The following is a 57671-nucleotide window of genomic DNA, read 5'->3' as shown; positions in this document are numbered from 1 at the left end:
CGACCTGCGGTTGTCGACGCTTGCCGTCGACCGGCTGAAGCCGGCCAGGAGGCCGAGCCGGACATCCTGCGTCGGGCTGGCTTCCAGGCCGAAGACCCCGCCGCCCGTGTTGCTCGAAAGTGTGGCGGCGTTGCCGTCGCCCTTGAACCGGCCATAGGCGCCGTGGGTCTGGGCCCAGACCTGCAGGCTTGTGAGCGGTCCAGAAACCGCATCCGAAGTCGCGCCGGAGGCCTGAGGCACGAGACTGGAAAAGCTGGCCTCAATGCGCGCGCCGACCGCATCGCGCAGACGGGCGCTTTCGCTTACGAACATCGCCGGCAGGGAGGCATGTATCTCGCCTGACAGACTGTCATAGGCGGCCCGGGCCGAGGGGGCGTCGAGGCCGATCAGCGCGCCGAAAAGCGATGCCGAGAGCGCGGGGTCGTCGAGGCTTGTCGCAACCGCAAACTGGTTGGCGGTCCGTGCCTGCGACGCGAAGTTTGCGCCGTTGCGGGTCAGCTCCAGCACCACCGCGTTCGGTTGGTAGACAAGCGCGGAATCCAGAAAGGCGAGGCTGTCTGTCACGCTGTCGAACCGTCCGAAGACGCCGCCGGCACCGGTCATGATCGTGTAGCTTGTCGTCGGGGAAAAGGGTGGTGTGGCGCCGCTCACCAGCGAAACATTGACCGTCCCGCCCGTCAGGTCGATGCGTCCGGTCACCGTCGTCAGATCGCTCCCGCCGGTTCCGTCCACCTCGACGGCGTAGATGCTTCCAGGGCCGAAGGAAGCGTCGCCGGCCACATTGATGGTCCCGATCGAGTTGCCGGGCGCAAGCGTTCCGCCCGAGGCCAGCGAAAGACCGCCGACTGTTCCGTTGCCCTGGAGCCGCGCCCCGTCATTGACGGTGAAGGTTCCGGCGAGCGTGGTGTCGAGCGTGTAGACAACGCCTGAATGCAGACCGACGTCGCCGGTGAAATTCGATTGAAGCCGTGCCGCGCCGGTGCGGTAGATCTCGGCCGAGCCGGTGAAGCCGGAATAGTCACCCGAGAGCAGCGTCTCGCCGTTGCGCAAGGCGAGCGTGCCGTCGCCGGTCACGTCGGCTTTGAAGTCATGGGCCGTGTCGGTGTGATTGAAGACGATGGTGCCATCGCCCGCGCCGAAAGCGACTGTCTGCGCCTCGAGCGTCCCGGCAGAAACCGGCGCCCTGCCGGTCTCTGCGCCGATCACCAGCGTGCCGGAGGCGCCTGCGCCTGCGGCAAGGTTCACCGTTCCGGTTCCACCGCCGACGACGAGACGTCCACCGTTGGACAGCACCATGGCAGCGCTCCCGCCGGAGGAAACGCCGATCTCGGCGGGACCGGTCACGGTCAGAACGGACCCCGCACCGGCGATCTCTGCATGGGCTTTGCCGCCATCGCCCATGTGCAGGCTCGCGGCGCTGACCACGGCCTTGTCGAAGATCCACAGGTTGCCGCTTCCGCTGCCGCCGGTGTCGCCGAGCCGCAGGTCCGAGCCGATGGTCCAACTCGTTCCCGCACCGGAAATCTCGAATTCGGCATCCCTTGTGCCGGCCGCGGTAGCTGACCCACGCCCGCTCGACATGGTCTTGCCGCCGCCGAAGCTGAGAACGCCCTCGTCGACGCCGATCGTGCCGGAAACGGCTGTGTTGCCGCGCAGAAACACGGTTCCAAAGCCCGTTTTCGTAAGGTTGCGCAAGCCGGAGACTTCGCCGGAAAAGCGGGTAACGTCGTCCTGATCCAGGATCAGATTCGCTTCCGATCCGGTGCTGGTCAGTGTGCCGCCGCTTCCCCACAGCCGCGACATCGTAAGATCATGGCCGCCGAGGTCGAGGGTTCCGCCGTTGATCTCGTAGTGGGTGGTGTCGGCAAAGGCATCCGCGCCCCCGGCACGCAGCGTGCCGCCGTTCACCACTGTCGTGCCGGTGAAGGCAGAGTTGTTGCCGGTCAGGGTCGTGGTGCCGGCGTGGGCCTCGATCGTTCCCTTGCCGCTTATGTCGTTGGTAAAGAAAAGTGCGCTGTTTGTATGGTTGAACACGACGGTTCCGTCGCCCGCTCCGAAGACAAGCAGACCGGAGGAGAAGAAGCCGGCTTCTGCTGCGGCTTCACCGGCCGCTGCGCCGATGTTCAGCGTCGCGGTGCCGCCATCTCGCGCCATATAGGTGGGCGAAGCTGACACAAACTGGGCCAAATTCGCCACGGTCAGAGTGCTCTGGCCACTATCCAGGCCGAGGTTGATGCTGTTGACGACATTGATCCGGGTGCCGGAGACAATCAGCGTGCCGCCATTCACGGTGAGCAGATTGGCTGTCGCCGTTGCCCCGTCGAGGTTGAGCGAGCCGCCTGAAACCGTCAGGTCTCCGAGCGCGGCGCCGGCTGTGCCGGTCATGGTCCAGGTGGAGCTGCCTGTCTTCGACATGGCTTCAAAGCCGTTGTATTTGGTGCCGATATCGCCCAGATCGAAGCTCGCGCCAGGGTTGGTATCTCCTCCCAGGACAAGCGTGTCGCTCCCGCCGCCCGCGATGACATTGCCGGTGATGGTATAACCGGCTTGCAGCTCGAGCGAATTCGTGCCTGAGGTGAATTCAATGGCATTGGCCCGGTTGCTTCCGTCGCCGGAAAGCCCGCCGGAAATCGTGCCGCTGTTGACGATTGTGGCGTTGCTGACGGAAATGCCGGCCCCACCGGCACCGACGGTCAGGCCAGACCCGCCCGAGCCCCCGGTGATCGTGCCGGAATTGAAAACCGTGACGCCGGTCCCGGAAATGGCCGCCCCGCCTGCGCCGCCATTGCCTTTGCGACCGAGAGGGCCAACTGCCGAGTTGCCTAGCGCGCCGCCCGAACCGCCGTGTCCACCCTCGATACTCCCGGCGTTGTTCAGGAAAAACTCCGCACCGGATACCGCGCTGCCGCCAGCGCCGCCGGTCCCGCCGGTGCCGCCAGTGCCCGTCGCGTCGGAATCTCCTCCGTCTCCGCCGGCCCCGCCCGCGCCACCACGGATTGTTGATAGGTTGTCGATCCGAAAGGAAGTGCCGGAAACACCGTTTCCGCCGGCCCCGCCTTCGCCGCCGGACCCTGCGGGGGCCATTCCGCTGCCCGCGCCTTTGCCGCCCGTGCCTCCCGCGTTGCCGGCGAGGGACGCATCATTGACGATGACGAACCCTTGCCCCGAGAGGCCGTTGCCGCCCTCGCCGCCGTTGCCTCCACCGCCGGTTCCGTTGGTTGCCGCCACGCCGGTGATTGTGCCGCTCAGGCGGGCCTTGACAGCCTCGGCCGCCGATACGCCGGAGATGACCAGAGACGTCCCGGAGGCGGAGAAATCCGATCCGGTGATCTCGACCGGCGCGGTTGCCTTGATCGTCACTGCGGCGGCGAAATCCGGCAGCACGCCCGAGACGGCGATTGCATCAAGGGCCGGATCGATCTCGATCACGTCGCCGTCCGACGAGGCATTCGCAATGGCCCAGCTCAGCGACCCTGCGACCGTTCCGCTTCCGTCATCCGTTGCCTGCGTAACCGCATAGGTCGCCGCCTGTACCGTCTCGCCGGACACGGTCATGATCGCCGCGGCGCACAGGGCGGTCGAGGCGAGAAGCCGCAGGGCACGCCGGCGCGCGGGGGGGATCTGGCGGGCTGTCCGGCGGCTTTCGTCCCTGCACACTCCCGGCGTCGCTGCACGGCTCGACGTTTCATGTGCCGCGCCGAAAAGCGCGCGAGACGTCGTGTCGATCATGTCCATGGATCCCCCTGGGCGCTTCGCCGCGTGGCCGGGCGCCGGCATCGCCGAGCGGAAGCCGGCACGGCGCTCTTGCGGCGCAAAATGTTTTCGCAAACCGCTTATGGCGTCGCAGGGGGAGGGAGTTGAATCCCCTGTTTAGGGGTTATTGTTCGAGATCAGGCCCTTGCCGAGCCAGAGAGCCATCAGGCTGGAACGGCTGGAAACACCGTATTTGCGGAAGATCCGCTTCACGTGGTCGTGGGTGGTGTGCGGGCTCTGGTTGTTCTGGCCGGCAATCTGCTTCTCGGTCATGCCGAGCAGGAGCCCCTGCAGCACCGTTTTTTCCGTGGGCGTCAGCGGGGACGACGCAACCCCGACACCTTCGCCCAGCATCTGGTGCTTGTAGAACCAGCGGATCCCGCGCAACGCATGAAAGACCAGCGCCTTGTCCTCGCGGGAAAACGGTGTCTTCTCGAAGCTGCGATGAAAGCCGATCTGCACTTCCGCATCTGCGTTGACAGGGATACCGGCCCAGATGGAATCCAGTCGGTCCAGGGCCTTGTAGTAGCGCTGGTAGGACGGCCCCGCGAACCAGTCCTGGTTTGCCAGTTCGTTCAACAACAGTACCCTGTAGCTGCCAGCCAGCTCCACGTTTCGGATGGTGGTGATGTCCGGCTGGCCCTTCTCCATTTCCTGGAAGGCCTCGTCGATCGCCTGGTTGGAGTTGGCGCAAGGTTTCAGGGTGGACAGGGTGCGCGGGCGCCATCCCTTCATCGGGTCGTCGGCCTGGTTCCAGCTCAGCCGCACGCAGCCGATCCAGTCTGCATTCTGGGCATCCACAAGGCTGCTGATCTGTTCGAGCAAATAGGTGCGAGAGGCCTGGATGTTGACGGCATCGAAGTCGGCAAGGCCGTCCCAGAGCGCATAGATTCTATCGAGGCTTGGCAGATCGAGGGACATGGAGGGTCCGCAAACGGAAGGACAGGCAGGGGCGACACTTGCCATCACTATCGATTTCCCCGGGGAATATCAAAGGGCTGAGTTCGTCGCGGGACCCTTCTCAACACGCTTGAAGGCCTTCTGCCGCACGCCGGGGCGCGGGAAGCCCCCTTTTGTCTTTCGCGCGGCGCCCGGCACGCCCGCTGCACCGGGATCCCGATGCGGACTATCCGGTTACACAAGCACGACATGATCGAAAGTGTTGCGGCGACCGGTTGAAGCCGCCCAAAACAAGAGCAAGTGGCCGCCAGCGGCTGATGGCCGACCACGGAATCACCCGCTCCTCGCCGTTCAGCGCTTCCGGCGCGGCCTTCGCCTTGAACCCGAATGCGTGCTGCCCGGGTTTCGACATCTCTGGCCTCCCTTTCGTCCAAGATTGGAAGAGCCGCGAAGCGTAGCGTGGATCGTTGTCTGAATGTCGGGGGCAGATTCTGACGGTTCGGCTGTCCCATGCCGGGCGTGTCAGTTGATGTCCGCCATCAGGGTCACCATGCACGGCCGAGCTCGTCGCACGATGGTTGATGGACCCTGCGCGCCCATGTGACTGGCGCATTTCCCCTTTTTCTTTGCCACAGAGCATCGTAGAGGACGGGAATGACATTTGATGTGATTGTTCTTGGTGCCGGAGCTGCCGGCCTGATGGCAGCCGCAACAGCGGGACAGGCCGGTTCGCGGGTGCTTTTGCTCGATCATGCGGAGAAGGCCGGCAAGAAAATCCTGATCTCCGGCGGCGGCAGATGCAATTTTACCAACATGGAAACGAGTCCGGATCGCTTCCTGTCCGAAAATCCGCATTTCGCAAAATCCGCGCTCGCCCGGTACACCCAATGGGACTTTCTTGCGCTCATCGAAAGTTATCGCATCGCGTGGCATGAGAAAACGTTGGGACAGTTGTTCTGCGACGGCTCTGCGCGGCAGGTCGTGGCGATGCTTCTCGAGGAATGTGCTCGTGGCGGGGTCGAGATCCGTCTGTCGACGCAGATTGGCGAGATCGGTCATGGTGACGGTCTGTTTCGCGTTGCAGGCGAGACGGCAGCCCAACTGGTTATTGCCACCGGCGGCCCGTCCATTCCGAAAATGGGTGCCACCGGACTGGCCTACCAGATCGCGGAGCGTTTCGGCTTGCCCGTGGTGCCGCCGAGGCCCGCGCTGGTGCCTCTGACGCTGGGGCCGGACGCACAAGCGTTCCGGGACATTTCCGGCGTGTCCTGCCCGGTGACGGCGCATATCGGGGGCACCGCCTTTTCCGAGGCTGCCCTTTTCACGCATCGCGGGTTGTCGGGGCCGGCCATTTTGCAAGCGTCCTCATACTGGACGCCCGGCGCGCCAGTGGTGCTGGAGCTGATCGGAAATGCCACGGAGATTTTGAGCGAAGCGCGACAGCGGTCCCCGCGTGCCCGGCTGCGGTCTGTCTTGAGCGATCACCTTCCAAACCGTCTGGCCGAGGTTCTCTCAACGCATATCGGGCTGGAACGAGAGTTGGGAAACAGTTCGGATGCGGATCTCGCGCGCGCCGCCGAAACCCTGCAGGCCCTGACATTCCATCCGACCGGAACCGAAGGCTTCGCCAAGGCCGAAGTGACGGCCGGCGGCATTTCAACCGCCGCGTTGTCGTCGCGCACGATGGAAGCAAAGACCGTTGCGGGCCTCTATGCCATCGGCGAGGCGGTCGATGTGACCGGCTGGTTGGGTGGCTATAATTTTCAATGGGCCTGGTCCGCGGGATGGGCGGCCGGGCAGGCCATTGCCGCGCGGCGCGGTCGTTGAAAAACCGGATCGCCGTCAATCAATTCCGGATTTTTCTCCCTGCCGGCTCCCCAAAGAGGCGTCTGGGCGCCCGGGCATCCGGCCCGATGCGGTGCCTGTTTGAGCGACACTTTCTGTTTGAACACGATATGGATCGAGACGGCAAAAGGACCGACGGCACGGATGGTGAGAGGCGCGGGCTACCTGCGGACGCTTCCCCGCCAGACCATACGCGAGGAGAGGGTGACCGTTTGCGGCGTGTCGTTCGGCGGCTCTGACAGGTAAGCTGCGGCGGCCTCCGCGATCTCCTCGACCGGCTGGCGGAAGGTCGTCAGGTGGTAGGCTTCCCAGGCCGCCTGATCGATGTCGTCGAAGCCGATCACCGATACGTCTTCCGGGACACGCAATCCGAAGCGCCGGCGCGCCGCGTCGACCACACCGCAGGCGATGAGATCGGTCGCGCAGAAGATACCGTCCGGCCGGTCGGGCATTGTCAGGAGTTGGGTGCCCACATCCAGCCCGGTGCGGTAGGAGGTCATGCCGCTCGCACATTCGACGATGGGCGTTCCGGTCTCTGCCGCCCTCTCCTTGAACCCCTGTCCCCTCGCGACAAGGCTGGGCGTTCCGGCCATTGACGATGCGAAGGCGGGGCGACGGCATCCGGCCGCGGCCAGGGACATGAATGCCTGCCGCCCGGCGACGGCGTCGTCGATGCGAATGCGCAGCGCACCCGGGCGTTCCTCCTCCCTGTTGATGAAAACCAGGCGCATACCGTTTCGCAGACAGGTTTCGGCAAGCGACGTATCGGGCATGCCGGACAGAACGACGGCTGCCTCGGTGCGATAGGAAATCGCCTTGCGCAGCGCCTGGGCGACGCTTTCGTCCGACCGGTCGGTGTTGATCAGCAGGCCGACCTTGCCGGTCTGTTGCAGTCTGCTCGACAAGGCTGCGAGCAGAGCCGCACGATAGGGGGTTTGGACCTCGGACGCGATCAGCGCGACGAGGCCGGTGCGGGACGTCAGCAGGCCACGGGCGAGATTGTTTACCTGATAGCCCAGCTCCTCTGCGGCGGCATAGACCTTCGTCCGTGTCGCCGCCGAAACGGAAGCGCCCGGCGTGAAGGCGCGCGAGACTGCGGTGCGCGACACCCCTGCCAGTTCGGCCACATCCTTTGCGCTAACCTGATGCCTCGTCATTTCATCGCCTTGCAATGCTGTGCATACGTGCTGCCCGGGAAAAAGATACGATAAATTTCTATCATTTCATTGACATGACCTGAAATGAAATTCAACCTGATGCACAGGTGTGCAATTCACCTGTCCCGGTCACGGGAAAAATGGGAGGAAACAATGAAAGCTGTGAAACTCGCCCTTCTGGGCACTCTCGTCGCCATGCCCGGTGCCGCGCTGGCAGATGAACTCAATCTGATCTGCTCGGCGGACGTCGTGATCTGCGAGAAACTGGTCAACGAGTTCGAGGCCAGTCATTCCGATATCGACGTCAACATGATCCGGCTTTCGTCCGGCGAGGCTTATGCCAAGGTGCGGGCCGAGGCGCGCAATCCCCAGACCGACCTTTGGTGGGGCGGCACCGGCGATCCGCATCTCCAGGCGGGTCAGGACGGGCTGAGCGCGCAGTACAAGTCGCCGATGCTCGACCAGTTGCAGGATTGGGCGAAGGGGCAGGCCGAGGTGTCCGATTTCCACACGGTCGGTGTCTATTCCGGTGCGCTTGGCTGGGGGTACAACAAGGAGATTTTCGAGAAGAAGGGGATCGAGCCGCCGAAATGCTGGGCGGATCTTCTGGACCCTGCGCTGAAAGGCGAGGTCCAGATTGCGGATCCGAATTCCTCCGGCACCGCCTACACCGCGCTCGCGACTCTGGTGCAGCTGATGGGCGAAGACGAAGCCTTCGACTTCCTGAAGAAGATGCATGCCAATGTGTCGCAATACACCAAGTCCGGCAGCGCGCCGGTCAAGGCGGCGGCGCGGGGTGAAACCGGGCTCGGCATCGTCTTCCAGCACGACGCCGTATCCCAGGCGGTTTCCGGCTTCCCGATCGGCGTGGTCGCTCCCTGCGAGGGGACCGGATACGAGATCGGCTCCATGTCGCTGATCGAGGGCGCGCAGAATCCGGAAGCAGCCCGCACTTTCTATGACTGGGTGCTCACGGCGGAGGTGCAAAGCCTGATGCCGGAGGCCGGATCCTTCCAGATCCCCTCCAACGCCAATGCCACGCCGCCCAAGGAAGCGCCGGATCTGTCGACGATCAAGTTGATCGACTACGACTTCGCCGAATACGGCGACGCCGACCGCCGCAAGGCCCTCCTTGCGCGTTGGGACGAGGAAGTCGGTTCCCTGCCGGTTCAGTGATCTCGGCTCGCGACGGGCGGCCCACGGGCCGCCCGTCTCTGCTTCATCTTTCCCATCGGACAGACACATGACCTCCAGAGACAACCGCAGGCTCGATCTGATCCTGGCGGCAAGCCTCTTCGCGCTTGTCGCGCTGCCCTGGTATCGCATCAGGTCCGGCTTTTTCGGGCTCGAGTGGGTGCCGGACTTTTTCTCGTCGGAGAAATTATGGCCCGGACTCCTGCAGGCTCTCAACGGCAAATGGCAACTGCTGCCGATCCTGGTGCTGGTCGCGGCTGCGGTCGGCCTGCGGGTGATGCGCAAACCCGGAACCCGGGGCGCGGCGATGATCGCGATCGGCGTCTCGGGTCTTGCGTGGATGCTGGCGGAAGGCCTTGCTATCGGACTCAGGGGCTGGAACTGGGGCCTGCTGGAGGCGCTTTTCGGTGATGTTTCGGGGCAGCCGGCCTTCGGCGCCGGTGCGCTGATGGTGGTGACCGGCTTCGCGCTGATGATCGCCTTCGGCGCGGCCGAACGCGGCGCCCTGAAGGGCGATGCCTTCGTTCTCGGCGCCATCACGCTGCTCATTCTTCTGGTGGCGGTCTTCGTCTTCTATCCGCTCGTTTCCATGTTTTCCGGTGCGTTTCAGGAGTTCGACGGGTCGTTCACGACCGAGGGGGTGCGCCGGAACATTGTCGATCCGAAGATCTGGTCGCTCGGCTGTCTCGCGGGTGGCAATTGCGGCGTTGCGTGGCGAACCTTCTTCCTTGCGATCTGCACGGCCACCGGAACGACGCTGCTCGGGCTGGTGTTCGCGCTGGTCGCGACCCGCACGGGCTTCCGGTTCAAGAAATCCCTTCGCCTTTTGACCGTCCTGCCGATCATCACGCCGCCTTTCGTGATCGGTCTCGCGCTGACGATGCTGCTCGGACGGTCCGGCACGCTGACCAATGTGATCGAGGTCGCGACCGGTTGGGAGCTTGGCCGCTGGCTTTACGGCCTGACCGGCATCTGGATCGCACAGATGCTCAGTTTCACGCCGATCGCCTTCCTCGTTCTCATCGGGGTGGTCGAGGGGATCAGTCCGTCGATGGAGGAGGCGAGCCAGACATTGCGCTCCGACCGCTGGCGCACGTTTCGAAAGGTGACGTTGCCGCTGCTGGCGCCGGGGCTCGCGAATGCGTTCCTGATCGGCTTCATCGAATCGATGGCCGACTTCGGCAACCCTCTCGTGCTCGGTGGGTCCGGCGGGGTTCTTTCGACAGAGATCTTCTTCGCCGTTGTCGGCGCGCAGAACGATCCGGCGCGCGCGGCAATCCTGGCCATGGTGTTGCTGTTCTTCACGCTGTCTGCCTTTCTCGCGCAGCGTTTCTGGCTCACGGGCCGCAACTTCGCCACCGTGACCGGCAAGGGCGACGGCGGCCGGCATATCAGCCTGCCGAAGCGGGTCGCCTGGCCGGCGACGACGATCGCGGTGGCCTGGGCCGCCTTCACGATCACTGTCTATGCGATGATCGTGTTTGGCGGGTTCGTGAAGGTATGGGGTCTCGACCATTCCCTGACGTTCGAGCACTATATCAGGGCCTTCGGGATCGGCTGGGACGAAGGCATCCGCTGGACCGGCGTCGCCTGGGACAGCTTCTGGACAACGATGGAAATTGCGCTTCTGGCCGCTCCGCTGACGGCCGCCGTTGGGCTTCTGACCGCCTGGCTGATCGTTCGCCAAAACTTCCCGGGACGCTCGGTGTTCGAGTTCGCGCTCATGATGAGTTTCGCGATTCCGGGAACCGTCATCGGCATCAGCTACATCATGGCCTTCAATCTTCCCCCGCTCCAGATGACGGGAACGGCGGTGATCCTGATCGCGTGTTTCGTGTTCCGCAACATGCCGGTGGGCGTGCGCGGCGGTGTCGCGGCAATGAGTCAGCTCGACGGCTCGCTGGACGAGGCCTCTCTTTCGCTGGGGGCGGGATCCGGACGAACGATGCGCAAGGTTATCCTTCCGTTGTTGCGCCCGGCCATTCTCGCGGCTCTGGTCTACAGCTTCGTTCGCGCGATCACGTCCATCTCTGCCGTGATCTTCCTCGTCAGCGCGAAATACAACATGGCCACGGCCTATATCGTCGGGTTGGTCGAGAACGGCGAATACGGCATCGCCATCGCCTACTCCTCGGTCCTGATTCTCGTGATGATCACGGTGATCGGCGGTTTCCAGCTGCTTGTCGGCGACCGCCGCATACGCCGCAGGGAGGAGCGTGTCTCCCCGGGATCGCCCATCAACAAGGAAGCAAACGCATGACGCAGCCAAGAGGTGCCGTGGAATTCCGGAACGTGCGGAAGAGCTTCGGCGAATTCACCGCCATCCATGACCTGAGCCTGGATATCGCGCCGGGTCAGCTGGTCACCCTGCTCGGGCCCTCCGGTTGCGGCAAGACAACGACACTGCGGATGCTTGCCGGCCTGGAAAGCCCGTCCGAGGGGCGGATCCTGATCGGCGGCGACGACGTGACGCGGCTTCCCGCCGACCGCAGGGATGTGTCGATGGTGTTCCAGAGTTACGCGCTTTTTCCTCACATGAACGTGGGGCAGAACGTCGCCTACGGGCTGGAGGCCGGAGGGCTGCGCCCGAAGGAGGCTCGCAAACGGGCGGAGGACGCGCTGGACCTGGTCGGTCTGTCGGGTCTTGGCGGACGTCTTCCGGCCGAGCTTTCCGGCGGTCAGCAGCAGCGTGTCGCCGTGGCGCGTGCGCTTGTGCTGGAGCCGCAGGTCCTGTTGCTGGACGAGCCGCTGTCCAATCTCGATGCCCGCCTGCGGCGCAAGGTGCGCACCGATATCCGAGAGTTGCAGCAAAGGCTGGGTTTTACCGCGGTCTATGTCACCCACGATCAGGAAGAGGCTCTTGCTGTTTCCGACACGATCGTTGTGATGAAGGACGGCGTGATTGCCCAGATCGGCAGTCCGCGCGAGCTCTACGAGGCGCCGGCGTCTGAGTTCATCGCCGATTTCATCGGCGAGGCAAATGTCGTCGATGCCCGCGTGCTCGACGTCGACGGCGACGTCGCGCGCGTGGAGCTTGGCGGCGTTGCCTTTCCCCTGCCGTCGCGCGGTGTTGCGCCCGGTCCTGCGCGGCTGTCGCTGCGCTCCAATGCGCTGAAGGTAAAAGCGGACGGGGAGGGCATCCCCGGAACGGTCGCGTCGTCGGCCTATCTCGGGGACCATGTGGAGTATGAAATCGACGGTCCCTTCGGTCGGATCTTCGTCATCGACGACGAGAGCGATACCCTGCTGCCGTCCGGGACCGAGGTCGCCCTAGAGGTTCGCTCGCGCGGCATCGCCCTGATCCCGGAGGCGGCATGATGGAAGAAGGAGTGGGGGCGGACCGTCTTGCGGCTGCCATCGAGATCGCCCGCCGTGCCGGTGCGCTCGCGCTTGAGCGCTTCAACGCGCGCGAGACACTGGTGGTCGAGCAGAAACGCCATGTGACCGACCTGGTGTCGGAGGCCGACCGGGAGGTCGAGACGCTGATCCGTCTTGCCGTGTCCGAGGCCTTCCCGCAGGACGCGCAGCTTGGCGAAGAGCACGGTCTCAGTGCCGGCAGGTCCGGCCTGATCTGGGTAATCGATCCGATTGACGGGACCGCGCCCTATCTGAACGGACTCCCGGGATGGTGCGTCTCGATAGCCGTTTGTGACGAAGAGGGACCGGTCGTGGGGGTGATTTACGCGCCCGTGCTGGACGAACTCTATACAGCGAGCCGTGGTGGCGGTGCCTTCCTGAATGGAGAGCCGCTGCGCGCGCTGGACGGAGATCTCAGGGCTGGTCTTCTGGGGGTTGGCGCCAATGACCGGGTCGACAGCGCGAGGGTCGGTCACATGCTGGCGGCCCTGATGGACGCGGGCGCGGCATGGGTTCGGTACGGGTCGGGCGCGCTGATGCTGGCCTGGGTCGCTGCGGGTCGGCTTTCCGGCTATGCCGAGCCGAGGATGAGTGCCTGGGACTGTATGGCGGGTTATGCGCTGATCATTGAAGCCGGCGGATGCGTTCGTTCCTTCCCGACCGGCGAGGGGTTGCAACAGCCAGCCCCCGTGCTCGGCGCTTGCGCGGGGGCCTATGACGAGCTCGTGCGGATCTGCGACTTCGGGTCCTCGCCCGACTGGTAGCTCATCTGCCGCGATCCAGCGGCGCCGGGCGCCGTCTGCGCTGTTTCCGTTTCCCTGCGCGGCCGGCAACCGCATGTCGCGGGTCGGGCATTCGGATCGCCGCCAGGGTGTCTGAAACACGAAAGACGGTGCGTCTCGGCTAGGGCGCGCCGTCTTTTTTTCCGGCTACGCGGCTTGCGGCCCAGGGAAGCAGCGCCACGATCAGGAAGACACGCGCCACATGGTGCGCGGCCACCATCGCGGGATCGATCATCAGCGCCAGGGCAACCACGCCCAGTTCCGGAGCGCCGCCGGGAAGATACGCGAGGAACAGCGGTGCGACATCTGCTCCGGCAAGTGGCGCCACGACGAAGGCGGCGGCGAGGGAGCTGGCGGCGAAGACAAGGCCGACGACGGCCGCGAGCCATCCGTCCCTTGCAATCTGTCTCAAGCTGTAGTCCGCGAAGCGTGCGCCGACGCCGGCGCCGATGACGATCTGCGCCAGTGCGGACAGGACGGGGGGGACGTGGACCGTCACCAGGTCCGTGGCATGAATTGCGGCGGATGCGAACAACGGCAGGAGCAGCATTACGGAGGGAAAGCGCACGCGCGTCGCGATGAACCAGCTCGCAACGGCGACGAGGGCGAGCGTGCCGTGCTCGACCAGGTCGAGGGGCTCGGCGCCGGAGAAGGCCGTCCGGTTGGCCTCCGCGAGGTCGATGCCGGAGATCCACTGGATCAGCAGCGGTGCGCTCACCAGCAGCACGACCAGACGCGCCGTATGACACAGCACCACGCGGTTGGCCTCGGTCTTGTAGTGTTCCGCGAGCATCGTCACCACGGACAAGCCGCCGGGCATCGCGGCGAACAGCGCGGTTTCGCGGTTCATGTCGCCCCATCGGCGAAAGACCGCGTAGGCGAGGCCGCAGAAGGCGAAGGACAGAAGCGTCATGACGGCGAGGCTGACGACCCAGCTCCCCGCACGTGCGATCACATCGGGGGTGAAGCCGGTGCCCAGCATCGTCCCGATCGCCACCATGGACCAGTTGCGCCATGCGGCGGGCAGGCCCGGACGGAAACCGGAAAGCTGACTGACAAGCGCCGAGGCAAAGAGGCTTCCCAGAACCCAGGGGAGCGGAAGGTTCAAAAGATAGAATGCGACGCCGCCGGCGCATCCGATCCCGACCGTCGCCGCGCCGCGCGCGACTGCGGACCGCATCACCGTCAATGCCCGGCGCGCCGCGCCTTGCGGGCGCGCAAGGCCTTGAGCGACGGCGCCCCGACAAGAACCGCGAGCATCGCAATGGCGAGGACGAGCGCAATCGGCCGTTCCAGAAGATAGGTCATCGGCTGGTTGTTCGAGATTTGCAGCGTGCGCACGAGTTCGCCTTCCATCATGCGGCCGAGCAGCAGGCCGATCACGGTCGCGGCAACCGGATAGGCATTGCGGCGCATCAGCCAGCCAAGCAAAGCGAAGGCTGCGACGGTCAGCGGTCCGGCGACGGTTCCGGTGATCCCGTAGCCGCCCCAGGCGCACATCGCAAGCACGCTCGGCACCAGATAGGCGAGGGGAACGCGAACGACCATTCCAAGCACGCGCAGCATCAACAGACCGACCACGGCGAGCAGCAACACCTGGCCCAGGTTGCCGAGGATGATCGAATAGACCACGTCCGTCTGGTTGCGGATGAAGGAGGGGCCGCCGATGATGTTGTGAAACGAGAAGGCGGCAAGCAGCACGGCGGTTGCGGCACCGCCGGGAATGCCGAGGGCGAGAAGCGCGGTCATCGAGCCGCCCTCGGAACTGCTGTTGGCGGATTCCGCCGCGATAACCCCCTCGGGCGCTCCCTTGCCGAAGGCCTCCGGCGTTGCGGAGGTGCGCCGCGCCTCGCCGTAGGACACGAGGTTCGCGACAGAGGAGCCGACGCCGGGAATCGCGCCGATCCCGGCGCCGATCAGGCTGCCGCGCAAAAGCACGACAGGATGGCGGAAGGTCTCCGCCACGCCGGCAAGGATCCTCCTGAGCGAAATGTCGCGCTGGGCCTCATCCGTCACCAGGTAGCTGCTGCCCCGCAGGCGCAGCAGTTCGGAGGCGGCGAAGATCCCGATCATCGCCGGGACGACCGGAATGCCGTCGAGAAGATGCGGGTTGCCGACGGTGGTGCGCATGATCCCTGTGGTCGACATGCCGATCTGGCTGAGAACAAGCCCGAGAAAGCCGGCGAACAGGCCCTTGGCCAGGCTGCTGTCGTTGAGGGTCGCGATCAGGGTCAGGCCCCAGAGCACGACCACCACCATTTCCATCGGGCCGATCTTCAGCACCAGGGCCGCCATCGGCCCGATCAGCAGGAGCAGCAGGATATAGCCGATGAAGGACCCGACCACGGAGGCGGCAAGCCCGAGGCCGAGCGCCTCGTTGTGCTTGCCCTGACGTGCCATGGGGTAGCCGTCGAAGGCAGTCGCGATGGAGGAGGAGGAGCCGGGAATGTTCATCAATATGGCGGTGACGCCACCGCCATAGGCCCCACCGGTGAAGATCGCGGTGAGGAAGAGCATCGCCTGGAGGAAGTCCATGCCGAAGGTCACCGGCAGGAACACCGCCATCGCCATGGAGATCTGAAGACCGGGGATCGAGCCGAAGACCAGCCCGATCAGCAGGCCGGGGATCACCCAGATCCAGGGGTCAAAGCTGGAAAACAGCAGGCCGAAGGCCTGCGACAACGCGAATTGATCGAGCATGTCAAAGCACCAGCGTCAGCATGGGATAGGGAAAGAGCGACCCGAACCCCTTGACGAGGGCAAGGCTGAATACCGCAGCGTAGAGGGGGGGAACCCACAGACTGCGGCCTCCGCTCACCACGATGCCGGCCCAGACGAAGACGAAGGTCGCCACGTCGAACCCGACATGGGTCAGGGCGTAGCAGAAGATCCCGAAGCCGGCGAGCAGGACAAGATCGCCAAGCGCGCCGGCCGGTGCCGGTTCGGCGTCCTGCTTGCGCAGGGCCGCGACGACGATGCACAGCGCCAGAATGCCAAGAAGCAGCGCTGCGGGCGCCACCACGATGAGGTTGTTCAGACTGGTCGAGGCGGACAACGCGCTCCAGAGAATGAAGCCCGTAATGGCAAGCGCGATGCCGAGAAAGGCTGCATGGCTTGCGGGAAATCTTCCGCTCATGGTCGTCCCCTGTCTGCGCCGTTTTGAGAGTTGCGGGAGCCAAGGCCCCCGCAACTTGATCGCGTTACTCGGCGCTGAAGCGCTTCAGAACTTCGAAGTTCGACTTGATGATCTCGGTCGTGCGGTCCGGTCCGAGCCACTGCGCGCCGATCTTCTGGCCCTTGAGCTTCTCGACGAAGTCCTCGTCCTCAAGCACCGCCTTGTAGGCGTCGACCATCTTCTGGAACGCTTCCGGGTGGTTCTTCTTGAACTCCGCATGGGCGGCGAGGCCGCGCATCGAACCCGCCAGGACCGGAACCGTTTCCAGACCGTTGTCCTTGAGGGCCGCGTTCAGCGTGGGAGCGTCCCAGTCCGCGCTCGGTTCATCGGCCGCCAGCGCCAGCGGGCGCACGTATTCGGCGATGGACAAGGTGCCGTCCGCCGCCAGAACCGTCATGTCGACCTGGCCGCCGGCAACGGCGGTGCGGGCCGCGCCGCCCGACTGGTAGGTGACGATGCTGACCGCGCTCTTGTCGAGGCCAAAGGCTTCAAGGGCGAGCTCGAGGTTGATCGCGCCGGTCGAGCCGGGCACGACGGAGACCTTCAGCGTGCCGGGCTCGGCCTTCGCCGCTTCCATGAACTCGGCCAGGGACTTGAACGGTGTTTCGGCGTTGACCGCGAAGAGGTCGTAGTCGTTCCACTGCCCGTTGATGAAGGCGAAGTCGTCGAGCGTGTAGTCCGCGTCGAAGCGCAGCATCGCGTTGGAGATATAGGGGTGGATCGATGTTGCGAGGAAGTAGCTGCCGTCGGCCGGCATCTGGGAGAAGTAGGTGTGGCCGACGTGGCCGCCGCCGCCTTCCTGGTTGACCACCGAGATCGGTGTCCCGAGTTCGTCCTGCAGGCGCTGGGCAAGCGCACGTGCCGTGCGGTCGGCGGAGCCGCCGGGCCCGAGAGCGACGACGAAGGTGATCTTGCGCGGCGGCCAGTTCTCCTCCGCGCTTGCGGTTAGGGGCGTAAGCGCTGCCGCCAGCGACATGCCGAGCGCGGCTGCGGCGATTGCAATTTTCTTCATGGTTGGGACGTCCTCCCAGACGTTTGCTGTTGGATTGTAGTTCAATTTTGCAGATTTCAATTGGTAGCGCTCGGATCCTTGTCGTGTCAAGCGAGTCATTCATGTTGACATATCATTGAAATTAAACGATTTTATTTGTAAATGAAGATCTGCCCTTCCGGTGATGCGGTTCGTGGAGGATAAAATTGTCAACAATTAGCGAGACATCCCGTGGACTCGTTGCGGAGCGACTCGCGGAGGACCTGCGCGACGAAATCCTGTCCGGGCGGCTGCTGCCGGGAGCGCGTCTTGGAGAGGTCGCCCTGGCTGAGCGGTTCGCCGTCAGCAGAGGGCCGGTGCGCGCGGCACTCAACCTGCTCAACGAGTCCGGAATCGTGACGATCGTGCCGAACAGCGGGGCGCGCGTGCGCGAGCTGAGCCGCGCAGACGCGCGGGCGCTCTATGAAGTCCGTGCCGCGCTTGAGGCCGAGGCCGCAATGCTCGCGGCCGCCAGGGCAAGCGGCGAGACGGCGGCGCAGTTCGGCGCCCTGCTCGATCAGCATGCCACGGAGGTCGCCGCCCATCCCGAAGGGGCCTATCTTCAAGGCGCCGGCGACCGGGACTTTCATCTGGTGATCGCCGGAATGGCGGGAAACGAGCTGTTGCAACGCTATCTCGCCCGCGACCTCTATCCGCAGCTTTCCCTCTTGCGCGTCAAGCATCGCAATGTGACCGGACGCGGCGTCAAGGCCCTGCACGAGCACAAGCGCATTGCCGAGGCGGTCGCCGGCGGCGACGCCGAGGTGGCCGGGCTCTTGATGCGCCGCCATATCCGCAACAGCTGGACTGCGCTCGAGGCCCAGCTTTCCGAGAAAGCAGGGGACGGCGAATGAGTCAGGACCGTATTCCCGCCGCCTTCATTCGCGGCGGCACGTCGAAGGCCGTCGTGCTGAAGCGCGCGGACCTGCCGGAGGATAAGGCCGCATGGGCGCCCTTGTTCGCGGCCCTTATGGGAAGCCCGGACCCCTACCAGCGCCAGCTGAACGGAATGGGCGGAGGGCTGTCCTCTCTCAGCAAGGTCTGCATCGTCGCTCCGCCCACGCGCGCCGACGCGGATGTCGACTATACGTTCGCTCAGGTCGGTGTCACCACGGACCAAGTCGATTTCAGCGGGAACTGCGGAAACATGAGTTCCGCGATCGGACCTTTCGCCTATGACGAGGGGCTGGTTGCCGGCCCACGCGACGGCACGGCCGAGGTTCGCATTCACAACACCAACTCCGGCAAGATCATCGTTGCGCGCTTTCCGGTTCGCGACGGTCGCGCCTTGGTTGCCGGGGACTTGTCCATTCCAGGCGTTCCCGGAACCGGGGCGCCCGTCTCCCTCGATTTCCTCGATCCCGCCGACACCTTCGGACGAGGCTTGCTGCCGCAAGGTCTGGCCCTGCACCGCCTGAGCCTTGCGGACGGGTACGAGGTGCGGGTGACGATGATCGACGCCGCAGTCCCGTCCGTGTTCGTCGACGCCGGCGATGTCGGTGGCAACACGGGCGCCGACCCAGCTGCAATCGACGCTGATGTCGCGTTGATGTCGCGTCTGGAGGACCTCCGCCGCGAGGCATCCGTGCGCATGGGGCTGACCGGAGATCTCGATGCGGCCGCGCGGCGCATGGCGACGCCGAAGGTCGCCATGGTCGGGCCGGCCGGCAGTTATCGCGATCTTTCGGGAACGGAGCATCCGGCTGGAACCCACGATCTCCAGATCCGCATGATCTCTGCCGGCCAGGCGCATCGAGCCGTTCCGGTGACGGGGGCGCTGGCGCTTGCCTGCGCCGCCGCGGTCGAGGGCTCTGCCGTGGCGGCGTGCCTGCCGGAGGGAGCCGACGTCTTGAACCTGCGCATCGCGACACCGAGCGGCATTCTCTCGGTCGGGGCCATGCGCAACCCCGACAATTCCGGCATTCGTAGTGCCCGTATCCTGCGCACCCAGCGGCGGCTGATGGACGGCCACGTCTATCTTCCCGCGCCGACGCACCAATTTTCCGACGACCAGGACTGAAGAAGAGAAACCTACATGCTCAATCACGAAATCAACCGCGCCTTCAAGCAACGGATCCTCGACGGCGGGCCCGTGCTCATGCCGGGAGCCGCAAATGCGCTTGCCGCCCGCGTCATCGAGGAGCAGGGCTTCGAGGCGATCTATCTGTCCGGCGCGGGGCTGACCAACACCTATCTCGGCATGCCGGACATGGGCTTCATCGGCCTGAGCGAGATCGCGCAGCACACATCGACGATCCGCGACGCGACCGAGCTTCCCATCGTGGTCGATGCCGACAACGGGTTCGGCAATGCCCTCAACGTCCGCCACGCCATCCGCACCCTGGAACGGGCCGGCGCCAGCGCCGTGCAACTGGAAGACCAGAAGAGTCCGAAGCGGTGCGGACATTTTTCCGGCAAGGAAGTCGTGCCCCTGATCGAGGCCCGCTCGCGCATCCGTGCTGCGGTCGATGCGCGCCAGGACGCAAACACGATGATCGTGGCACGCACCGACGCGCGCGCGACCGACGGGTTCACCGAGGCGCTCGACCGGGCCGCCGCCTTCATCGAGGATGGCGCCGACATCACCTTTGTCGAGGCACCGCAGTCCGTCGACGAGATGCGCGGCATTCCGGCGGCCCTGAAGGGGACCCCCCAACTCGTCAATCTGGTTGTCGGTGGCAAGACGCCGATCCTCGAGCTGGAGGAGCTGGGCGGCATGGGCTTTTCGCTGGTGCTCTACGCCAATGTTGCGCTTCAGTCCGCGATCCACGGCATGACCGTGGCCCTGTCCCAGCTGAAGGACACGGGCAAGATGGATGAATCCGGTCCCGTTGCGAGTTTCCTCGAACGGCAGCGCATGGTGCGCAAGGGTCTCTTCGACGACCTGGAAAAGCGCTACGCGATCTAGGCCTCGCGGCACGCGGATCCGATCTCCGGGCAAGAAAACGGCCTGGGGGCCGGGTCCGGCGGGCAGCACCGTGGCCTGGCTTCTCGCTGGAGTTTGCGGCCGCATTGCCGCGCTTCCGTCGCGGAGGAAGGTACGTTTCTTCAAGGCCTCCGGAGAAGCGTCGAGGCTGATGCCGAGTTCGCCCGGGACCACCGAGCGCCCCATACTGGCCTCTACCCGCGCCATGAAGCGGTTTATCGCACCAATCAATCCCTTGCTTCTCGTGCGCCAGGCCGCTGAGCGGTGTGAGGTCCTGCGATGACCGCGGTCGCGGGCGGGCCGGCCAGACCCTTGGCGAACAGGGCGAGCGCGAGCACGTTGCGCGCGATCCGGGTGGATCCGAGCCGGACCAGCAGCCAGTTGGGACCGACGGTCGGACGACGGTCAATTCATCCAAAATGAAACCGTAAAAAATCATTTTGAATATTTGTTGGTTTTACTCGCCGGACAGCGTGCCCTCTAATTGTGCAAACGTTTGCACAAAGCGGCGGCACCCGGAGATTTCAATGTCCGACACCCTCTTCAACGTTCACTTCACAGCCGAGGGCGCGTGTGTCGGCAAGCTTCGAAATGAGGTGACGCTGACCGCACTGGAGCCCTTCACGGTGACGCGGATGCTGGCGACCGACGAGGGGAAATTCCAGGGCGGCGAGGACACCGCGCCAACGCCGCTCGAATTTTTTTTGACCGGCCTTGTCGGCTGCCTGATGACCCAGGTGCGGGTCTTTTCGCGCCGTCTCAAGATCGATGTCGACGATGTAAAGGTGTTTTGCCGGGCGAGGTGGGAAGCGCATCCGGACGGCGTCGGGCCTTACCAGGGTCGGCCTGTCGGTTTCGAGATCGATGTGGATGTTGCGTCCGCGGCCGATCCGGACCGTGTGGCCGAGCTCGTCAGCGCCGCCCGCCGGGGCTGTTTTGTGGAACAGACCCTGAGCCAGGCCAATGCCATCGAGCACAGTTTGAGAATCAACGGGACCGCGTGGCAAGAGGAAAAATAGCCCGGCCGCGGACTTGTAAATTGTTCATGACAGGGAGGAAATCATGAAAATCGGACGTCTGCAGATCAATGCAAAGACCACGTTGAGCGGCCTGGGCGGCGTGTTTCTCGCCGCCGGTGTCGGCTTCGGGTCGCCGGCGGTTGCCCAAGAGGAAATCAACGTCAGCATCGTTTCCGGGTTTTCCCCGGCGGTTGCCGCGGTCCGGATGCTCAAGGAAAGCTTCATGCCCGGGGTCGATGCGCGTCTCGCGGAGACCGGCACCTACAAGATCAACTGGCAGGAAGCCTTTTCGGGAACTCTTGCAAAACCCGCCGGGGAGCTCGAGGCGATCGAAACCGGCCTCGCCGACATGGGCGTCATCCCGACCGCCTTTCACGCCGACAAGCTGCCGGTCTACCAGATCGGATACGTGACGCCCTTCACGACGACGGATCTCGTTCTGATCCATGAAGTCGTGGATGGTCTTGTCGACAAGTATCCTGCGTTCCGGGACACATGGACGGGTCTCAACCAGGTCACGCTTTCAGCGAGCGGCATTCCCGACAATTACATCCTGTGCTCGTCCGAGCCGATCAACTCGCTGGCCGACATCGATGGCCTGAAGGTCGCCGGTGCCGGGCCGAACCTGCGCTGGATCGAACCTGCAGGGGCAACCGGCGTCACCGGGAGCCTTGGAAATTTCTACCAGCTCGTCGAGACCGGGGTCGTGGATGCGATGCTTGTCTGGGGCGAGGCGGTCGTTTCGCTCAAGTTCTACGAGGTTTGCGAAAACTACTTCAACGCCAACCTCGGCGGGGTGAATTCCTATGTGATCAACGCCAACCAGCAGGCCTGGGATCGGTTTCCCGACGAGGTCAAGGACGCGATGGTTGCGGCAGCGAAGCAATTTGGCGTCGACATCGGCGAGTTCGCGGCCGAACTGGGTGGCAAGGCACGTGAAACCTTCGTCGCCAATGGCGGAAGCGTCGTCGAGATCGATCCGCAGGAACGTGCGAAATGGGCGGCAACGCTTCCCAATCTCGCGCAGGAATGGGTCGACAGCCTCGAAGCCGATGGCGTGCCCGCCGGCGAGATCCTGGCGGAATACATGCAAGCCATGCGCGACGCGGATCAGCCCATCGCGCGTCAGTGGGACCAATGACCCAGACGTCGAAGGCGTCTCCCGAAGGGGCTAAGCCCTCTTCGGGAGAGGCACCCACTCCCGGCTTTACACCGCTGGTGGTCGGCATGGATGCGCTTGGCGCCGTCGTCGTGCTTGGCATGATGATCATCGTCAACATCGACGTCTTCGGCCGTTGGCTTTGGGATTCGCCGCTGGCCGGCACGCTCGAACTGACCGAGATGGCCATCGTCGCCGTTGTCTATCTCCAGCTGGCCCATACCATCCGCGTCAAGCGACTGACCAGATCCGACGCCTTTCTCGATCTGCTGGCAAGGTTGCGTGCACGGACCGCAAATCTGGTCATGCGCTTGGCGTTCAACCTGATCGGCGCGGCGATCCTCGCCATCATTGCCTACGGTCAGTATCCCCGGCTGATCGATGCCTGGGACCGCGGTTACTACAAGGGCACCGTCGGGATCTTCACCGCGCCGACCTGGCCGCTGGAGGCGATCATGCTTCTCGGCGCGAGCGCCGCCTCCATTCAATTCGTGATCCTGGCCTGTCGGAACCTCCGACAGCTTCGCGACCGCTAGAGAAAGCCGGCTTCAATGTGGATTTTACGAATGCCTCGGGAGGTGCCACGTGTCTGGGCTTGAAATCGGCATGTTCTCGGTCGGGGTCATCGTTGTTCTGATCTATTCCGGAATGCACGTGGGCATCGCCCTCAGTCTCGTCTCGTTTCTGTCGGTCGCGATCCAGAAGGACAGCCTTTCGCTCGCGATGAAGCTCCTGACGCTGGCAGCAGCCGACGGGATCGCCGACCAGACCTTCGCGGTCATTCCGCTTTTTGTCCTGATGGGGCTGATCATGAGCGCATCGGATGTCGGCCGGGACGCCTATGATGTGGGCGACTATTTCCTGAGACCGATCCGCGGCGGCCTCGGACTTGCGACCGTCGGCTCCAACGCCGTGTTTGCGGCGGTGACCGGCGTTTCGATTGCTTCCGCCGCGGTCTTCACCCGCGTGGCCGTGCCGGAGATGCTGCGCCTTGGGTACAGTCCACGCTTCGCGGTGGGGACCGTGGCGGGGAGTTCGGTGCTGGGCATGCTGATCCCGCCCAGCATTCTCCTGATCATCTATGCGATCCTTACCGAGCAGTCGATCGGCATGATGTTTTTTGCCGGGATCGGTCCGGGGATCCTGCTGTCGAGCGTGTTCTGCATCGGCATCGTCGCGATGGCGTATCTCGTGCCGGGCTTCGTCTACGACAGGACGGGCCGGTTTTCGGACCCGGAGGCGATTGCGCAGAGCGATCCGCGCAGCGAGCATTCGCTTGGCCAGATCGTGGTCAAGTTCCTGCCGCTTCTCGGGCTTGTCGCGATCGTTCTCGGCGGCATTTACGGCGGCATCTTCACCCCGACCGAGGCGGGCGCGGTGGGCGCGCTGTGCGCTCTCGTCCTGGCGGTCGTTCGCAAGAAGCTGTGCTGGAAGTCCTTCTGGAAAGTTCTGCTCGAAACCGGACATATCACCGCGTCGATCTGCTTCCTGATCATTGCGGCGACCATGTACAGCCGTTCGCTGGCGCTCGCCGGCGTCCCGATGGAAATCGGCGGCCTGGTTCGCACCGCCACGGACCAGTTTCTGCTGGTCGTGCTGATTTATGTGCTCGTCGTTCTGCTGCTGGGCACGATCATCGATTCGGTGTCGATCATTCTCATCATGGTGCCGTTGTTCCTTCCGGTGATGCAGGGGTTCGAGGCGGATCCGATCTGGTTCGGGATCCTGACCGTGATCGCCGTGGAGGTGGGATTGCTGACACCGCCGCTCGGGATCGCCTGTTTCGTCATCAAGGGATGTCTGGAAGATCCCCGGATAACCTTGGGCGACGTGTTCCTCGGCGCTGCTCCTTTTGCCCTGATGATGGTATTCGTTCTTGCCCTGCTGACGGCATGGCCGCATCTGGTCTACATCAATCAATGGATTTGATCCGGCATGGGGATCTTCTGACCGGACGCGGTGAGGGACATGAGCACTTCCAAGCGCCCCAAGACCGAAGCCAGGGCCGGACGGATCAAGCTCGCCGATGTCGCAACGGCGTCCGGCGTTCATTATTCCACCGTGTCGCGCGTCTTGCGCCCCGGATCCAAGGGCCGGATCTCGGATGCGGTCGCGGAGCATGTCAAAGCGGTGGCGCGCGAGCTCGGCTATCAGCCGAATTCCGTTGCGGCAAGCATGCGCACCAATTCCACACATTCGATTGGGTTGATCGTTCACGACATGAGCGATCCCGTCTATCCGCCGATCCTGACCGGAATCGAGGAGGTTCTGTCGCCGCAGGGGTTCGCTGTCCTGGTCGGCAACACGGGCTATGACATCGCCGTTGAAATGGATGTTGTGAACAGGATGGCGTCGCGGCTCGTCGATGGCATCTTTCTTGCCACCACCAGGCTCGAAGACCCCATCGTGAAGCGGTGCCAGGATCTGGGCATTCCGCTGATTTCGGTGCTTCGGCAGACGCTAAGCCGGGACACGCCTGCGGTTATCAACGACTGCCTCGGCGGGATGCGGGCGCTGACCCGACAGGTTCTTGCCTGGGGGCACAGGGACATTGCGGTCATTCTCGCCCCGCAAAACCTGTCGACCGGCAGGGAACGCTGGCGCGGCATACGCGATGTCCTGACAGAGCACGGGATGACGCTGCCGGAACACCGGATCGTCTACGTCGAGCACATGTCGGCCGACCAGGGTGAGCGGGCCGCACGATCCCTCCTGAACGCGCAACGGCCCCCGCCCGAAGTGATCATGTGCGTGAACGACCTCGTCGCCATAGGGGCGATCCGGGCATGCCGCGCGGCCGGCCTGAATGTGCCGCTCGATGTCGGGATCTCCGGGTACAACGACATTCCGTTGGTCGACATGATCGACCCGGCACTGACGACGGTGCGAATGCACCTGCAGGAGATCGGCAAGGCGGCCGGCAAGATGATGCTCGCGCATTTGGGGTCCGAAGCCCCGTCGCCCGCCACGGTGCGCATCGACGCGGAGCTTGTCCTGCGTGCCTCGCTGCGAAACCTGAACGGTTGAGACGCCTGTCCCGGCAGGCTCTCGCACTTTGGCGGTCAAACAAGAAAAAGAGCCCGCGCAGTGGCGGGCCCCTTCGCGTCAGACCGTGTTCGTCGGGATCAGAAAGCCGGTTCGACGCTGTCGACGTTCGCCTTCGTCACCACCGTGAGCGGGATCGGCAGGCGGGCATCGACCTCCTTGCCGTCGAGGATCTCGGCCATGGTCTCGATGGCGAGCTTGCCGTCCTCCACCGGCGACTGGACGATTGTCGAGTACATTTCGCCGGACTTGATCGATACGAAAGCATCCTTCTGCCCGTTGATGCCGACGATCGGCGGCATCGGCTCGCCGGGTTTGGCTTCCTTCCACGCGTCGATGAACCCGCGCGCCATTGTGTCGTCATTGGCGTAGACGCCGTCGATGCCGTCGCCGAAGCGGGTGATGAGATCGCGGCTGACGACGAGCGCCTTTTGCTGGTCGAAGTCGGCGTTCACCGTATCGAGCACCTCGATCTTGCTGCCGACCTCGGTCAGCCGGTCGACGAAACCGCCGACGCGGCCGATGGTGGTGCCGTTGCCGGCCTGTCCGGCGATCACGACGACCGCGCCTTCGCCGTCCAGCGCATCGTTGAGCGAATCCGCGGCCATCTCGCCTTCCTCGTAGACATCCGGCCCGGTGAACGACACGATGAACCGGTCCGCCTGCTCGTCCATCGGCGAGTTGATGAGAATGGCCGGGATCTCGGCCTGTTGCGCCCGCGCAAGGCCGGGAATGTAGGCCTGCGGGTCGAGCGGCCACAGGATGATGCCATCGGCTTTGCGTGCAATGCAGGTGTTGAGCTGTTCGGTGCCGGTCTGCACGTCGAAATTCTGGCTGAGGGTGATGACCTCGATCCCGAGTTCCTTGGCCCTTGCCTCCAGTGCCTCGTTGGCCGGCGTTGCATAGGCGTGCGCATCGGCGGCGGTGACGTAGCAGACGGTCTTTGCCTGCGCCCAGCCAACCGAGGCAAGCAGCGCCAGCGCGCTTATGATCATTCCGGTCTTGGTCTTGGTCATGGTTTCCTCCTTCACGTCACGGGAATTCAGCCCGATGCGCCTGCCGCTGCATGAGTGCGTGGGCCAGGCCGCACGGTGCGGTCGAGAACGACAAGCAGAATGAGGATGAGGCCGGAGACAACCTGCTGGATGTAGGCGGGCACCGACTGGAACTCCATCGCCGTGGTCAGGGCAGCGATTGTCAGCACGCCGCCAAGCGTGCCGAGCGCCGAGCCTCGTCCGCCCTCGATGCGCGTGCCGCCGACCACCACCGCCGCGATCACCGTGACGATCAGCTCCGCTCCGAACACCGGAGAGCCTGTGTTGGTCGTCAGGCTCTGAAGGACGCCGGCAACGCCTGCCAGCGCGCCGGCAAAGACAAAGGCGAGGAACACGGTGCGGCCGGGTGCGATGCCGCTTGCCTCGGCTGCGTCTGCGTTGGAGCCAACCGCGAACAGGTTGCGGCCGGCCACGGTGCGCGTCAGCCAGACGTGAAGCAGCAGGATGGCGCCGACAAACAGCGCGCTGCGCAATGTGAATATCTCCAGATAAATTTTCGACAGCGCCACCGACAGCATGATGTCGGTGCCGGGAACCGGCTGGCTGTCCGTCAGCCAGTGCGCGATAGAGCGGAAGATCAGCATGGTCGCGAGGGTTGCAACCAGCGCGTTGACCTTGAAAACCACGGAGAGCAAACCGTTGATGGCGCCGGCCGCTGCGCCGGCCAGGACGCCTGCCAGTGCTGCGGGCCAGATGCCGATCGCGGGCTGCAGCATCACGGCCGTGATGCCGGCCAGCGCGAAGGTCGAGCCGACCGAGAGATCGATCTGGCGCGCGATGAGAAGCACCGTCATGCCGGTCGCGATGATGCCGATGGTGGCCCCGCGGTCGAGGCCCAGGCTGAGGGTGGAGATGCTCAGAAAGCCCGGAACCGTCAGCGAGGCGACGAGCAGGGTCAGGCCGAGAATGACGGTGACGCGATAGCGGACAAGTCTTGCAAGCATTGTCATCACGCCCCGCCTCCGCGCTTGCGAAGCGCGACGTCAAGCGCGACCGCGCCGGCAATCAGCAGACCGAGCACGAAGCCCTGCACCGGCGTGCGAACGCCCTGCAGGACCATCACATTGGTCAGCAACTGGACAAACACCAGGCCCGCTATGGCGCGCGGCACCGACCCGAAGCCGCCCATGATCGAGATGCCGCCGACCACGACGGCGGTGATTGCACTGAACTCGTAGCCGGTGCCGACGAGCGGCCGCGCGCTTTGCAGGGTCAGTCCCAGCAGCGCGCCGCTCAAACCCGAGCAGATCGCGGTGATCACGAAGGCGCCTGCCTTGACCGCGCGCACGGGCACGGCGCTCGCCTCGGCCGCGCTGCAATTGCCACCGGTGGCAACGGTCCATCGGCCCCAGTAGGAGCGCGAGAGGACGAAGTGACCGATGATCGCCACGGCGAGGAATATCAGCACGATAACCGGAATGCCGAAAAGGCGGCTTTTCACAAGAGCGGCCGTGTCGGGGTTTGTGCCGTAGACGATCACGCCGCCGACCGCTGCCTGGACGATGCCGAGCACGATGGTGCCGACGCCGAGCGTGGCGATGATCGGATTGATGCCGACATAGCCGATCAGCAGACCGCTTATCAGGCCGCAAAGGCCTGCAAGCGCGATAGCCGCCGCGAAGGCCGGCACCGGGCCGATGACCGGTTGCAGGGCAAGCGACAGGATGGCCCCGCAGGCAATCGTCGCCGGCACCGAAAGGTCGGCAAGCCCGCCCACCACAAGCACGAAGGTCATGCCCACGACGACGATGCCGACGATGGCCATCGAGGTCAGCACATTGACGAAGTTTCCGGTTGTGAAAAAGAAAGGGCTGGTCAGCGAACCGTAGACCAGAACCGCCAGGATCGCGATTGCAAGCCCGCCCCGGGACAGGAGATCGACCAGAGGGCTTCCGCCCCGGAACCGTTCGTTCGTTGTGTCTTGCGTTGTGTCTTGCCGCATCTGGATCGGTACGTCGGTCACGCGGCCTCCTCCCCGGTGGCGAGCGCCATGATCTTCTCCTCGCTCAAGGCCGCGCGGTCGACCGGTGCCGACGCGTGACCGTCGCGCATCACGATGACGCGGTCGCAGACGCCCAGGACTTCCGGCAGTTCCGACGAGATCATCACCACCGCCATGCCTCCGGCGACGAGTTCGCCAATGATGCGGTGGATCTCCGCCTTTGCGCCAACATCGACCCCGCGAGTCGGCTCGTCGAGAAGGAGCACCGAAGGGTCGGCGGACAGCCATTTGGACAGGACGGCCTTTTGCTGGTTGCCGCCCGAGAGCAGGCCGATGCGCCGCTCCGGGTCCGGCGGCATGATGGAAAACTCCTTGGTGTATTTGTCGGCGAGCCTGCGGTCGGCGGTCATGCTCACCCGGCCGAACCGGGACAGCTTGCGCAACACCGGAAGGCTGATGTTCTCGCGTACGCTCAGGGAGGGGACGATGCCCTCGTCCTTTCGATCCTCCGGCACATAGGCGATACCCGCGCGAACGGCGGCGGCCGGCGAACCGATTACGACCGGCTTGCCGTCGACCTCGATGCGGCCTTCGGTGGCGCGCGCCAGGCCGAAGACTGCCTTTGCCAGTTCCGTGCGTCCGGCGCCCACGAGACCGGTGAGTCCGAGAATCTCGCCCTTGCGCACCTCGAAGTTCACGTTTCGGAAATTGTAGCTGTCGCCGAGGGCGACCACTTTCAGCACCGGAGCGCCGATTTCCGAAGGTGTCTTGGGGAACACATTGGTGACCTCGCGTCCCACCATCAGCCGGATCATTTCCGCAACCGTGATGCCGTCGGCCGGCCGTGTGTCGATCATGCTGCCGTCGCGCAGGATCGTCACATCGTCGGCAATCTCCAGCACCTCCTTGACGCGATGGCTTATGTAAATGATCGCGATGCCTTGCTGCTTCATCTTGCGCAGGATGCGAAAAAGCGCCGCCGTCTCGTGCTCGCTCAGGCTGGATGTCGGCTCGTCCAGGACGATGATGCGTGGAGCGGCCGCATAGGCCTTGGCGATCTCGACAAGCTGCTGCTGGCTGATCGACAGGTCGCCGAGCCGCGCCTTCGGGTCGATCGTCGCGCCAAGCTCGTCGAGGATGACAGCGGTCTCGCGCAGCATCGCCGCCTTGTCCGCAAGGCCCCACCGGCGCGGCATGCGGCCGAGGTAGACGTTTTCCGCAACGCTCAGGTCGGGAACCAGGTTGAGTTCCTGATGAACCATGCGGATGCCCAGCCTCTGCGCATCGGCGGGTTTGCGCATGCGGACCTCGACGCCAGCGATCTCGGTGGTGCCCGTGGTGGGCAGATAGGTGCCGCTCAGGACCTTCATCAGGGTCGACTTGCCTGCGCCGTTTTCGCCTACGATCGCATGCACCCGCCCGAATTCGACCGTCAGGTTGACGCTCGAAAGCGCCTTTACCCCCGGGAAAGTCTTGCTGATCCCCCGCATGCGGAGGGCTGTTGCCGCAGCCGACATACCCTTCCTCCCGATCGCCCGCCCGCGGCTTTGTTTTTGTGTCGGACGTGCATTGTTCTATTACACTAATATAATACTAATATGCAAGCAAAGGCCCGCACCTTTTGAGGGCCGCTCAAACGGCAAGGCCGTAAAATCGCACGGCGTTCAGGCCATAAACCGCGTCGCGTTCGGCGTCCGATAGGCGGCCGTCGAGGACGGCGCGCAACGCCTGCAGCGTTTCCGCATAGCTTCCGGCTTGCAGGCACACCGGCCAGTCGCTGCCGAACATCAGCCGGGCCGGGCCGAACAACCCCGTGACATGGTCGATGTAGGGCTTGAGATCCGACGGCTTCCAGGTCCGGTGCTCAGCCTCGGTGATCATGCCCGAGAGCTTGCAATGCACATTCGGAAGGGACGCGAGGGCTGTCATGTCTGCGGCCCAACCGTCGAAGGCGCCGGATGCGATGTCCGGTTTCGCAATGTGATCGACCACGGCCTTCAGGTCCGGCACGGTCTCCATCGCGCGGAGCACCTTCGGCAAATGCCGGGGGTGAACCAGAATGTCGAAAGCGATGCCGCATTCCGCGAGGCGTTTCAGATTGGCGAGCGCCTTGGGCCGGAGAATGTAACCGTCGTCTGCAAGGTCCTGCAGCATCGGGCGCAGCCCCACAAACTTGGGCTGCTGTGCAAGAAAGTCGAGTTTTGCGCCGAAGCGGGCGTCCTCCATGTCGAGCCAGCCGACGACGCCAGCGACGAACGGGGTCCGCGCGGCCAGGTCGAGCAGGAAAGCGGTTTCCGCCTCGCTCTGTGCCGCCTGCACCACCACCGTTGCGTCCACCCCGGACTTGCGCAGCAGCGGGGCAAGGTCGTCCGGCAGGTAGTCGCGATAGAGCGGCTGGCCCATCCCGGGGGACATCCAGTGATAGTCGCCGCGCCCGACCTGCCAGAAGTGATGATGGGCATCGATGACGAGAGCGGCGGTCATCTGCATCTCCTACGCGTCGGCGCGAACGGTCTGCGTCTGGGACCCCAGCCCCTCGATCCCGAGTTCGACGACATCGCCGTTCTTGAGGTACCGCGGCGGTTTCATGCCCATGCCGACGCCGGGCGGCGTGCCGGTCGAGATGATGTCGCCGGGAAGCAGCGACATGAACTGCGACAGGTAGGAAACCAGATGCGCGATGCCATAGACCATCGTTTTCGTCGAACCGTCCTGCATCGTCTCGCCATTGACCTTGAGCCACATGCCGAGGTTCTGGGGATCGGCGATCTCGTCCGGGGTGACCAGCCAGGGGCCGACCGGTCCGAACGTGTCGCAGCTCTTGCCCTTGGTCCACTGACCTTGCCGCTCTGCCTGGAAGGCACGTTCGGAAACGTCGTGAGCGACACAATAGCCGGCGACATGGTCCATTGCCTCGGCTTCCGGGACATATTTCGCGGGCTTGCCGATCACCACGCCAAGCTCAACCTCCCAGTCGGTCTTTTCAGATCCCCGCGGGATCAGCACGTCGTCGTTCGGGCCGACAATCGCCGAGGTCGCCTTCATGAAGATCACCGGCTCCGACGGCACTGCCATGCCGGATTCCGCCGCATGATCGGCATAGTTGAGGCCGATGCAGATAAACTTGCCTGTGCCGGAGACGCAGGGGCCGATGCGCGGATTGCCGGCAACGAGGGGCAGCGTTTCCGGATCGGTGCGCGAAAGGGTCCTCAGCACGTCCGGATGCAGGTTTTCCCCCGCCACATCGGCGATCCTGCCGGAAAGATCGCGGATTTTACCACCGGCATCGATCAGGCCCGGCTTTTCGGCGCCGGGCTCACCAAAACGAACAAGCTTCATGACGGGTCTCCTGGATATCGGTCAGTAGGTGGCGCGGCCGCCGGACAGGTCGAACACGGAGGCGGTGGTGAAACTGTTTTCTTTTGACACCAGCCAGGCGACCATGTTCGCCGCCTCATTCACTTCCAGGAAGCGCGCCCGCGGGATCTTCGACAGCATGTAGTCGATGTGTTCCTGCTTCATCTGGTCGAAGATCGGTGTGCGGGCTGCGGCCGGCGTGATGCAGTTGACCGCGATGTCGAAGCTTGCGAGTTCCTTGCCCAGCGATTTCGTCAGGCCGATCACGCCTGCCTTCGAAGCCGAGTAGGCCGAGGCGTTCGGGTTGCCTTCCTTCCCGGCGACAGAGGCCACGTTGACGATGCGTCCGTATTTCCGCTCTTTCATCGACGGCACCACGGCGCGGTTGACGTAGAACGTGCCGTTCAGGTTGATGTCGACGACCCGGCGCCATTCTTCCGGCGGATAGCCGTCGAGCGTGTGGTTGGGTCCGGCAATTCCGGCGGAGTTGACGAGGATCGACACCGGCCCGAGCTGCGTTTCGGTTTTCCTGTGGGCTGCGACGACGGCATCGGCGTCCGCAATGTCGACAAGCACCGTCTCGACACCGGCGCCGAGTTCGGCTCTTGCGGCGGCCAGCCGCTCGCCGCCGATATCCCAAAGGCAGACTTTTGCACCGGACGCGAGGATGCGTTTGGCAAAGGCGTGCCCCAGGCCCTGGGCCCCGCCGGTTATGACCGCGATCTGGCCCTCAAGATCCATTGTGTTCATTGCCCGACCCTCCCGAATCGTCTTTTGTGCGCCGTGCTGAGCACCTCCCGTGCGACGGCTTTCCAGCATTGCTCTTGCATATTACACTAGTATAATACAAGCCTTGAGGCGCCGGAAGGCGGTGTCCCCGGATGGGCCGGTCCGCGGGAGCCGCATGTTTCGGATGTTGCAGAAACCCTGTCGTGAGGACAAAATCATCGTTACGAAATCGCCCGATCAGCCAAGCGAAGAGCGCCTGTCCGCATTCCTCGGCGGAGTGGCCCTGAACAGGGCGATTCCGCTGCGCGACCAGGTTTATTCGCTCGTCCGCAGGGCCATTGTCACAGGCAAGCTGGAACCCGGCGCACCCATCAACGAGATCGACATCGCAACCCGGTTGGGTATCTCGCGTACCCCTGTGCGCGAGGCGGTCAAAAAGGTCAGTGACGAGGGGCTCGTCGAGGTCTTCGCGCAGCACGGCACCTTTGTCGCCGACATCCGGCGCGAGCAGGTTGAAGAAGCCTATATCATCCGCATCGCGCTGGAACTGGAGAGCATCAAGCGCGCGGCCGCGTGCATTACGCCGTCGCACGTCCAGGATCTTGAGGACATCGTCAACGCGCATGAGACCGCGGTGAAGCGCTTGCGTTATGACGAGGCGATTGCGCGCGACGACGATTTCCACCGCTATATCGCAGAGGTCAACGGCCTGCACATGCTGTGGAAGGTGGTCGACATATCCAAGGCACAGATGGATCGCTGCCGCCTGCTGACCTTGCCGACCCCCGGCGCCGGCCAGGAGACGATTGCCCAGCATCGCGCGATCCTCGAAGCGCTGACGCAACGCGACCAGGATGCGTCGATGCATGCCCTGGAGACCCACTTGCAGACATCGCTCGGAAACACGCTTGCCTATCTCGACGCAACGACCTGCGAGCGCGCATCCTGACACGAGAGACCGGGCGCCGGGTCGCGGCGCTGCGGCGAACGGCCATAACCGGAGGATTGCAGGTGAAGGTGTCGCAACGCAGGACCGTCGGGCGGGCCGGTCTCGAACTCACCGCACTGGGATTGGGCTGCGCTGCTTTCGGCGGGCTCTACCGGCCGGTCGTCGCCGGCGACGCGCTGGCGGCCCTGCGCACTGCCTGGCAGGCCGGCATTCGGCATTTTGACACCGCGCCCATGTACGGGCTTGGCCGGGCGGAACACCTTCTCGGACACTTCCTGCGGGAAGAAGCTGGCGATCTCGCCAAGGCGGTCGTCAGCACCAAGGTCGGACGGCTGATGGCCCTGCCGCGCCCCGGTCGCGACCTGCCGCCGGAGCCGCCGAAGAACCCCTTCGATGCCGGCTGGAGCAACGGCCTCGGTTTCCGTGAGGTCTTCGACTACAGCTATGACGGCCTGATGCGCAGTTTCGACGACAGCCAGCAGCGGCTCGGCCGGTCCGGCATCGATCTCCTTTTCGTGCATGACATCGGTCGTCTCACCCATGGCGAGCGGCACGAACGCACCTGGGAGGATCTCACCGGCGGCGGGTTCCGCGCGCTGCAGGAGCTGCGTGAGGCGGGTCTCATCAAGGGCTTCGGTCTCGGGGTCAACGAGACCCGCGCCATCGACGAGGCGATGAACGAGGCAGATCTCGACTGCTGCCTTCTTGCCGGGCGCTACACGCTGCTCGATCGTTCCGGCGCGGACGTGCTGGCAAAGGCCAAGTCGCGCGACGTCGCGATCGTGGCGGGCGGCATCTACAACTCCGGCATCCTCGCGGCGCGTGCCGGCGCCGACCGCAAGTTCGACTACCGCGATGCTTCCGGCGAGATCATGGAGCGCGTCGCGCGTCTTGCGGCGATCTGTGCGGGGTTTGACGTGCCGCTGGGTGCCGCGGCCATCCAGTTCCCCTTGCGCAATGCGGCTGTCGCGTCGGTCCTTGTCGGTGCCAGAAGCGCCGACGATGTCGCGACCAGCGTCGACTGGTTCGAGCGCGAGATACCGGATGCTTTGTGGGACGAGCTCGACGCCGCAGCCTGATGGGGCGGTGCGGCCATCTACATGACGGCGCCGACCGACCAGGGGACGAATTCGCTGTCGCCATAGCCGAGTTGTTCGGACTTTGTGCGCTCGCCCGATGCGACCGCGAGAACGCGCTGCAGGATTTCCTCGCCCTTTTGCGCCAGTGAGACCCCGTCGAGGACATCGCCGCAATTGAGGTCCATGTCCTCGTTCATCTGTTCGTAGATGTAGGAATTGGAAGCGAGCTTCAGCGACGGCGTCGGCTTGCAGCCGAAGGCCGACCCGCGCCCCGTGGTGAAGCAGAGGACATTCGCGCCCCCGGCCACCTGACCCGTCGCTGAGACCGGGTCGTAGCCCGGCGTATCCATGAAGACCAGCCCCTTGGCGGTGACAGGCTCGGCATAGTCGAATACGCCGGTCAGGTTGGTCGTGCCGCCCTTGGCCGCCGCCCCCAGCGACTTTTCCAGGATCGTCGTCAGCCCGCCCGCCTTGTTGCCCGGCGACGGGTTGTTGTTCATTTCCATATCGTGGCGGGCGGTGTAGTCCTCCCACCAGCGGATACGCTCCGCCAGCTTCTCGCCCACCTGCGTGCTTTCGGCGCGGTGCATGAGAAGATGTTCGGCGCCGTAGATCTCGGGGGTCTCCGACAGGATCGCGGTGCCGCCTTCGGCCACCAGCAGGTCGACCGCCGCGCCCAGCGCGGGGTTGGCGGTGATGCCGGAGTAACCGTCGGAACCACCGCACTGGAGCGCGAGCATCAGTTCCGAGGCAGGTGCCTGGCTGCGCGTCGCCTCGTTGACGATCGGCAGCATCTCCTCGATCGCGCGTACGCCGGCTTCCACGGTCTTTCGCGTGCCGCCCACCTCCTGGATTGTCAGCGTGCGGAAGGTTGCATCCTCGCTGACGCCGTAGGATTGCATCCAGCGCGGAATCTGGAACGCCTCGCATCCGAGGCCGACCATGAGCACCCCCCCGATATTGGGATTGGTCGCGAACCCCCATTGGGTGCGCTTGAGCAGCTCATAGGCCTCGCCGTGAATGTCCAGCCCGCAGCCGGTGCCGTGCACCAGCGAGATCACCCCGTCGACATTGGGATAATCGGCAAGGATGCCGGACCGCGTCACCTGGTCGGAGATGAAACGCGCGGCACTCGCCGAACAGTTCACCGAGGTCAGCACAGCAATGTAGTTGCGCGTGCCATACTTGCCGTTTGCCCTACGGAAACCCTGAAAGCTGCGCCTCTTTTGCGGCGCGACGAACGCAGTGGGCGTCGTCTTGGTGCCGAAGGCATAATCGCGGTCGAAGGCGTGGAGACAGACGTTGTGTTCGTGCACCCAGTTTCCCGGTGCAATGTCCTCCTTCGCGAAACCGATCACCTGCCCGTATTTGACGACGGCGGCATCGCGCGGAATTGCCTCCACCGCCATCTTGTGCCCGCGCGGCACGCGCCGTGCAACGGTCACGCCGACAACCGTGTCGCCGGCGCTCAAGGGGTCGATCGCCACCACGATGTTATCGGTTTCGGTAAGTCGGAGTGCGCGCGCTGTCGGTGCCGTCAACATGTCCCGAAAATCGCCTGAAGAAGGGTATTGCAACCCAGTGGGAAGGTGAGAATACTAGTATAATAGCTGAGGCCGGTCAAGGCTGCAGCTTGCCTCCACCGCTGCTGGAAGGATATGAAAATGCAACGCATGGGTTTGTGCATCGGCCTGAAAGCGGGCCAGGTCGCGCGATACCGCGACCTGCATGCGGCCGTATGGCCGGATGTGCTGTCGGCCATCTCCCACGCCAACATCCGCAACTATTCGATCTTCCTCAAGGAGCCGGAAAACCTGTTGTTCGCCTATTGGGAATATGTCGGGACGGATTTCGAGCAAGACATGCAGGTCATGCGTGACACGCCCGTCATGCAGGACTGGTGGAAGATCTGCGACCCGCTGCAACAGCCCCTCGCGACGCGCGGGGAGGGCGAGTGGTGGGCGCTGATGGAGTCCGTATTCTGGTGTGCGTGACGCCGGCAATCGGCGCCGCGGGCGGGCCCGTCGACGTTGCCCGGTTCCAGGGCTGACTTCCGGGCGAGCGGGTCTTGGGGCGGCGTGCCGGCCGGTCTAGCGGCTCGATACGGCGTTGGAGCGCGGTTTCTTGAACAGGACCATTCCGGCCACCAGGCCCAGCCATATCAGAACGGTGGCAATTCCCAGCGCAGCGGCGATCGGGCGCTCGAAAAAGCCCCAGAGGTCGCCGCGTGCGATGGTCATGGATGTGGTGAAGCTCTGTTCCACGAGGGGGCCGAGAACAATGCCCAGGATGATGGGGGCGATGGCGAAATCGCGCGATTGCAGGATATAGGCGATCACGCCAAGGACCAGCATGATGCCCACGCCGAAAAGCGTGTTGTTGATGGAATAGGAGCCGACCACGCAAAACAGCAGGATCGCCGCGTTCAGGTAGCTTCGCGGCACCTTGAAGAGATTGCGGGCAAGCCTGGCCGCCAGATAGCCGAAGGGGATCAGCAGCAGGTTCGCCAGAACGAACACAAGCAACACGGCGTAGAAGTTTTCGGGATTGGACGTCAGAAGCTGCGGCCCGGGTTCCAGGCCCTTCATGAACAACACACCGACGGCGATCGCGGTGACGGCATCGCCCGGGATCCCGAAGACCATCGCCGGGATCCAGGACGACGACAGGGCGGCGTTGTTGGAAGCCCCTGCCTCGACGAGGCCTTCCGGGTGACCCGTACCGAATTTCTCCGGCTCCTTGGAGGTTCGTTTGGCCAGCGAATAGGTGATCCAGGCGCCCAGATCGCCGCCGATGCCGGGGAGCGCGCCGATGACCGAGCCGACGGCCGCGCCGCGAAACAGGTTGAGCCGGTAGCGGCTGAGTGCCGCGCCGACGCCGGCGAAAGGATTTGCGACCTCGACCTGCGGAACGGATGAGCGCCCCTCCCGGCCATTGCGAAGGATTTCGGCAAGGGCGAACATTCCGATCATTGCCGGAATGAAGCTGATGCCTCCGGACAGTTCGGCAATACCGAAGGTGAAGCGGGGCTGCCCCATCAGGGGGTCGAGGCCGATCTGGGCGATGAACAGCCCGAGCAGGAGCGACAGAATGCCCTTTGCCACCCCGCCATGCGACACGACGACGGCGCAGCTCAGGCCGAGAACGGACAGCCAGAAATACTCGAAACTGGAAAAATTCAACGCGAAGCGGGCCAGAAACGGGGCGGCGACAAGGAGCGTCGCGAAGCCGAACAACCCGCCGAAGGCGGCCGCGCAGATGCTGATCCCGATGGCAAAGCCCGCTCGGCCCTTTCGGGTCAGTCCGTAGGCGTCCTCGACATAGGCCGCCGAGGCCGGCGTGCCGGGGATCCGCAACAGCGCGCCGGGAATATCGCCTGCCGTGATCGCCATTGCCGTACAGGAGATGATGGCCGCAATCGCCGGAATCGGGTCCATGTAGAAGGTGATGGGAACAAGGAGTGCCGCCGCCATCGTCGCGGTCAGGCCGGGCATTGCGCCCACGAAAAGCCCGAAGGCCGAGGCGAAAAAAATGACGGTCAGTGTCTCCGCGTTGAAGACCAGTCCTGCCGCGAGTGAGAGTGCATCCATCATCTCAGAAAGGCCCTCTCGGCAGGGGAACGCGCAGGCCGTGGGTGAACACGAGGTAGACGATCGCGGTGGCCAGGAGCGCAAAGGCGAGGGTGCCCGGCCAGCGGCCGCCGCCAAGCCACACCAGGAATGCGGAAAACACAAAACCGCTCGCAAGGAAGCCGGTGAGTGGCATGGCGAAGATCAGGACCAGGAGCGCGACGACAACGGCCATTGCATAGGGTGTCGGAAGGGTTTGTTCGCCGGTCACCTGGTCGATGCGGGGAACGGGGTGGCGGCGGCGCGCGGTGCGCGCCGCCGCCAGGGCCAATACCATGCCGAAGACGATCATTCCCGTTCCGGTGATCTTGGGAAAAAGCCCCGAACTCACCACCATGCCGGGGAAGGTGCGGAACCCGCTCGCCACGATGACGATTGCCGATCCAAGCCCGGCGAATGCCAGTCCGATCACGAAGTCCGCAGCATGCCCAAAGCGCATGGTGGCCCCTTTTCAATCGTCCAGGTGTCGGGAGATGTGCCTGTTATTGACCGAGCCCGGCAGCGGAAATTGCGGCTCCGAATGCCGCGCCACGGCGCTCCAGATAGTCGGCGAAGTCCGTGCCGCCTGCCCATACGACGCCGTAGTTGAGCGCTCCCATCTGCTCCCGGAAAGCGTCGCTGGCGACGATTTCCTCAAGTTCGGAGGTCAGGGTGGCGGTGATGTCCTCCGGCATGCCGGCCGGTCCGCCCACGCCGCGCCAGCCGGCAATCGAGAACTCGATTCCAAGCGCCTCGGTGATCGGCGGCACGTCCGGGTGCTTGGGGTTGGGGGCGCTGCCGAGCGTCGCCAGGGCACGGATTTCGCCCGCGTCCATCAGGGCCTGCGCTTCGGGAAACTGCACCACGGCGACATCGATCGCCCCCGAGGCCAGCAGCTGAAGGGCCGGCGCTCCGCCTTCGGCCGGCACCCAGCTGCTTGCAGACCCGTCGAGCCCGAGCCCCTGAACCATGGATACCCACGAAAGGTGGTTCACGCCGCCGAAGTTGGCCCCGCTCGCCTGGACCGCTTGCGGATCGGCCTTCACGGCCTCGGCAAGGTCGGCGATGGTCTGAAAACCGGAATCCGCCTTCACGAAGATCGCGGACGGGTCGGAATTGTAGAGGCCGATGAGAGAATAGTCGGCGGAATTGAGTTTGGCGGAGCCGACGGGTTCATACATCGAGAGTTCTGTTGTGAGAATGCCGATCGTATATCCGTCGGGGTCTGCATCCTTGATCGTCGTGTGGCCGACGATGCCGCCGCCGCCGGTCCGGTTGACGACATTGAACGGCTGGCCGAGCCTTTCCTCCAGCATCGTCGCAATGATCCGTCCGGTGGCGTCCGTGCCGCCGCCTGCGGACCACGGCACGATCACCGTCACCGGTCGTTCCGGAAAATCGGCAAGTGCGGTGACGGACGCGGCTGCCAGGCCGAAAACGGCCAGTGCGGTCGTGAGTACGGTTCTCATGGGTCTCCTCCAAGCTCCCTGTTCGACGATCCTCCATCGCCGATGGTATGGGTTTTACGTCTGCATAAAATCCCATAATATGGAATTATCAGTCTTGGCATGGCGATGCAACTGTGATGTCCGAAAAGCTAATATATGTCTGTTTTAAAAGATATTTTTTCGATTTCTCTAATGGGGCGGCTGGATGCTCTGTGGGTAATTGACAGGCGGTTTGTCCAGGTATACGAAGTTTACAGGTACTTTTTCCCGTATTGTGGGATAAGCTAATTAAGCGGAGCGGCGGCAAGCGGTTTGCCGGATTGCTCATCGCTTCAACTCGGAGGGACGGATGGTTAACAAAATTGCTGCATCGGTGCGGGAGAAGCTGACGGGCATCATGCCGCCTCTTTCAATGCCGTTTGACGAGGCGGGTGCGCTGGTGCCCGAGGCGCTGGCGCCGCAGATCGATTTCATGGTGCGGGCCGGGGTGAGCGGCGTGGTTGCCGGCGGTTCGACCGGCGAGGGGCATACGCTCTCGGATCAGGAATTCGCAACCGCCATGCGCACCGCGCATGATGCGCTGGACGGGCGCGCCAGTTTCGTCGCGGGATTGATCGTGAATTCGACGCGCGGGGCCGTCGAGCGCATGCGCATGCTCGAGGGGCTTTCCATCGACGCGCTGCAGGTGACGCCAGCGCATTATCTGTTCAAGTCCTCGTTTGAGGCCACCGTGGCGCATTTCCGCGCCATCTACGAGGAAACCGGCATCCCGATCCTCATCTACAACGTCATTCCCTGGAACTATCTCAGCGTCGACGCGATGTTGCAGATCATGGACGAGGTTCCCGGCGTCGTGGGGATGAAGCAGAGTTCCGGCGATCTGAAGTCCGTGTCCGATCTCCTGCTGAAGGCCAAGCCGGAGAATGTGGTCACCAGCGGCATCGACGCCCTGCTGTATTCCGGTTTTGCCTTGGGAGCACACGGGGCGATCAGTGCACTCACCTGCGCCCTGCCGAGCGTGACCGTTCAGCTCTACGATGCGGTTCAGCGCGGCGATCACGCAGCGGCGCTCGACATGCACTTCAAGCTGAACGAGTTGTGGAACGTGATGCCGCACGACAATCTTCCGGCCTGCGTGAAATATGTCCAGCACAGGCAGGGTCTTGCGCTCTACGGGCCGCGCGCGCCGATGGATCCGGTGTCTTCCGCGCAGAAGGTCGCCATCGATGCGGCCCTCGAGCCCTTGCTCGAGCTGGCCGGGAACGCGGCGCCGGCCGCGTGACCTCCCGAGGCGTCGGCCTGTCAGGCCGGCGCCTCGCCTTTCCGGCCGGCGAGGGCCGGGTCGGTCTTTCCGGTGTAGCCGAGTTTCGCGGACAGCGCGCCGGCATGGAGTTGCACCGTCTTTGCGATCTCCTCGACGGCGCCGGGGGTGAGTTCCCAGGCTGTGCCGCTGACGCTGATCGCGGCGAAGGCCTTGCCCGCTTCATTGAAGATCGGAACCGCAACGCAGCGGATCCCGATGTTGTGTTCCTGGTCGTCGACGGAATAGTCGCGCTCGGCAATCTTCGCCAGCTCGCGATCGAAGGCGCTGCGTTCGATGATCGTGTAGGGGGTGAACTGCGTGACTTCGCCGGCAAAAACGCGGTCGACCGCTTCGGCTGGCTGGTAGGCAAGGATCGCCTTGCCGACGCCGGTGCAATGGGCCGGTGCGCGCTCCATCAGGTTCAGCGAGGTGGAGAGCTCCCTGGCCGAGCCGATCTTGCGCACGACCAGCACCCCCTCGCCATCGAACACCGCAAGGTGAACCGACATGCGGGTGATGCGGTGAAGCTCTTCCATTGCATCCACGGAAATGCGGTGGATGTCCATGCTTCCAAGGACGGTGCTTCCGAGGCTGAAGAGCTTCAGGCCGAGCCGGTAGCCGCCGCGGCGCTTGTCCTGTTCCAACAGGTCGGCCGAGCGCATCGACGACAGCAGCCGGTGCGCGGTGCTGGGAGGGATGTCGAGACGGTTGGCGATCTCGCTGACCGAAAGGACGTCGTCCCGGATCGAGAAACAGTCAAGAACGCGCATCACCTTGTGAAGTGACTTTATGCCTTCTTCAGGGGTTGTTTTCTTCATGGCGCGTCGTTCGTGGCTTGGCCGCGTCTCGCGTTGGCGCCCCTGGCGGCGGGCGAGATCTGGCGGGGTTTTGCTGCTTGCACGCGTGTCGTCATGCTGTCCCTGGCGGTTCACGCAAAACCTAGTTTCGCGCGGTGGTCTTGTAAATCTGCGGCGCGGTCGCCGCTCCCGGCGGGCGGGTGGTTTGAAACACGCCCCTTGCTTCAATTTCCACTATATGGGCTAAATTGTCCATTCCCCTGAGAAAAATACGTATTTTTTGCCTGTTTCAATGGGTTTTCCTTGCAAAGACGAATTTAAAATGATTTTCTAACCCGCATTGTGGGATAGGTTGATTGGGTGCGGCGCCGTCGATGCGGCCGATCTGCCTTTCCAGGGATCGTTCGTACGGCAATCGGGAGAGGCATATGCAGGCGGATGCGCCGTACACGGGGGAGGCGCTGGAGCGCCTCTGCGAGGGGCTCGGGAAGGTCGAGGGCTTGGCGGTCGAGCGACGCCCGTCCGTCTGTGCCCAGTATTCCAGTGGCGAGGGCATGCCGTTTTCCCGAGTTCCGGATGTCGTGGTTTCGCCGTGCGGCACCGACAGCGTGGCTGCCGTGATGTCGCTGGCCGCCGCCGCCGGCGTGCCGGTCACCTGTCGCGGCGCCGGGACGTCTCTGGAAGGGCAGGTTGTGCCTGTCGCCGGCGGTGTCGTTCTCGACCTGTCGCAAATGAACCGGATCGTGGATGTGTCGTCCGAGGCTCTGGACTGCACCGTCGAGGCCGGGGTGAGGCGCAAGGACCTCAATTCCCATTTGCGGAACACCGGGCTGTTCTTCCCGATCGATCCGGGGGCCGATGCCACCATCGGCGGCATGGTTTCCACCCGTGCGTCCGGCACGCAGGCCGTGCGCCATGGGACGATGAAGGACAATGTCATCGCCCTGAAGGTCGTGATGCCGGACGGTCGGATCATTCGCACCGGAAGCCGGGCCCGCAAGTCCGCGACGGGCTACGATCTCACCAGCCTGTTTGTCGGCGCGGAGGGAACGCTTGGGGTCGTTACCGAAGTCACGCTGAAACTGGCTCCGCGCCCTTCGTTCCAGCTTTCCGGGATTTGCCAGATCGATGATCTGTCCGCGGCCCTGTCGGTGATCTCCCAGGCCTTGCTGCATGGGCTGGAGCCCTCACGGATCGAGTTGCTCGACGCGGTGCAGAGTGGCGCCTGTGCCCGTTATTCCCGGCTCGACGCGCTGCGGGAAACCAACACGATCATGTTCGAGTTTGCCGGTGACGAGGCGGACGTGCGCCGCAGGGCCGGGGAGTTTGCCGCGATCTGCTGGGACGAAGCCGGCGTATCGCCCGACTATTTCGACACGCCGGAGGTCCATTCGCTCTATTGGGGCGCGCGTGAGCGTTGTTACGAGGCGGCGCTGGCGCTCGCGCCGGGCAAGAAGAACATGGGCACCGACGCCTGCGTGCCGCTCGACCGTCTTGCCGAATGCATCCTTGCAACCAGACGGTTCATCGACGAGGCGGGTTTGACGGCGCCGCTCGTCGGCCATGTCGGCGACGGAAATTTTCACCTCGGCATCCTGTTCGACCCGCACGACGCGGAGGAGACCGCCCGTGCCGAGGCACTTTGCGAGCGCGTTTCGATGCTGGCCATCGAACTGGACGGGGCCTGCTCCGGCGAGCACGGCATCGGGCTGCACAAACGGCATCTGCTGGACCGGCAACACGGCGACGCGCTCGCGGTCATGCGAGCGGTCAAGGCCGCGCTCGATCCGGCATCCCTGATGAACCCGGGAAAGATCTTTCCGGGGTGATGGCCGTCTGACGGTCCCGAACCGCACGAGCGGAAATCCGACAACCAAGAACGGGAGGAAATGAAATGAGAAAGCTCGCAACCGGCGCCGCCCTGGCGCTTGTCATGGGGCTTGCAGCCCCCCAGGCGTTTGCCGAACAGACCGTGCGGGCGGCCTGGTCCGATCCCAATGATGCCCAGGTCGCGCCGACCTCGGCCTTCATGCAGGTCTTCGAGGCCTCGCTCGAACGCTTTTCGGGCGGCGAATTCGATGTCGAGCTGTTTCCCAACGGGCAGCTCGGGGACCAGGCGGCGACCGTCCAGCAGGTGCGCCGCGGTGACATCCAGTTCGCCAATGTCGTGTCCGGCGTCGTTGCGTCGCTGCTCTACGAGCGTCTGAGCGTGCTCGACATGCCTTATCTCTTTGCGTCGCGTTCGCACTTCCGGGCTGCGATGGCCGCCGATACGCCCTTCATTTCCCAGCTGATGGACGATGTCGCCGAAGAAACCGGCGTGCGGATCCTGTTCCTGCAGCCCTATGGCTTCCGCAACATGACGACGAGTACGACCCTGGTGAAGGGGCCGGCGGATCTCGACGGTCTCAAGATGCGGACCATGAGCGTCGTGCCGCACCAGAAGATGATGGAATCCCTTGGCGCCACGCCGGTGCCGATCCCCTTCCTCGAGCTCTACACCAGCCTGCAAACCGGGGTGGTCGACGGTCAGGAGAACACACCGGCCAACATCGTCATCCAGAACTTCGACCAGGTGCAGGGCTACATGAGCGAGACCCAGCACGTGATGACGACGGCGGCCTTCATCACCAACGAGGCGTGGTTCCAGGGACTTTCGGATGACGAGCGCACCGCGATCCTCCACGCCGGCGAGGAAGCCATGCTTGCCTACGACGGAACGGGTGCGGTTCAGGACATGCTGTCCGTCGCCCGGATCCGCGACAAGGGTGTCGAAGTCTACACGCCGTCACCCGAGGAAGTGGCAATGTTCCGCGAGGCTGTCGCCGGCCCGACGCGGACCTGGGCGGAAGAGACCTTCGGCGAGGCGTTCGTGAGCGACTTCTACGCCCATATGGCCGAGTTCGAAGGCAAGTTCTAGCCGCGTTCGACCGTGTCGTTCAACCGGGGGCGGGCAACCGCCTCCGGCCTTGCCCGCAAGGATTTCCAATGTTTCCTATAGGTTTGAAAACGGTTTGCCGCCATGCCGACCAGGCGTTGCAGCTCGCCACCGGTGCCATGGTGGCAGCATCGCTGCTGGTGATGTTCGCTTGCGTGATCTACCTGGTGGTCGGACGGTATTTCTTCGGCCTGTCGGTGTTCTGGGGCGAGGAAGTCGCGCGCTACGCCATGATCTACATGGCGTTCCTGGGCGCCTCCACGGCGCTGCGCGCCAACCAGCACCCGCGCCTGTCCCTGCTGTTCGAGATCCTGCCCGGCGCCATTCAGGCGGTTGTGCGCTTGGCTATAAATCTCGGGCTCGTCCTGGTCTCGACGATCTTCATCGTCTACGGCTACGAATTCTTCACCTTCGACGGCATCATGCGCACGCCGGCCTTGCGCATTCGCTACTACTGGGTCTTCGCGGTCATCCCCGTTGGCGGCGTGCTGCTGCTTCTGCATGTCCTGGCCGCTCAGTTCTTCCCGAGCCGTTTCACGATCATGGGGGGCGACGACCTCCCCGCGGAGGCGAAGCAATGAGCCCCTTCGTCGCCATGCTGCTGTGTTTCGTGGCGCTTGTCGCATTGAGCTTTCCGCTTGCCTTCGCGATGCTTCTTGCCTGTGCGCTTTATCTCGTCATGTCGGAGCAGTCCCTGACGTTGCTCATTCAGCAACTGTTCAGCGGACTCGACATCTTCACCATCATGGCGATCCCCTTCTTCATGCTGGCGGGCGATCTGATGGTGGCCTCCGGCACAGCCGACAGGCTTCTGCGGTTTGCCCAACTGCTGGTCGGACGCCTCAAGGGCGGGACCGGGTATGTAAACATCGTCGCCAGCATGCTCTTCGGAGGTTGCTCGGGGTCGGCCATCGCCGACATCGCGGCCCTTGGACGCACCCAGGTGCGCATGATGGAAAAGAGCGGTTTCACGCGCGAGTTCAGCGCCGCGCTCACCATCGCGACCTCGATCAAGGGGGCGATCATTCCGCCCTCGATCCCGCTCGTTCTCGTGGGCGCCGTCTCCGGGACATCGATCGGCGGAATGCTGATCGGCGGACTGGTTCCGGGACTCCTGGTCGGGATCACGCTGGCCGTCGCGGTGTTCTGGACCACGCGTCACACCGTGCTTGCCAAGAGCGAACCGCTGAGCCGGCGCGAAAAGCTCAAGGTCGTGGTTGAAGCGGTGCCGTTCCTGATGATGCCGATCATCATTCTCGGCGGCATCCTGTCGGGTGTCTTTACGCCCACCGAAGCCTCCGCCGCCGCTGTCGCCTGGGGGTTCGGCCTCTGGCTGATCGAGCGCAAGGGCCGCCCCGATCCGCGTGAACTCTTCCTGATCCTGCTGCGCAGCGGCACCTTGTCGGGCGCGGTGCTGCTCCTCACTGGCGCGGCAAACGTCTTTTCGTGGATTCTCGCCACCGAACAGGTGCCGGCGCAGATCGCCTCCTTTGTGTTTTCCCTCACGGATGAGCCGGCTCTCATTCTCCTGATCATCATGGTGTTCCTGCTGCTGTGGGGCATGGTGATGGACATGTTGCCGGCGATCTTCATCGTCATCCCGATCCTTCTGCCGCTGGCCACCGAAATCGGGGTCGATCCGGTTCATTTCGGGGTGATCTGCACCTTCAACCTGGTGATCGGCCTGATAACGCCGCCCTATGGAACGGCCCTGTTCACCGGATCCATCGTGCTCGGCATGCCGATCGAGCGGATCGTGCGGAACATCTTCCCGTTCTTCTGCGCGGCCGTCTTCGTGCTGCTCATCATCACCTACGTGCCGGAAACGGTTCTCGCCCTGCCGCGCGCCCTGGGGCTGCTGTGAGCCTTTCGGGTCCGCCGTTCGAGACAAGGAGTTACCCATGACGAAAATCATCAACGCGCCCGAGGCTTATGTGGACGAGAGCCTTGCTGGCCTGTGTCTCGCCCATCCGTCGCTCAGGATCGTTGGCGACGAAGGCCGCGTCCTGGTGCGCAGCCATGTGAAATCCGCCGGCAAGGTCGGGATTGCCTCCGGCGGAGGGTTCGGTCATCTGCCGTTGTTTTGCGGCTATGTCGGAGAGGGGCTGCTCGATGCCTGTGCCGTCGGCAATGTCTTCGAGGGGCCGACCGTCGGCACGTCGCTCGACAGCATCCAGCAGGCCGATACCGGGGCCGGTGTGCTTTGCCTGATCGGAAATTACGGCGGCGACCGGATGAACTTCGAGATGGCGGGCGCGATGGCCGCGGATGACGGTATCCGCAGCGAGCTCGTACTCGGCACCGACGATGTCGCCAGCGCTCCGGAAGACCAGATGGAGAAACGCCGGGGCGTCGCGGGGCTTTTGTTCGCCTACAAATGCGCCGGTGCGGCGGCGGAAGAGGGCCGGGACCTTGCAGAGGTCACCCGTATCGCCCGCAAGGCCGTCGACCGCACGCGGACAATCGGCTTTGCGCTGGCACCCTGCCTGATGCCGGGCCGCGATGCGCCGGCCTTCGAGGTCGTGCCGGGAACCGTCGAGTTCGGCATGGGGATCCACGGCGAGCCCGGCCTGTGGCGCAAGCCCTTTTCCTCCGCGGATGCGATTGCCTCGGAGATGGTCGACAAGCTCATGGCGGAAACGGTCTCGGAAACGTCGTCCCGGGTTGCTCTCATGATCAACAGTCTGGGCGCGTCGCCTTACGAGGAGCTTTTCATTCTCCATCGCAGCGTTCGAACGCTGCTGAGCGAACGCGGCATCGATGTCGCGCGGGTCATGGTCGGACCGTTTGTGACCTCGATGGAAATGGCCGGGGCGTCCGTGAGCCTGTGCTTCCTCGACGAGGAACTCGACACGATGCTCGCCGCGCCGGCGACGTGTCCGTTCTGGACGGTGTCGTGACATGCAGATCACCGCACAGGACATCAGCGATGCCATCGCGCGCATTCAGGCCGGGATCGAGCCGCTGGAACGGCGCCTGAACGAGGCGGATTCCCACCTCGGCGACGGCGATACCGGCACGATGCTGGCACGCATGATCGGCGTCATGGCCGATCAGCAGGCGGAACCGTCGGGGGCGGTGGGAACGTATCTCCTGCAGCTCGCCAAGGTGGCGGCCCGTTCCACGGGATCGAGTTTCGGCACCTTGATCATTGCCGCGCTGATGGCGTCGGGGCGGGCAACGAAAGATTGCGACGGCATTGCGCCCGGCGATGTGTCCGCGCTGGTCGGGGTGGCCCGCACGGAAATGATGGCGCGATCCGGGACCGGCGAAGGCGCCAAGACCGTGATCGACAGTCTGGCAAGCCTCGAGGCGGGAACCGCCGGAGCCGTTTCGCGTGCCGACCTGACGCAGCGGGCGTTGGTCGCCACGGATGCGGCGCTGGAGGCGTTTCGGGCGCTGCCATGCCGTGTCGGGCGCGCCCGCATTCACGAGGCGCGGTCAATCGGAAACGACGACCCGGGCATGCTCGCCGTTGCTCTGCTTTTGAGAGCTGCAGTGGGCGCCCGCTCAGAGCCTTGCGGCAAGGCCGGTTGACGAGGCCTGCAAGCTTCAACCCAAGAGGATACGAAAATGCCCATGCACAAGCACCTGATTGCCGGCCAATGGGTGGACGGCGAGGCCGGGCCGGCGGGGAACATTGATGCAGCCTGTGTCGCTGCCGAGGAGGCCTTCTGGAGTTTCGGCCACGCGACCCGGGCCGACCGGGCGCGCTTTCTGGAGGCAATTGCCGTTGAAATCGAGGCCAGGGGCGCCGAAATCACGCGCGTCGCGGCCGCCGAAACGGGGTTGCCGGAGGCCCGGCTGGAGGGAGAGCGCGGGCGCACCACCGGTCAGTTGCGCCTGTTCGCCCGGCTGATAGAAGCCGGCGACCATCTCGATGTTCGCGACGATCCCGCGTTGCCGGACCGGCAACCCGCTCCGCGTCCCCGCCTCAGTCTCGTGCAGCGTCCCATCGGGCCCGTGGCGGTCTTCGGCGCGTCGAACTTTCCGCTCGCGTTTTCGGTTGCCGGTGGCGACACTGCCTCGGCGCTTGCCGCCGGCTGTCCGGTGGTTGTGAAGGGCCATCCCGCGCATCCCGGCACCGGCAAACTGGTCGCCGAGGCAATCCTCGCGGCGATCGAGGCGCAGGGCCTTCATCCAGGCGTCTTCTCCCTCGTCCAGGACGGCACGCGAGAGGCCGGACAGGCCTTGGTGACCCATCCCCTGATCCGAGCGGTCGGGTTTACCGGATCGCTTGCCGGAGGGCGGGCTCTCTTCGATCTTTGCGCGGCGCGGCCGGAACCGGTTCCGTTCTTCGGGGAGCTGGGAAGCGTGAACCCGATGTTTCTGCTTTCCCATGCCATGGCTGAAAGGGGCGGGCAGATTGCATCCGGATGGGCAGCCTCGCTGACAATGGGCGCGGGACAGTTCTGCACCAATCCCGGTATCGCAGTCGTGGTCGCAGGGGCGGATGCCGATGCCTTTGCCCGCGCGGCGGTCGCCGCTCTCGAGGATACGGTCGGGCAGACGATGCTCACCGACGCGATCGCGCAGGCCTATCGGGCGGGGTGCAAGGATGTTGCGGCCATTGCGGGCGTCGAGGAACTCTATTCCGCCGATTGCAGCGCTCGGGTCGTCACGCCGGGCCTCTATCGCACGACAGGGCGGACATGGCTGAAAACCAGGGCCCTGGGCGAGGAGGTTTTCGGTCCGCTGGGACTGATCGTCGAGGTCGAGACCGCCGCCGAGATGCGTGAAATCGCCAAGAGTCTCGAGGGACAGCTGACCTGCACGATCCATATGGACGAAGAGGACACCGATGCGGCGCGCGCGCTGATGCCCGTTCTCGAACGCAAGGCCGGCCGGGTCCTTGCCAACGGGTTCCCGACCGGAGTGGAGGTTTGCGACGCGATGGTTCACGGAGGCCCCTATCCCGCTTCCACGAATTTCGGCCACACGTCTGTCGGGTCCCTTGCCATTCGTCGTTGGCTCCGGCCCGTCTGTTACCAGAATTTGCCGGACATCCTTCTCCCAATCGATCTGAGGTAGGGGATCCGGAGACGATCCACGGGACGGCGAAACAGCTGCCCGCCAGCCGGTTGTCGACGTCAACCGGGTGGCGGGCCGTCGTTCGGGCGGCGCCTTGCGCTGTTTTGCCGGTTCAGCCAGCAACCCGGTTGCATCCATGTTTGTGGTTTCGACCGGTGCCGGAACCGGGCGCGGTGTTTTTGAAGACGCGTGCCGCATTCGACGACCGCCGAGAGTCGTCGACGTCCATGCGCCAAATTCACGTCTCCGATCGCGCCCCCGCCTCAGGGTGCCTTTCCGCTTCGTCTCATGCTTCCGTATTACGCTGGATCGAAACGCTTTCCGTCGCCATTCGACAGAGCTTCAATTCGTGGGGCGGTGCCGTGGGATCCTCTCCCGCCGCCAAACTCCACGCTGTAGAGGTATGGAGAGGACATGGCGGTGGCGAGTGCCGAGTAACTCGGGACGAACCGCAGAACATCGCCCGGCCTGAACGCCCGCGCGTTGGAAATGTCGATAACGGTGTGGTCGCTTGAGAAACCAAGCAAGGTGACGTCGGGGTCGACCGGAGCAAGATCGCGGATTGTCGTATCGACCGCCCCGATCCCCAGGACCGCCATGTGACGGCGGCCTGATACTGTGAGGGTGACCTCCTCGCCCAATGCGTTGCGCGTGCGGGGGGCGGAGGGGTCCGTGTCCCTGTCCCAGGTTTCCAGGATTTCGGCGGCGATGATGAAACCGTCGCGTCGTGTGCCGGGAATGGCGGTGCCCTGCGCCACCTCAATGCCGAACAGGAGACTTTCCCCCAGACGAAGGTGGGTGATTTTCGGCGGGAAGTCACCGCGCCTCATCGCCAGAAGCGATGCGCTGTTTCCGCCAGAGACGGTCTCCAGCGCGCGGCCGATCCGGTTCTCGACCTGCTCGGTCAATCCGGCAAAGACCGCAAGGTTCTCGCGCGTTGGAAGCAGGCCCGTATGGCAGGCGAAATTCGTGCCGAGGCCGGTTATCTCGACCCCTTCAAGCGCGTGAGCATGGTCGATAAGCTCCAGCAGGTCCCCTGGGGAAACCCCTTCGCGCAGGTCTCCAAGATCCACCATCGGTGCAATCTTCATTGTGGATCCCGATGCGCGTGCGTGATGGGCAATGGCGTCGATCGTGGTCCTGTTGGACACGAAAATGAGATCGGTCAGCCTCACCGCATCCGCGATCTCTCCCAGGCCCGGCGGACGCAGGAGGTGGATCGGCGCCGTGATGCCGGCGATGCGCATCCGCCGGATGTTCTCTAGGCGCGCATCCGCGAGCGAATGGATGCCTGCATCCAGCATCAGGCGGGCAACGTCGGGGTGTCCGCCGACGCCCTTGGTCACGCCGGAAATGGCGATGTCATGCTCGGCGCACAGCCCGCGCAATACCGTGAAGTTTTGCCTGAGAACATCGGGCCGGATCTCTATCCGCGCTGCCGCGCCGGACGCCGGATCCGCCCATCTTCCACTTCCCTCGACGCAGGTGTTCATCTTGCTACCCGGCCCGCTGCATACGCAGTTTCTCGCGCTGGATCATGCCATAGAGATCGCGCGGATCGTCGGGATCGGCAATCAGGTCAAGATCGACATGCCACGTCGAGCGGGCGACCTTGTCGCGCAACCAGCGCAATGCGGAGAAGTCCTCGATGGCGAAGCCGACCCCGTCGAAGAGCGTGATCTGGCGGTCGGTTTCGCGGCCCTTTTCCTCGCCGGCCAGGACCCGCCAGAGTTCCGTCACCGGGAAATCCTCGGGCATCTGCTGGATTTCGCCCTCGATCCGGGTCTGGGGCGGATACTCGACGAAAACGCCCGAGCGGTTGAGGATGTCGGCGTGCAGCTCGGTCTTGCCCGGGCAATCCCCGCCGATGGCGTTGATATGCACGCCCGCGCCGACCATGTTGTCGGTGAGCACCGTCGCATATTGCTTGTCGGCGGTGCAGGTGGTGATCACGTCGGCGCCCAGGATCGCCTCTTCCGGGCTCGTGCATTTGACGATGCTCAGCCCCGCGCCCGACAGGTTGCGGGCGCATTTTTCCGTCGCGGCCCGGTCCGTGTCGAAAAGGCGAAGGTCGGTGATGCCGCAGACCGTCTTGAGCGCCAGTGCCTGAAACTCCGCCTGCGCCCCGTTGCCGATGATGGCGAGGGTGGTCGCGCCCCCGGGCGCCAGCGCCCTTGTCGCCATCGCCGAGGTTGCGGCGGTGCGCAAGGCCGTGAGGATCGTCATTTCGGAAAACAGCACCGGATAGCCGGTTTCCACCGAGGACAGCACCCCGAAGGCTGTCACGGTCTGCAATCCGTCCTTCATGTTCTTGGGGTGCCCGTTGACGTATTTGAACGCATAGTCGATGCCGTCGGATGTCGGCATCAGCTCGATCACGCCATCGTCGGTGTGCGAGGCGACACGGGGCGTCTTGTCGAAGAGCTCCCAGCGGCGGAAGTCCTCCTCGACATAGGCGGTCAGCTCTTCAAGGCAGCGCTCGATGCCGATCTCCAGGACCAGACGCATCATGTTTTCGACATTGACGAAGGGGACGAGGGCGAGGGGAGACGCAGACATGGCAATGCTCACAGTGTGTCGAGAGGAAAGACCGGGCGACGCAGCCGGGTGTAGGTGCGCCGGGACAGGTCGGGCGAGCAAAGCCCCCCCGCATCCGTCACGATGATCTCGGAGGCGATTGGCCGGAACGCGCCTTTGAAGTGGTTCATGGACTTCACCGCGAGGATCGCCTTTTCGGCCGGTTCGATCCCGACGACGCGCAGGATGTTCTGGTCGTAGACCTGCATCCGCTCGGAGACGATCATGATGTCGAGACCGTCGACGCGCAGACACACGCTGGTGCCGGTGGACGCGGGCAGGCCGGTGAACATCGGTCCTTCGAAGTGGAAGTGTCCGTCGCTGACCGCCATGACCGTGCCGGTCACTTCGATCGGTCCGCCGCCCACCGTCGGGTCGGTCTTGCCGCCGATGGCAAGTGTGATCTTGGCCCCGACGCCCTTTGCCGCCAACATTTCGGCCGCCTCGGGGTCGAGCAGTGCGCCGGCGGCTGCATTGGTGACGCCGGCGTCCAGGAGCGCCGAAATGAGCGCCGTGCAGTCGCTGTGGGCGCCGCCCCCGGGATTGTCGGCATAGTCGGCGATGACGACCGGGCCGTTGGCCGGCGTGATGGCCTTCAGCCTTAGCATGCAGTCGTCGAGCGGAATGGGGCCGTTCCAGGTGTCGCGGCAGGCCCAGATTTCATCGCAGATCCGTCCGGCGACCGCATCGGCGGCCTCGCGGCTTGTCGCAAGGCTGTCGTAGGTCACAAGAACGCTCGGCCCCGACGCCCAGACGTCGGCGTCGGGAAAGCCGGCGTTGATCGCCACGTTCAGGATGCCGGGCGCGTCCATCTCGCGCGCCGCGCTTTCCAGCAGGCGACACATCGGTCCGTCATCGGAGGTCCGGCCGTCATCGCAGCCAAGCAGAACCGGGGGGCGGTGGACGGCGATTTTCGGTGCGCTGCGACCGGCCATGGCCTCATCCAGGCGTTCGCTGGCCTCGCGACCGACCTCGCGCAGGTCGACATGCGGATAGGTGCGGAACGAGACCGCGATCTGCGCCAGTTCCGCCAGCTCGTCGAAGACATTCGCATGAAGGTCGAGCGTGATGGCGACGGGTACGTCGTCTCCCACGACCGTCCGCAGTTCCCTCAGAAACTGGCTTTCGCCGTCCTGATCGGTCTCGGTCACCATGGCGCCGTGCAAGGCGACGAAAATGCCATCGTAGGGGCCGCCGTCCTTGAGGCGGCGAAGGCATTCCTCGGTGATCTCGGTGCGGGCGGCTTCGGAAACCGGTCCGCCGGGCTGGGCGTGGGCGCCGACGATATAGTCGGGCGCCCATCCCTTTTCCTCGACGACATCGATGCAGCCACCGATCTCCGACCCCGTGTTCCTGAATTCGGCAAGAACGTCCTGTCCCAGGAAATACTGGGTGGAGCGGAAGTCCTGCATATCGGTCGACAGCGACGTGAATGTATTGCTTTCATGAATAAAGCCGATGACGGCCACGCGAAAACGCATGCCTTGCCTCTCGTTTTTCTCGGATATGGCCCCCGAAATACTGGAGGCGACCCCTGCGACTAGTGATTGATGATTTGTTTCAGGAATTTCGCGGAGCGCTCTTCCTGCGGATTGGCGAAGAAGCCTTCGGGGTCGTTGACCTCGACGATCTCGCCCGCATCCATGAACACGACCCGGTCCGCGACCTTGCGCGCGAACCCCATCTCGTGGGTGACGCACATCATGGTCATGCCGCCGTCGGCCAGATCGACCATCACATCCAGCACCTCCGAGATGCTTTCGGGATCGAGGGCGGAAGTCGGTTCGTCGAACAGCATGATGTCGGGCTTCATGCACAGCGAACGGGCGATCGCCACGCGTTGCTGCTGTCCGCCCGAGAGCTGGGACGGGTATTTGTGCGCAAAACCCTCCATGCGCACCTTGGCCAGATAGTCCATGGCCTGTTTTTCCGCCTCGGCCTTGGGGATCTTGTGGGTGAAGATCGGCGACAGTGTGCAGTTTTCGAGCGCCGTCAGATGCGGAAACAGGTTGAAATGCTGAAAACACATACCGACGTGATTTCGGACCTTCCGGATCGTGCCGGGTGTTTCATCGAGCTCGATCCCGTCCACATAGAGGTGGCCGGACTGGTATTGCTCGAGTGCATTGACGCAGCGAATGAGCGTCGATTTGCCCGATCCCGAGGGACCGCAGACCACGATGCGTTCGCCCTTGGCAACGTCGAGATTTATGTCCTTCAGAACATGGAACGTGCCGAAGTACTTGTTCATGTTCTCGAATTTGATGGCGGTATCGGCAAGCATGCCCGATCTCCTTGTTGGTTGGCCCAAGGCCAGGCCCATCAGGCCATCCACTTGATTCTGGCTTCGACGCGGCGCAGCACCCATTCGATGAGAAGAACCAGGACCAGGTAATGCGCGGCGGCGATGTAGTAGACGCGCAGATCGAAGGTCTCGGAAAAGATCATTCGCGCCTGTCCCATCAGGTCGAAGACCGTGATGATCGCCAGAAGCGACGTTGCCTTCACCATCAGGATGTATTCGTTGCCGAGCGGCGGCAGCGCCTTGGCGAAAGCGATCGGCAGGAGCACCCGGCGAAAGCTGGTCCAGCGGGTCAGGTTCAAAGCCGCATTGGTCTCCAGGACCGAGGTGGCGATGGTGTCGAGGCTGCCCCGGATGATCTCTGCCTGATAGGCGGCCGTGTTCAGCACCAATGCGAGCAGGCCGCAGTAGTAAGCGTCGCGGAAAAACCACCACAGTCCGATCGAGCGAAGCTCGCGGCTGAACTGACCGGATCCGTAATAGATCAGGAACATCAGAACGAGCAGGGGAACGCCGCGGAACACATTTACATATCCCAGGGCCAGCCAGCCCGGGATGCCCTTCGATTTCGACCGGGCAAGAGCGATCGGCAGGGCGACGAAGAATCCGATCACGACCGACAGGGTGCTCATCACCGCCGTCAGGATCAGGCCGTCGTTCCAGCGCGCCATTTCTCCGAAATAGAGCTCAAACATCGCCGTTCTCCTCGCGGATAAAGCCTCTGGAGACGCGCTTCTCGATCTGTTTCTGGGCCCTGGTCGAGAGGGTCACCAGCAACACATAGATGATCGCGATCAGGCCGAAGAACAGGAAGGGCTGGCGGGTGGTGTTGATTGCGAGTGTCGCCACATGGGTCAGTTCGAACAAGGTGATGACCGAAACCAGGGAGGTGTCCTTGAGAAGAATGACCCAAAGATTGCCGAATCCCGGAATGGCATGGCGCCAGAGTTGCGGCAGGATGACCTTGAAGAAGGCATGAAACGGCGAAAGACCGAGAGAGCTTGCTGCCTCGAATTGGCCCTTTCCGACCGCATTGAGCGCGCCGCGCACCACTTCGCTGCCATAGGCGCTGATCACGAAGGCGAGCGACATCATCCCGGCCACGAATGGGCTGATGGAAAGATGGGAGCCGGGCGCCACGGCCGTGACCAGCCAGGAAACGATGGCTTGCGACTGATAGTAGAGGATCAGAAGCGTCAGGATTTCCGGCAGGCTTTTGAAGACGGTCGTGTAGGCGCGTCCGAACATCCTGACCGGCCTGTAGCGCGACACCTTGGCCCAGTGGATCAGGAACGACAGGACGATGGCGAAGGGAAAGGTCGCAAGCGCAAGGGCGAGCGTGACGCCCAGACCGTGCAGCAGTTCATCGCCCCAGCCGCCGCTTCCGTAGGAAAGTGAGTTCAACCAGGTCATGGCGTCCTCTGTCAGGCAACGCACGGATCCCGCAATGCCCGCTATGCTGACGGAAAGTCGGCAGGCCGGTTCTTCAATGAAGGCAACCGGCCTGCCCTTGATGACCTGCGCCGCAAGGGCGCGGGCGCATGCGGCTTACTTGTTGAACAGTTCGCTCACATAGTCCGGCTTGCTCATGACATCGAAGTCGAAATAGCTTTTTCGGATCTCTTCATAGGTGCCGTTGTCGATGATCGTGCGCAGCGCGTCGTTGACGCGGGCCTGCAGGTCGGTATCCGCCTTGCGGAAGGCGATGCCGGCACCGACCGTGCCATCCATCAGGAAGCTCTCGCCGACGAATTCACAGCAATCCACGCCGTTTTTCATCCAGTCGCCGATGGCGAACTGGCTCGCCAGCACCAGATCGATGCGACCGCTTTCCAGGTCCATCAGGGCTTCGCCGAGCTTGGGGAAGAGCTTGATGTCGCTGTCGGGGAACCAGTCGTCCAGCACCTTTGCGGACACCGCGCCTTGCTGTGCGCCGATGGTCAGGCCCTTGAGCGTTTCGGGCTTCGCATCGTCGAGATCGACTTCCTTGAGCTTCACGAAGCGCATGGCGTTGAAATAGTACGGGTCGGTGAAGTTTACCGCTTTCTGGCGCGTCGGCGTGATCGCCATCGATGCAACCATGAAGTCGAACTTGTTGGCATTCAGGGCCGGGATGATGCCGCCCCAGTCATGTACGCTCCACGTGCACTCGACTTTCATCACGTCGCAGATGGCGTTTCCGATGTCCACGTCGAACCCTTCGATCGCACCGTTTTCGGAAACATAATTGAACGGAGCATAGGCGCCCTCGGTTCCCACCCTGAGCGTCTCGGCGGTTGCCGATGCAAGGCTCGCCATCGTCACGGCAGCCGTGAGCGCCGAGATTTTCAAGATCTTTTTCATATTTGGTTTCCTCCACCGTGGCTGCCTGGGCAAGGTTTGCCCGTTGACGTCATTATCCGTTTGCGTCTGCGCCGAATAATTTTTTTATTTTCACTGGCGGGATAAGCCAGCGTGTTTTGTGAAAATATCCGCGTGTTGATTGATCAAACAATGCAAAAGAATTATTACATGGCATGAAAAAAATTAATGATATGGAGCATCGCCGGTCCGACCGGAAGCGGATCCCGAGCCTGAAGGCGATACGCGCTTTTGAAGCGGTCGCCCATCATTTGAGCTTCACGAAAGCCGCCGACGAACTGTCCGTCAGCCAGGGCGCGGTCAGCCATCAGATCAAGCTTCTTGAAGAAAAGCTCGGCGTTCGCGTTTTCGTGCGTGGCAAGACGGGCGTGTCGCTGACCCCTCAGGGGATCCTGCTGAAGGAAACCTGCAAACGCGCGCTCGACGAGATCAGCGAGACGCTGTCGCTCATCCGGAGGATCCGCGACACAAAGACCCTCAACGTCAGTGCGGGGCCATTCTTCGCCCTGAAAGTGATCGCTCCGCGGATTTCGGACTTCATGAATGACAATCCGGGACTGCAGCTGCATTTGAACAATGTCCGGTCGAATGCCTCCTCGCCCGGACCCAATGACGTATTCATAGAGTATTGCGACGAAGCGCCCGCCGGCACGCATTCGTTCGAATTGCTCAGGGAAAAGCTGGTGCCCGTCTGCAGCGGAGATCTCATCAAGAGCGTCGAGAACCCGATGGATTTGCTGCGTCGCCCCGATATCACCCGTTTGAACTATCGCGACCTGAAGGACTGGGAAAGCTGGCTCGGTCAGGAAGATATCGAGACCGGCGGCGATCACCCCAATCTCGTTTTCGACGA

General features: G+C 63.8%; 51 protein-coding genes (2 of these 51 cut by a window edge). 25 read left to right on the top strand and 26 right to left on the bottom strand.

Annotated features, from left to right (window positions below; genetic code table 11):
• Together G572_RS26770 and G572_RS0115825 are read right to left on the bottom strand one after the other, a co-directional pair.
• Positions 1–3729, bottom strand: the 5' portion of a protein-coding gene (locus G572_RS26770) for an autotransporter domain-containing protein (protein ID WP_084650281.1). Its footprint begins 639 nt before the window's first position; only the first 3729 of its 4368 coding nucleotides appear in the window; the start codon lies at positions 3727–3729; its stop codon lies beyond the left edge, outside the window.
• Between the two features lie 141 nt (positions 3730–3870).
• A complete protein-coding gene (locus G572_RS0115825) occupies positions 3871–4674 on the bottom strand; it encodes a helix-turn-helix transcriptional regulator (protein ID WP_029059313.1) in 804 nt (267 codons plus the stop codon).
• 633 nt (positions 4675–5307) lie between these two features.
• On the opposite strand from G572_RS0115825, the gene G572_RS0115820 reads away from it, so the two are divergent.
• Entirely contained in the window at positions 5308–6480 is a 1173-nt protein-coding gene (locus G572_RS0115820) for a BaiN/RdsA family NAD(P)/FAD-dependent oxidoreductase (RefSeq protein ID WP_029059312.1), read from the top strand.
• Positions 6481–6659: 179 nt separating this feature from the next.
• Here G572_RS0115820 and G572_RS0115815 read toward each other — a convergent pair whose 3' ends face one another.
• Complete coding sequence (locus G572_RS0115815) at positions 6660–7655, bottom strand: LacI family DNA-binding transcriptional regulator (protein ID WP_029059311.1); 996 nt, start codon at positions 7653–7655, stop codon at positions 6660–6662.
• Between the two features lie 153 nt (positions 7656–7808).
• On the opposite strand from G572_RS0115815, the gene G572_RS0115810 reads away from it, so the two are divergent.
• From G572_RS0115810 to G572_RS0115795, 4 genes are all read left to right on the top strand, one after another.
• A complete protein-coding gene (locus G572_RS0115810) occupies positions 7809–8831 on the top strand; it encodes an ABC transporter substrate-binding protein (protein ID WP_037547263.1) in 1023 nt (340 codons plus the stop codon).
• Between the two features lie 67 nt (positions 8832–8898).
• A complete protein-coding gene (locus G572_RS0115805; protein ID WP_029059309.1) occupies positions 8899–11109 on the top strand; it encodes an ABC transporter permease in 2211 nt (736 codons plus the stop codon).
• Entirely contained in the window at positions 11106–12167 is a 1062-nt protein-coding gene (locus G572_RS0115800) for an ABC transporter ATP-binding protein (RefSeq protein WP_029059308.1), read from the top strand. The genes G572_RS0115805 and G572_RS0115800 overlap by 4 nt, the downstream gene beginning before the upstream one ends.
• On the top strand, positions 12167–12970 hold the full coding sequence (locus G572_RS0115795) for an inositol monophosphatase family protein (protein ID WP_425423443.1): 804 nt from the start codon (positions 12167–12169) through the stop codon (positions 12968–12970). The genes G572_RS0115800 and G572_RS0115795 overlap by 1 nt, the downstream gene beginning before the upstream one ends.
• 139 nt (positions 12971–13109) lie before the next feature.
• Here G572_RS0115795 and G572_RS0115790 read toward each other — a convergent pair whose 3' ends face one another.
• The 4 genes from G572_RS0115790 to G572_RS0115775 all read right to left on the bottom strand — a co-directional run bounded on the left by G572_RS0115790 (position 13110) and on the right by G572_RS0115775 (position 17175).
• Positions 13110–14168, bottom strand: a complete 1059-nt coding sequence (locus G572_RS0115790; RefSeq protein ID WP_037547261.1) for an AbrB family transcriptional regulator — start codon at positions 14166–14168, stop codon at positions 13110–13112.
• A 5-nt stretch (positions 14169–14173) separates the two neighbouring features.
• Positions 14174–15688, bottom strand: coding sequence for a tripartite tricarboxylate transporter permease (locus G572_RS0115785; protein ID WP_029059305.1), 1515 nt, complete (start codon positions 15686–15688; stop codon positions 14174–14176).
• Between the two features lies 1 nt (position 15689).
• Positions 15690–16124 carry a hypothetical protein gene (locus tag G572_RS0115780; protein ID WP_029059304.1) on the bottom strand — a complete coding sequence of 145 codons (435 nt, stop codon included), beginning with the start codon at positions 16122–16124 and terminating at the stop codon, positions 15690–15692.
• Between the two features lie 64 nt (positions 16125–16188).
• Positions 16189–17175 carry a Bug family tripartite tricarboxylate transporter substrate binding protein gene (locus G572_RS0115775; protein ID WP_037546960.1) on the bottom strand — a complete coding sequence of 329 codons (987 nt, stop codon included), beginning with the start codon at positions 17173–17175 and terminating at the stop codon, positions 16189–16191.
• Positions 17176–17360: 185 nt separating this feature from the next.
• On the opposite strand from G572_RS0115775, the gene G572_RS0115770 reads away from it, so the two are divergent.
• The 8 genes from G572_RS0115770 to G572_RS0115735 all read left to right on the top strand — a co-directional run bounded on the left by G572_RS0115770 (position 17361) and on the right by G572_RS0115735 (position 25324).
• Positions 17361–18047 carry a GntR family transcriptional regulator gene (locus G572_RS0115770; protein ID WP_051242502.1) on the top strand — a complete coding sequence of 229 codons (687 nt, stop codon included), beginning with the start codon at positions 17361–17363 and terminating at the stop codon, positions 18045–18047.
• Positions 18044–19213, top strand: coding sequence for a 2-methylaconitate cis-trans isomerase PrpF family protein (locus G572_RS0115765; RefSeq protein WP_029059301.1), 1170 nt, complete (start codon positions 18044–18046; stop codon positions 19211–19213). Before G572_RS0115770 ends, G572_RS0115765 begins: the two co-directional genes overlap by 4 nt.
• 15 nt (positions 19214–19228) lie before the next feature.
• Positions 19229–20101 (top strand): isocitrate lyase/PEP mutase family protein, encoded by an 873-nt coding sequence (locus tag G572_RS0115760; protein ID WP_029059300.1) that lies wholly within the window; start codon positions 19229–19231, stop codon positions 20099–20101.
• Between the two features lie 545 nt (positions 20102–20646).
• Positions 20647–21138 (top strand): OsmC family protein, encoded by a 492-nt coding sequence (locus G572_RS0115755; RefSeq protein WP_029059299.1) that lies wholly within the window; start codon positions 20647–20649, stop codon positions 21136–21138.
• A gap of 43 nt (positions 21139–21181) precedes the next feature.
• A complete protein-coding gene (locus G572_RS24235) occupies positions 21182–22279 on the top strand; it encodes a C4-dicarboxylate TRAP transporter substrate-binding protein (protein ID WP_051242501.1) in 1098 nt (365 codons plus the stop codon).
• Positions 22276–22833, top strand: a complete 558-nt coding sequence (locus G572_RS24230; RefSeq protein WP_169391328.1) for a TRAP transporter small permease subunit — start codon at positions 22276–22278, stop codon at positions 22831–22833. The genes G572_RS24235 and G572_RS24230 overlap by 4 nt, the downstream gene beginning before the upstream one ends.
• A gap of 49 nt (positions 22834–22882) precedes the next feature.
• Entirely contained in the window at positions 22883–24226 is a 1344-nt protein-coding gene (locus tag G572_RS0115740; RefSeq protein WP_029059298.1) for a TRAP transporter large permease, read from the top strand.
• Positions 24227–24265: 39 nt separating this feature from the next.
• The gene (locus G572_RS0115735; RefSeq protein WP_051242497.1) at positions 24266–25324 is read left to right on the top strand and encodes a LacI family DNA-binding transcriptional regulator; all 1059 of its coding nucleotides are present in this window, start codon (positions 24266–24268) and stop codon (positions 25322–25324) included.
• 98 nt (positions 25325–25422) lie between these two features.
• On the opposite strand, the gene G572_RS0115730 is transcribed toward G572_RS0115735, so the two are convergent.
• From G572_RS0115730 to G572_RS0115700, 7 genes are all read right to left on the bottom strand, one after another.
• Complete coding sequence (locus G572_RS0115730; RefSeq protein WP_037547254.1) at positions 25423–26358, bottom strand: sugar ABC transporter substrate-binding protein; 936 nt, start codon at positions 26356–26358, stop codon at positions 25423–25425.
• A gap of 26 nt (positions 26359–26384) precedes the next feature.
• Positions 26385–27347, bottom strand: coding sequence for an ABC transporter permease (locus G572_RS0115725; RefSeq protein ID WP_029059295.1), 963 nt, complete (start codon positions 27345–27347; stop codon positions 26385–26387).
• Positions 27347–28360, bottom strand: coding sequence for an ABC transporter permease (locus G572_RS0115720; RefSeq protein WP_245566233.1), 1014 nt, complete (start codon positions 28358–28360; stop codon positions 27347–27349). The genes G572_RS0115725 and G572_RS0115720 overlap by 1 nt, the downstream gene beginning before the upstream one ends.
• Entirely contained in the window at positions 28357–29856 is a 1500-nt protein-coding gene (locus tag G572_RS0115715) for a sugar ABC transporter ATP-binding protein (protein ID WP_029059293.1), read from the bottom strand. The genes G572_RS0115720 and G572_RS0115715 overlap by 4 nt, the downstream gene beginning before the upstream one ends.
• Positions 29857–29971: 115 nt before the next feature.
• Positions 29972–30823 carry an amidohydrolase family protein gene (locus G572_RS0115710; RefSeq protein ID WP_051242643.1) on the bottom strand — a complete coding sequence of 284 codons (852 nt, stop codon included), beginning with the start codon at positions 30821–30823 and terminating at the stop codon, positions 29972–29974.
• 9 nt (positions 30824–30832) lie between these two features.
• Complete coding sequence (locus G572_RS0115705) at positions 30833–31678, bottom strand: fumarylacetoacetate hydrolase family protein (RefSeq protein ID WP_029059291.1); 846 nt, start codon at positions 31676–31678, stop codon at positions 30833–30835.
• Positions 31679–31699: 21 nt separating this feature from the next.
• The gene (locus G572_RS0115700) at positions 31700–32446 is read right to left on the bottom strand and encodes an SDR family NAD(P)-dependent oxidoreductase (protein WP_029059290.1); all 747 of its coding nucleotides are present in this window, start codon (positions 32444–32446) and stop codon (positions 31700–31702) included.
• A gap of 163 nt (positions 32447–32609) precedes the next feature.
• On the opposite strand from G572_RS0115700, the gene G572_RS24225 reads away from it, so the two are divergent.
• Positions 32610–33374 carry a GntR family transcriptional regulator gene (locus G572_RS24225; RefSeq protein ID WP_084650185.1) on the top strand — a complete coding sequence of 255 codons (765 nt, stop codon included), beginning with the start codon at positions 32610–32612 and terminating at the stop codon, positions 33372–33374.
• Between the two features lie 56 nt (positions 33375–33430).
• On the top strand, positions 33431–34453 hold the full coding sequence (locus tag G572_RS0115690; RefSeq protein ID WP_029059289.1) for an aldo/keto reductase: 1023 nt from the start codon (positions 33431–33433) through the stop codon (positions 34451–34453).
• A gap of 17 nt (positions 34454–34470) precedes the next feature.
• Here G572_RS0115690 and G572_RS0115685 read toward each other — a convergent pair whose 3' ends face one another.
• On the bottom strand, positions 34471–35997 hold the full coding sequence (locus tag G572_RS0115685) for a UxaA family hydrolase (RefSeq protein WP_037546958.1): 1527 nt from the start codon (positions 35995–35997) through the stop codon (positions 34471–34473).
• A 120-nt stretch (positions 35998–36117) separates the two neighbouring features.
• On the opposite strand from G572_RS0115685, the gene G572_RS0115680 reads away from it, so the two are divergent.
• On the top strand, positions 36118–36447 hold the full coding sequence (locus G572_RS0115680; RefSeq protein WP_029059287.1) for an L-rhamnose mutarotase: 330 nt from the start codon (positions 36118–36120) through the stop codon (positions 36445–36447).
• Between the two features lie 96 nt (positions 36448–36543).
• On the opposite strand, the gene G572_RS0115675 is transcribed toward G572_RS0115680, so the two are convergent.
• Genes G572_RS0115675 through G572_RS0115665 form a run of 3 tightly spaced genes read right to left on the bottom strand, consistent with a single transcriptional unit; the run spans position 36544 to position 39530 of the window.
• Complete coding sequence (locus G572_RS0115675; protein ID WP_029059286.1) at positions 36544–38046, bottom strand: tripartite tricarboxylate transporter permease; 1503 nt, start codon at positions 38044–38046, stop codon at positions 36544–36546.
• A gap of 1 nt (position 38047) precedes the next feature.
• Positions 38048–38521 carry a tripartite tricarboxylate transporter TctB family protein gene (locus G572_RS25565; protein ID WP_051242495.1) on the bottom strand — a complete coding sequence of 158 codons (474 nt, stop codon included), beginning with the start codon at positions 38519–38521 and terminating at the stop codon, positions 38048–38050.
• A gap of 43 nt (positions 38522–38564) precedes the next feature.
• Positions 38565–39530, bottom strand: coding sequence for a Bug family tripartite tricarboxylate transporter substrate binding protein (locus G572_RS0115665; RefSeq protein WP_029059285.1), 966 nt, complete (start codon positions 39528–39530; stop codon positions 38565–38567).
• 328 nt (positions 39531–39858) lie between these two features.
• Here G572_RS0115665 and G572_RS0115660 point away from each other — a divergent pair, with 328 nt between their 5' ends.
• On the top strand, positions 39859–40791 hold the full coding sequence (locus G572_RS0115660; protein ID WP_245566232.1) for a dihydrodipicolinate synthase family protein: 933 nt from the start codon (positions 39859–39861) through the stop codon (positions 40789–40791).
• A gap of 20 nt (positions 40792–40811) precedes the next feature.
• Here G572_RS0115660 and G572_RS24215 read toward each other — a convergent pair whose 3' ends face one another.
• Positions 40812–41630 carry an IclR family transcriptional regulator gene (locus tag G572_RS24215; RefSeq protein WP_156884649.1) on the bottom strand — a complete coding sequence of 273 codons (819 nt, stop codon included), beginning with the start codon at positions 41628–41630 and terminating at the stop codon, positions 40812–40814.
• A gap of 407 nt (positions 41631–42037) precedes the next feature.
• Between G572_RS24215 and G572_RS0115650 the strand changes: the two genes are divergently transcribed.
• From G572_RS0115650 to G572_RS0115620, 7 genes are all read left to right on the top strand, one after another.
• Positions 42038–43438 carry an FAD-binding oxidoreductase gene (locus tag G572_RS0115650; RefSeq protein WP_029059283.1) on the top strand — a complete coding sequence of 467 codons (1401 nt, stop codon included), beginning with the start codon at positions 42038–42040 and terminating at the stop codon, positions 43436–43438.
• Between the two features lie 65 nt (positions 43439–43503).
• On the top strand, positions 43504–44529 hold the full coding sequence (locus G572_RS0115645) for a TRAP transporter substrate-binding protein (RefSeq protein WP_029059282.1): 1026 nt from the start codon (positions 43504–43506) through the stop codon (positions 44527–44529).
• A 68-nt stretch (positions 44530–44597) separates the two neighbouring features.
• Positions 44598–45128, top strand: a complete 531-nt coding sequence (locus G572_RS0115640; protein WP_084650181.1) for a TRAP transporter small permease — start codon at positions 44598–44600, stop codon at positions 45126–45128.
• On the top strand, positions 45125–46411 hold the full coding sequence (locus G572_RS0115635) for a TRAP transporter large permease (protein WP_029059280.1): 1287 nt from the start codon (positions 45125–45127) through the stop codon (positions 46409–46411). The genes G572_RS0115640 and G572_RS0115635 overlap by 4 nt, the downstream gene beginning before the upstream one ends.
• Before the next feature lie 37 nt (positions 46412–46448).
• Complete coding sequence (locus G572_RS0115630) at positions 46449–47447, top strand: dihydroxyacetone kinase subunit DhaK (RefSeq protein ID WP_029059279.1); 999 nt, start codon at positions 46449–46451, stop codon at positions 47445–47447.
• Between the two features lies 1 nt (position 47448).
• Complete coding sequence (locus G572_RS24210) at positions 47449–48084, top strand: DAK2 domain-containing protein (RefSeq protein ID WP_051242491.1); 636 nt, start codon at positions 47449–47451, stop codon at positions 48082–48084.
• Positions 48085–48120: 36 nt separating this feature from the next.
• Positions 48121–49578 carry an aldehyde dehydrogenase (NADP(+)) gene (locus tag G572_RS0115620; protein ID WP_029059278.1) on the top strand — a complete coding sequence of 486 codons (1458 nt, stop codon included), beginning with the start codon at positions 48121–48123 and terminating at the stop codon, positions 49576–49578.
• A gap of 299 nt (positions 49579–49877) precedes the next feature.
• On the opposite strand, the gene G572_RS0115615 is transcribed toward G572_RS0115620, so the two are convergent.
• From G572_RS0115615 to G572_RS0115585, 7 genes are all read right to left on the bottom strand, one after another.
• Positions 49878–51071 carry an alanine racemase gene (locus G572_RS0115615; protein ID WP_084650180.1) on the bottom strand — a complete coding sequence of 398 codons (1194 nt, stop codon included), beginning with the start codon at positions 51069–51071 and terminating at the stop codon, positions 49878–49880.
• Positions 51072–51075: 4 nt separating this feature from the next.
• A complete protein-coding gene (locus G572_RS0115610; protein ID WP_037546954.1) occupies positions 51076–52137 on the bottom strand; it encodes an ornithine cyclodeaminase in 1062 nt (353 codons plus the stop codon).
• 8 nt (positions 52138–52145) lie between these two features.
• Positions 52146–53636, bottom strand: a complete 1491-nt coding sequence (locus G572_RS0115605) for a M81 family metallopeptidase (RefSeq protein WP_029059275.1) — start codon at positions 53634–53636, stop codon at positions 52146–52148.
• Between the two features lie 59 nt (positions 53637–53695).
• Complete coding sequence (locus G572_RS0115600; RefSeq protein ID WP_029059274.1) at positions 53696–54439, bottom strand: amino acid ABC transporter ATP-binding protein; 744 nt, start codon at positions 54437–54439, stop codon at positions 53696–53698.
• A gap of 38 nt (positions 54440–54477) precedes the next feature.
• Entirely contained in the window at positions 54478–55152 is a 675-nt protein-coding gene (locus tag G572_RS0115595; RefSeq protein ID WP_029059273.1) for an ABC transporter permease, read from the bottom strand.
• Positions 55145–55870: an ABC transporter permease gene (locus G572_RS0115590; protein WP_029059272.1), complete on the bottom strand. Its 726-nt coding sequence runs from the start codon at positions 55868–55870 to the stop codon at positions 55145–55147. The genes G572_RS0115595 and G572_RS0115590 overlap by 8 nt, the downstream gene beginning before the upstream one ends.
• 135 nt (positions 55871–56005) lie before the next feature.
• Positions 56006–56800 (bottom strand): transporter substrate-binding domain-containing protein, encoded by a 795-nt coding sequence (locus tag G572_RS0115585; RefSeq protein WP_029059271.1) that lies wholly within the window; start codon positions 56798–56800, stop codon positions 56006–56008.
• A gap of 173 nt (positions 56801–56973) precedes the next feature.
• Between G572_RS0115585 and G572_RS0115580 the strand changes: the two genes are divergently transcribed.
• Positions 56974–57671, top strand: partial view of a LysR family transcriptional regulator gene (locus G572_RS0115580; RefSeq protein WP_029059270.1) — the 5' portion only. It continues 247 nt past the right edge of the window; the window shows 698 of its 945 coding nt (coding positions 1–698); it begins with the start codon at positions 56974–56976; the stop codon falls past the right edge of the window.

It is taken from the genome of Stappia stellulata DSM 5886, assembly GCF_000423705.1.
Lineage (GTDB): Bacteria > Pseudomonadota > Alphaproteobacteria > Rhizobiales > Stappiaceae > Stappia > Stappia stellulata.
The sequence above is the reverse complement of the archived record's forward strand: the minus strand, read 5'-3'. Positions and strand labels throughout refer to the sequence as shown.

Bases quoted from the DNA above. Each gene is read 5' to 3' on its own strand.
- G572_RS0115595 (WP_029059273.1), bottom strand. From the start codon at position 55,152: ATGTTTGAGCTCTATTTCGGAGAAATGGCGCGCTGGAACGACGGCCTG.
- G572_RS24225 (WP_084650185.1), top strand. From the start codon at position 32,610: ATGTTGCAGAAACCCTGTCGTGAGGACAAAATCATCGTTACGAAATCG.
- G572_RS0115710 (WP_051242643.1), bottom strand. From the start codon at position 30,823: ATGACCGCCGCTCTCGTCATCGATGCCCATCATCACTTCTGGCAGGTC.
- G572_RS24230 (WP_169391328.1), top strand. From the start codon at position 22,276: ATGACCCAGACGTCGAAGGCGTCTCCCGAAGGGGCTAAGCCCTCTTCG.
- G572_RS0115780 (WP_029059304.1), bottom strand. From the start codon at position 16,124: ATGAGCGGAAGATTTCCCGCAAGCCATGCAGCCTTTCTCGGCATCGCG.
- G572_RS0115630 (WP_029059279.1), top strand. From the start codon at position 46,449: ATGACGAAAATCATCAACGCGCCCGAGGCTTATGTGGACGAGAGCCTT.
- G572_RS0115815 (WP_029059311.1), bottom strand. From the start codon at position 7,655: ATGACGAGGCATCAGGTTAGCGCAAAGGATGTGGCCGAACTGGCAGGG.
- G572_RS0115765 (WP_029059301.1), top strand. From the start codon at position 18,044: ATGAGTCAGGACCGTATTCCCGCCGCCTTCATTCGCGGCGGCACGTCG.
- G572_RS0115590 (WP_029059272.1), bottom strand. From the start codon at position 55,870: ATGACCTGGTTGAACTCACTTTCCTACGGAAGCGGCGGCTGGGGCGAT.
- G572_RS0115665 (WP_029059285.1), bottom strand. From the start codon at position 39,530: ATGAGAACCGTACTCACGACCGCACTGGCCGTTTTCGGCCTGGCAGCC.
- G572_RS0115635 (WP_029059280.1), top strand. From the start codon at position 45,125: ATGAGCCCCTTCGTCGCCATGCTGCTGTGTTTCGTGGCGCTTGTCGCA.
- G572_RS0115610 (WP_037546954.1), bottom strand. From the start codon at position 52,137: ATGTCTGCGTCTCCCCTCGCCCTCGTCCCCTTCGTCAATGTCGAAAAC.
- G572_RS0115760 (WP_029059300.1), top strand. From the start codon at position 19,229: ATGCTCAATCACGAAATCAACCGCGCCTTCAAGCAACGGATCCTCGAC.
- G572_RS25565 (WP_051242495.1), bottom strand. From the start codon at position 38,521: ATGCGCTTTGGGCATGCTGCGGACTTCGTGATCGGACTGGCATTCGCC.
- G572_RS0115775 (WP_037546960.1), bottom strand. From the start codon at position 17,175: ATGAAGAAAATTGCAATCGCCGCAGCCGCGCTCGGCATGTCGCTGGCG.
- G572_RS0115585 (WP_029059271.1), bottom strand. From the start codon at position 56,800: ATGAAAAAGATCTTGAAAATCTCGGCGCTCACGGCTGCCGTGACGATG.
- G572_RS0115800 (WP_029059308.1), top strand. From the start codon at position 11,106: ATGACGCAGCCAAGAGGTGCCGTGGAATTCCGGAACGTGCGGAAGAGC.
- G572_RS0115725 (WP_029059295.1), bottom strand. From the start codon at position 27,347: ATGACAATGCTTGCAAGACTTGTCCGCTATCGCGTCACCGTCATTCTC.
- G572_RS0115715 (WP_029059293.1), bottom strand. From the start codon at position 29,856: ATGTCGGCTGCGGCAACAGCCCTCCGCATGCGGGGGATCAGCAAGACT.
- G572_RS0115620 (WP_029059278.1), top strand. From the start codon at position 48,121: ATGCCCATGCACAAGCACCTGATTGCCGGCCAATGGGTGGACGGCGAG.
- G572_RS0115645 (WP_029059282.1), top strand. From the start codon at position 43,504: ATGAGAAAGCTCGCAACCGGCGCCGCCCTGGCGCTTGTCATGGGGCTT.
- G572_RS24215 (WP_156884649.1), bottom strand. From the start codon at position 41,630: ATGAAGAAAACAACCCCTGAAGAAGGCATAAAGTCACTTCACAAGGTG.
- G572_RS0115640 (WP_084650181.1), top strand. From the start codon at position 44,598: ATGTTTCCTATAGGTTTGAAAACGGTTTGCCGCCATGCCGACCAGGCG.
- G572_RS0115700 (WP_029059290.1), bottom strand. From the start codon at position 32,446: ATGAACACAATGGATCTTGAGGGCCAGATCGCGGTCATAACCGGCGGG.
- G572_RS0115790 (WP_037547261.1), bottom strand. From the start codon at position 14,168: ATGCGGTCCGCAGTCGCGCGCGGCGCGGCGACGGTCGGGATCGGATGC.
- G572_RS0115600 (WP_029059274.1), bottom strand. From the start codon at position 54,439: ATGCTTGCCGATACCGCCATCAAATTCGAGAACATGAACAAGTACTTC.
- G572_RS0115795 (WP_425423443.1), top strand. From the start codon at position 12,167: ATGGAAGAAGGAGTGGGGGCGGACCGTCTTGCGGCTGCCATCGAGATC.
- G572_RS24235 (WP_051242501.1), top strand. From the start codon at position 21,182: ATGAAAATCGGACGTCTGCAGATCAATGCAAAGACCACGTTGAGCGGC.
- G572_RS0115810 (WP_037547263.1), top strand. From the start codon at position 7,809: ATGAAAGCTGTGAAACTCGCCCTTCTGGGCACTCTCGTCGCCATGCCC.
- G572_RS0115805 (WP_029059309.1), top strand. From the start codon at position 8,899: ATGACCTCCAGAGACAACCGCAGGCTCGATCTGATCCTGGCGGCAAGC.
- G572_RS0115735 (WP_051242497.1), top strand. From the start codon at position 24,266: ATGAGCACTTCCAAGCGCCCCAAGACCGAAGCCAGGGCCGGACGGATC.
- G572_RS0115785 (WP_029059305.1), bottom strand. From the start codon at position 15,688: ATGCTCGATCAATTCGCGTTGTCGCAGGCCTTCGGCCTGCTGTTTTCC.
- G572_RS0115820 (WP_029059312.1), top strand. From the start codon at position 5,308: ATGACATTTGATGTGATTGTTCTTGGTGCCGGAGCTGCCGGCCTGATG.
- G572_RS0115705 (WP_029059291.1), bottom strand. From the start codon at position 31,678: ATGAAGCTTGTTCGTTTTGGTGAGCCCGGCGCCGAAAAGCCGGGCCTG.
- G572_RS0115675 (WP_029059286.1), bottom strand. From the start codon at position 38,046: ATGATGGATGCACTCTCACTCGCGGCAGGACTGGTCTTCAACGCGGAG.
- G572_RS24210 (WP_051242491.1), top strand. From the start codon at position 47,449: ATGCAGATCACCGCACAGGACATCAGCGATGCCATCGCGCGCATTCAG.
- G572_RS0115680 (WP_029059287.1), top strand. From the start codon at position 36,118: ATGCAACGCATGGGTTTGTGCATCGGCCTGAAAGCGGGCCAGGTCGCG.
- G572_RS0115730 (WP_037547254.1), bottom strand. From the start codon at position 26,358: ATGACCAAGACCAAGACCGGAATGATCATAAGCGCGCTGGCGCTGCTT.
- G572_RS0115650 (WP_029059283.1), top strand. From the start codon at position 42,038: ATGCAGGCGGATGCGCCGTACACGGGGGAGGCGCTGGAGCGCCTCTGC.
- G572_RS0115825 (WP_029059313.1), bottom strand. From the start codon at position 4,674: ATGTCCCTCGATCTGCCAAGCCTCGATAGAATCTATGCGCTCTGGGAC.
- G572_RS0115755 (WP_029059299.1), top strand. From the start codon at position 20,647: ATGTCCGACACCCTCTTCAACGTTCACTTCACAGCCGAGGGCGCGTGT.
- G572_RS0115660 (WP_245566232.1), top strand. From the start codon at position 39,859: ATGGTTAACAAAATTGCTGCATCGGTGCGGGAGAAGCTGACGGGCATC.
- G572_RS0115615 (WP_084650180.1), bottom strand. From the start codon at position 51,071: ATGAACACCTGCGTCGAGGGAAGTGGAAGATGGGCGGATCCGGCGTCC.
- G572_RS0115685 (WP_037546958.1), bottom strand. From the start codon at position 35,997: ATGTTGACGGCACCGACAGCGCGCGCACTCCGACTTACCGAAACCGAT.
- G572_RS0115605 (WP_029059275.1), bottom strand. From the start codon at position 53,636: ATGCGTTTTCGCGTGGCCGTCATCGGCTTTATTCATGAAAGCAATACA.